The sequence below is a fragment of the Micromonospora sp. NPDC005171 genome (assembly GCF_040608575.1).
In the GTDB taxonomy this organism is placed as follows: Bacteria; Actinomycetota; Actinomycetes; order Mycobacteriales; family Micromonosporaceae; genus Micromonospora.
Genome location: NZ_JBEXIM010000019.1, coordinates 56,165 through 101,235 on the forward strand (window position 1 = coordinate 56,165; position 45,071 = coordinate 101,235).

42 protein-coding genes are annotated in these 45,071 nt (G+C 70.7%); 22 read left to right on the plus strand and 20 right to left on the minus strand.

Annotated elements, in window-relative coordinates; translation table 11 throughout:
* Positions 1 to 16: 16 nt before the first annotated feature.
* Entirely contained in the window at positions 17 to 1,477 is a 1,461-nt protein-coding gene (locus ABZU74_RS21705) for a benzaldehyde dehydrogenase (RefSeq protein WP_355426666.1), read from the minus strand.
* A 296-nt stretch (positions 1,478 to 1,773) separates the two neighbouring features.
* Between ABZU74_RS21705 and ABZU74_RS21710 the strand changes: the two genes are divergently transcribed.
* Genes ABZU74_RS21710 through ABZU74_RS21745 form a run of 8 tightly spaced genes read left to right on the plus strand, consistent with a single transcriptional unit; the run spans position 1,774 to position 7,992 of the window.
* Positions 1,774 to 2,592 (plus strand): CoA-transferase, encoded by an 819-nt coding sequence (locus ABZU74_RS21710; RefSeq protein ID WP_355426668.1) that lies wholly within the window; start codon positions 1,774 to 1,776, stop codon positions 2,590 to 2,592.
* A gap of 26 nt (positions 2,593 to 2,618) precedes the next feature.
* A complete protein-coding gene (locus ABZU74_RS21715; RefSeq protein ID WP_355426671.1) occupies positions 2,619 to 3,389 on the plus strand; it encodes a CoA-transferase in 771 nt (256 codons plus the stop codon).
* The gene (gene pcaH, locus ABZU74_RS21720; RefSeq protein ID WP_355426674.1) at positions 3,386 to 4,135 is read left to right on the plus strand and encodes a protocatechuate 3,4-dioxygenase subunit beta; all 750 of its coding nucleotides are present in this window, start codon (positions 3,386 to 3,388) and stop codon (positions 4,133 to 4,135) included. The genes ABZU74_RS21715 and pcaH overlap by 4 nt, the downstream gene beginning before the upstream one ends.
* Complete coding sequence (gene pcaG, locus ABZU74_RS21725; RefSeq protein WP_355426677.1) at positions 4,128 to 4,700, plus strand: protocatechuate 3,4-dioxygenase subunit alpha; 573 nt, start codon at positions 4,128 to 4,130, stop codon at positions 4,698 to 4,700. The genes pcaH and pcaG overlap by 8 nt, the downstream gene beginning before the upstream one ends.
* Positions 4,675 to 6,015, plus strand: coding sequence for a 3-carboxy-cis,cis-muconate cycloisomerase (pcaB, locus tag ABZU74_RS21730; RefSeq protein ID WP_355426680.1), 1,341 nt, complete (start codon positions 4,675 to 4,677; stop codon positions 6,013 to 6,015). Before pcaG ends, pcaB begins: the two co-directional genes overlap by 26 nt.
* On the plus strand, positions 6,012 to 6,791 hold the full coding sequence (pcaD, locus tag ABZU74_RS21735) for a 3-oxoadipate enol-lactonase (RefSeq protein ID WP_355426683.1): 780 nt from the start codon (positions 6,012 to 6,014) through the stop codon (positions 6,789 to 6,791). The genes pcaB and pcaD overlap by 4 nt, the downstream gene beginning before the upstream one ends.
* A complete protein-coding gene (gene pcaC / locus ABZU74_RS21740) occupies positions 6,788 to 7,168 on the plus strand; it encodes a 4-carboxymuconolactone decarboxylase (RefSeq protein WP_355426686.1) in 381 nt (126 codons plus the stop codon). Before pcaD ends, pcaC begins: the two co-directional genes overlap by 4 nt.
* Entirely contained in the window at positions 7,165 to 7,992 is an 828-nt protein-coding gene (locus ABZU74_RS21745; protein ID WP_355426689.1) for an IclR family transcriptional regulator, read from the plus strand. Before pcaC ends, ABZU74_RS21745 begins: the two co-directional genes overlap by 4 nt.
* Here ABZU74_RS21745 and ABZU74_RS21750 read toward each other — a convergent pair.
* From ABZU74_RS21750 to ABZU74_RS21760, 3 genes are all read right to left on the minus strand, one after another.
* On the minus strand, positions 7,979 to 8,623 hold the full coding sequence (locus tag ABZU74_RS21750) for a DUF2306 domain-containing protein (protein ID WP_355426692.1): 645 nt from the start codon (positions 8,621 to 8,623) through the stop codon (positions 7,979 to 7,981). The genes ABZU74_RS21745 and ABZU74_RS21750 overlap by 14 nt on opposite strands.
* 98 nt (positions 8,624 to 8,721) lie before the next feature.
* Positions 8,722 to 9,384, minus strand: coding sequence for a response regulator transcription factor (locus tag ABZU74_RS21755; protein ID WP_355426694.1), 663 nt, complete (start codon positions 9,382 to 9,384; stop codon positions 8,722 to 8,724).
* Positions 9,381 to 10,520: a sensor histidine kinase gene (locus tag ABZU74_RS21760; protein ID WP_355426697.1), complete on the minus strand. Its 1,140-nt coding sequence runs from the start codon at positions 10,518 to 10,520 to the stop codon at positions 9,381 to 9,383. The genes ABZU74_RS21755 and ABZU74_RS21760 overlap by 4 nt, the downstream gene beginning before the upstream one ends.
* 219 nt (positions 10,521 to 10,739) lie before the next feature.
* Here ABZU74_RS21760 and ABZU74_RS21765 point away from each other — a divergent pair, with 219 nt between their 5' ends.
* Entirely contained in the window at positions 10,740 to 12,005 is a 1,266-nt protein-coding gene (locus ABZU74_RS21765) for a PHB depolymerase family esterase (RefSeq protein ID WP_355426700.1), read from the plus strand.
* A gap of 71 nt (positions 12,006 to 12,076) precedes the next feature.
* Here ABZU74_RS21765 and ABZU74_RS21770 read toward each other — a convergent pair whose 3' ends face one another.
* From ABZU74_RS21770 to ABZU74_RS21785, 4 genes are all read right to left on the minus strand, one after another.
* Entirely contained in the window at positions 12,077 to 13,993 is a 1,917-nt protein-coding gene (locus ABZU74_RS21770) for an RICIN domain-containing protein (RefSeq protein ID WP_355426703.1), read from the minus strand.
* Positions 13,994 to 14,006: 13 nt separating this feature from the next.
* Positions 14,007 to 14,531, minus strand: coding sequence for a hypothetical protein (locus tag ABZU74_RS21775; RefSeq protein WP_355426706.1), 525 nt, complete (start codon positions 14,529 to 14,531; stop codon positions 14,007 to 14,009).
* A 100-nt stretch (positions 14,532 to 14,631) separates the two neighbouring features.
* Entirely contained in the window at positions 14,632 to 16,212 is a 1,581-nt protein-coding gene (locus tag ABZU74_RS21780; protein WP_355426787.1) for an RICIN domain-containing protein, read from the minus strand.
* 155 nt (positions 16,213 to 16,367) lie between these two features.
* On the minus strand, positions 16,368 to 17,882 hold the full coding sequence (locus ABZU74_RS21785) for a family 43 glycosylhydrolase (RefSeq protein WP_355426708.1): 1,515 nt from the start codon (positions 17,880 to 17,882) through the stop codon (positions 16,368 to 16,370).
* A 259-nt stretch (positions 17,883 to 18,141) separates the two neighbouring features.
* Here ABZU74_RS21785 and ABZU74_RS21790 point away from each other — a divergent pair, with 259 nt between their 5' ends.
* Positions 18,142 to 18,576: a glutaredoxin domain-containing protein gene (locus ABZU74_RS21790; protein ID WP_355426711.1), complete on the plus strand. Its 435-nt coding sequence runs from the start codon at positions 18,142 to 18,144 to the stop codon at positions 18,574 to 18,576.
* A gap of 19 nt (positions 18,577 to 18,595) precedes the next feature.
* Here ABZU74_RS21790 and ABZU74_RS21795 read toward each other — a convergent pair whose 3' ends face one another.
* Positions 18,596 to 19,789, minus strand: a complete 1,194-nt coding sequence (locus ABZU74_RS21795; protein WP_355426713.1) for an amidohydrolase family protein — start codon at positions 19,787 to 19,789, stop codon at positions 18,596 to 18,598.
* Positions 19,790 to 20,075: 286 nt separating this feature from the next.
* Here ABZU74_RS21795 and ABZU74_RS21800 point away from each other — a divergent pair, with 286 nt between their 5' ends.
* On the plus strand, positions 20,076 to 20,495 hold the full coding sequence (locus tag ABZU74_RS21800; RefSeq protein WP_355426716.1) for a VOC family protein: 420 nt from the start codon (positions 20,076 to 20,078) through the stop codon (positions 20,493 to 20,495).
* A gap of 226 nt (positions 20,496 to 20,721) precedes the next feature.
* Positions 20,722 to 21,657 (plus strand): cyclase family protein, encoded by a 936-nt coding sequence (locus ABZU74_RS21805; protein WP_355426719.1) that lies wholly within the window; start codon positions 20,722 to 20,724, stop codon positions 21,655 to 21,657.
* 38 nt (positions 21,658 to 21,695) lie between these two features.
* On the opposite strand, the gene ABZU74_RS21810 is transcribed toward ABZU74_RS21805, so the two are convergent.
* From ABZU74_RS21810 to ABZU74_RS21820, 3 genes are all read right to left on the minus strand, one after another.
* Entirely contained in the window at positions 21,696 to 22,103 is a 408-nt protein-coding gene (locus ABZU74_RS21810) for a DUF2809 domain-containing protein (protein WP_355426789.1), read from the minus strand.
* A gap of 271 nt (positions 22,104 to 22,374) precedes the next feature.
* On the minus strand, positions 22,375 to 22,905 hold the full coding sequence (locus ABZU74_RS21815) for a hypothetical protein (protein ID WP_355426722.1): 531 nt from the start codon (positions 22,903 to 22,905) through the stop codon (positions 22,375 to 22,377).
* Positions 22,902 to 23,921 carry a hypothetical protein gene (locus ABZU74_RS21820; RefSeq protein WP_355426725.1) on the minus strand — a complete coding sequence of 340 codons (1,020 nt, stop codon included), beginning with the start codon at positions 23,919 to 23,921 and terminating at the stop codon, positions 22,902 to 22,904. Before ABZU74_RS21820 ends, ABZU74_RS21815 begins: the two co-directional genes overlap by 4 nt.
* Before the next feature lie 232 nt (positions 23,922 to 24,153).
* Between ABZU74_RS21820 and ABZU74_RS21825 the strand changes: the two genes are divergently transcribed.
* Positions 24,154 to 26,628, plus strand: coding sequence for a M14 family metallopeptidase (locus ABZU74_RS21825; RefSeq protein WP_355426728.1), 2,475 nt, complete (start codon positions 24,154 to 24,156; stop codon positions 26,626 to 26,628).
* Between the two features lie 96 nt (positions 26,629 to 26,724).
* Here ABZU74_RS21825 and ABZU74_RS21830 read toward each other — a convergent pair whose 3' ends face one another.
* On the minus strand, positions 26,725 to 27,192 hold the full coding sequence (locus ABZU74_RS21830; RefSeq protein ID WP_355426731.1) for a cupin domain-containing protein: 468 nt from the start codon (positions 27,190 to 27,192) through the stop codon (positions 26,725 to 26,727).
* Between the two features lie 116 nt (positions 27,193 to 27,308).
* Between ABZU74_RS21830 and ABZU74_RS21835 the strand changes: the two genes are divergently transcribed.
* Positions 27,309 to 27,779: an Rrf2 family transcriptional regulator gene (locus ABZU74_RS21835; RefSeq protein WP_355426734.1), complete on the plus strand. Its 471-nt coding sequence runs from the start codon at positions 27,309 to 27,311 to the stop codon at positions 27,777 to 27,779.
* 19 nt (positions 27,780 to 27,798) lie between these two features.
* Here ABZU74_RS21835 and ABZU74_RS21840 read toward each other — a convergent pair whose 3' ends face one another.
* The 5 genes from ABZU74_RS21840 to ABZU74_RS21860 form a co-directional block, all read right to left on the minus strand.
* Entirely contained in the window at positions 27,799 to 29,949 is a 2,151-nt protein-coding gene (locus ABZU74_RS21840; protein WP_355426737.1) for a ThuA domain-containing protein, read from the minus strand.
* A 222-nt stretch (positions 29,950 to 30,171) separates the two neighbouring features.
* Positions 30,172 to 30,525, minus strand: a complete 354-nt coding sequence (locus ABZU74_RS21845) for a VOC family protein (protein ID WP_355426740.1) — start codon at positions 30,523 to 30,525, stop codon at positions 30,172 to 30,174.
* 44 nt (positions 30,526 to 30,569) lie between these two features.
* The gene (locus tag ABZU74_RS21850; RefSeq protein WP_355426743.1) at positions 30,570 to 31,868 is read right to left on the minus strand and encodes a sigma-70 family RNA polymerase sigma factor; all 1,299 of its coding nucleotides are present in this window, start codon (positions 31,866 to 31,868) and stop codon (positions 30,570 to 30,572) included.
* Positions 31,868 to 32,254, minus strand: a complete 387-nt coding sequence (locus ABZU74_RS21855; protein ID WP_355426746.1) for a YciI family protein — start codon at positions 32,252 to 32,254, stop codon at positions 31,868 to 31,870. Before ABZU74_RS21855 ends, ABZU74_RS21850 begins: the two co-directional genes overlap by 1 nt.
* A gap of 159 nt (positions 32,255 to 32,413) precedes the next feature.
* Positions 32,414 to 34,393: a translation factor GTPase family protein gene (locus ABZU74_RS21860; protein WP_355426749.1), complete on the minus strand. Its 1,980-nt coding sequence runs from the start codon at positions 34,391 to 34,393 to the stop codon at positions 32,414 to 32,416.
* A gap of 441 nt (positions 34,394 to 34,834) precedes the next feature.
* Here ABZU74_RS21860 and ABZU74_RS21865 point away from each other — a divergent pair, with 441 nt between their 5' ends.
* Both ABZU74_RS21865 and ABZU74_RS21870 read left to right on the plus strand, forming a co-directional pair.
* A complete protein-coding gene (locus ABZU74_RS21865) occupies positions 34,835 to 36,049 on the plus strand; it encodes a cellulose-binding domain-containing protein (protein WP_355426752.1) in 1,215 nt (404 codons plus the stop codon).
* Between the two features lie 237 nt (positions 36,050 to 36,286).
* The gene (locus tag ABZU74_RS21870; protein WP_334497513.1) at positions 36,287 to 36,433 is read left to right on the plus strand and encodes a hypothetical protein; all 147 of its coding nucleotides are present in this window, start codon (positions 36,287 to 36,289) and stop codon (positions 36,431 to 36,433) included.
* Positions 36,434 to 36,517: 84 nt separating this feature from the next.
* On the opposite strand, the gene ABZU74_RS21875 is transcribed toward ABZU74_RS21870, so the two are convergent.
* The gene (locus ABZU74_RS21875) at positions 36,518 to 37,063 is read right to left on the minus strand and encodes an ABATE domain-containing protein (RefSeq protein ID WP_355426756.1); all 546 of its coding nucleotides are present in this window, start codon (positions 37,061 to 37,063) and stop codon (positions 36,518 to 36,520) included.
* A 45-nt stretch (positions 37,064 to 37,108) separates the two neighbouring features.
* Here ABZU74_RS21875 and ABZU74_RS21880 point away from each other — a divergent pair, with 45 nt between their 5' ends.
* The gene (locus ABZU74_RS21880; protein WP_355426758.1) at positions 37,109 to 38,353 is read left to right on the plus strand and encodes a hypothetical protein; all 1,245 of its coding nucleotides are present in this window, start codon (positions 37,109 to 37,111) and stop codon (positions 38,351 to 38,353) included.
* A 75-nt stretch (positions 38,354 to 38,428) separates the two neighbouring features.
* Complete coding sequence (locus ABZU74_RS21885; protein ID WP_355426761.1) at positions 38,429 to 40,468, plus strand: hypothetical protein; 2,040 nt, start codon at positions 38,429 to 38,431, stop codon at positions 40,466 to 40,468.
* A gap of 70 nt (positions 40,469 to 40,538) precedes the next feature.
* Here the strand turns inward: ABZU74_RS21885 and ABZU74_RS21890 are convergent, their stop codons facing one another.
* Positions 40,539 to 40,955, minus strand: coding sequence for a hypothetical protein (locus ABZU74_RS21890; protein WP_355426764.1), 417 nt, complete (start codon positions 40,953 to 40,955; stop codon positions 40,539 to 40,541).
* A gap of 138 nt (positions 40,956 to 41,093) precedes the next feature.
* Between ABZU74_RS21890 and ABZU74_RS21895 the strand changes: the two genes are divergently transcribed.
* The 4 genes from ABZU74_RS21895 to ABZU74_RS21910 all read left to right on the plus strand — a co-directional run bounded on the left by ABZU74_RS21895 (position 41,094) and on the right by ABZU74_RS21910 (position 45,030).
* A complete protein-coding gene (locus ABZU74_RS21895; protein WP_355426767.1) occupies positions 41,094 to 42,134 on the plus strand; it encodes an NBR1-Ig-like domain-containing protein in 1,041 nt (346 codons plus the stop codon).
* A gap of 184 nt (positions 42,135 to 42,318) precedes the next feature.
* Complete coding sequence (locus ABZU74_RS21900; protein ID WP_355426770.1) at positions 42,319 to 43,182, plus strand: peptidoglycan-binding domain-containing protein; 864 nt, start codon at positions 42,319 to 42,321, stop codon at positions 43,180 to 43,182.
* A 33-nt stretch (positions 43,183 to 43,215) separates the two neighbouring features.
* Positions 43,216 to 44,100, plus strand: a complete 885-nt coding sequence (locus tag ABZU74_RS21905; protein ID WP_355426773.1) for a peptidase inhibitor family I36 protein — start codon at positions 43,216 to 43,218, stop codon at positions 44,098 to 44,100.
* Between the two features lie 6 nt (positions 44,101 to 44,106).
* Positions 44,107 to 45,030, plus strand: coding sequence for a SpoIID/LytB domain-containing protein (locus tag ABZU74_RS21910; protein ID WP_355426775.1), 924 nt, complete (start codon positions 44,107 to 44,109; stop codon positions 45,028 to 45,030).
* Positions 45,031 to 45,071 lie beyond the last annotated feature (41 nt).

Below are 45,071 nucleotides of genomic sequence, written 5' to 3' on the forward strand. Positions count from 1 at the left end.
TCGTCTCCTCCCGGCGTCAGAACGGGTACCGGGTGATGGCGCCCTGCACGGTGAGCCACTGGGTCTCGGTGAACGCCTCGACGTTCGCCGCGGGCCCTCCGAACCGGGAGCCGGTGCCGGACGCCCCCACCCCACCGAACGGCGCCACCGCCTCGTCGCTCACCGTCTGATCGTTGATGTGCACGATCCCGCTGGGGATCCGGTCGGCGAGGGCCATCGCCCTCATCACGTCGCGGCCCAGGATCCCCAGCGACAGGCCGTACTCGGTCTGCCGGGCCAACTGCACGGCCTCGTCCTGGTCGGCGAAGGTGATCACCGGCGCGACCGGGCCGAAGACCTCCTGGGCGTACGCCGGGGTCGCGGGGGTGACGTCGGTGAGCACCGTCGGTCGATAGAACAGCCCCTCGTAGGTGCCCCCGGCCGCCAACCGGGCACCCGCGTCGACGCTCGCCGTGACCAGTGCGTGGACCTTGTCGCGCTGGCGCTCGTCGATGATCGGTCCGAGCGCCACCTGCTCCTTGGCCGGATCGCCGACCGGCAGGTGGTTCGCCTTCTCCGCCAGCCGCTCGACGTACCGCTCGGACAGACTCTCGTGCACCAGGTGCCGGCCGGTGGTCATGCAGATCTGGCCCTGGTGCAGGAACGACCCCCAGGCGCCGGCGGAGACCGCGAGGTCCAGATCGGCGTCGTCGAGCACTATCAGCGCCGAGTTGCCACCGAGTTCGAGGTGTGCGCGTTTGAGGTGGCGTGCCGCCGCCTCGCCGACCTTGCGGCCGGCAGCGGTCGACCCGGTGAAGCTGACCACCCGTACGTTCGGGTCGGCCACCAGCGCCTCCCCGACCTCGATCCCGCCGGGAAGGACGTGCAGCAGCCCGTCGGGCAGGCCGGCCTCCTCGAAGACCCGGGCGATCGAGACACCACCGCAGACCGCCGTGCGCGGATCGGGTTTGAGCACCACGGCGTTGCCCAGCGCCAGGGCCGGGGCGACGGAACGGGTGGCCAGGATGAGCGGGAAGTTGAACGGCGCGATGACCCCGACGACGCCGACGGGCAACCGGCGAGCCAGGCTGAGCCGCGGTTGCGCACTCGGGATGATCTCGCCGAGCGGGTGCGAGGCCAGCGCCGCCGCCTCGTAGCACTCCTGCGCCGCGGTGTCGGTCTCGACGCCGGCCTTGGGGGGGATGGACCCGGACTCCCGCACGATCCAGTCGCCGATCTCGGCGGCGTGCCGCTCGAACAGTTGCCCGGCCCGGCGCAGCACCGCGGCCCGCTCGGCGTAGCCGGTGGCGGCCCAGGCGCGTTGGGCGGCGGCGGCGCGGGCGCAGGCGCGCGTCACGTCCTCGGCGTTCGCCACGCCGATCTGGCCGATCTCCTCGCCGGTGGCGGGCGAGCGTACGGGTGCCGTGCCGCCGGCCGGTTCCACCCAGCCGTCGCTGTGCAGGGTGCCCTGCCAGGTCGTGACGTCCAGCAGTGTCATGGCGGTCCTCCTCGGAGCGTGGGGCCGGTGGGCTGGTCCCGGGGTGACCGGGCGGACTTCCGTTCACGAAGGGCCCGAAGGTGTTCGCTTGCCGAACGGCCGTTCTCTCCATGAACGTTGGCACGTGGCCCGGCTCGCGTCAACGCATCGCCCGGCGTGATTGCCGCGCACTGTGGACAGCGGTCCGGCCTGTCGTTGACGGATGTCGTTCCCCGTCGTACGTTCGAGATGAGTACGGCAGTCCGCATAGCGAACGGCTGGCGGCAGCACGGTTCGCGCAGGAGGCGGGGAGGCCCATGGCGAAGCTCGTCTCGCTGGCCGACGGCGTGGCGGACCTGGTCCGCGACGGCGATGTGGTGGCCCTGGAAGGGTTCACCCACCTCATTCCGTTCGCCGCCGGTCACGAGATCATCCGCCAGGGGCGGCAGGATCTGACCCTCGTGCGGATGACCCCCGACGTCATCTACGACCAGCTCATCGGGGCGGGCTGTGCCCGTCGCCTGGTCTTCTCCTGGGGTGGCAACCCGGGTGTCGGGTCGCTGCACCGTTTCCGGGACGCCGTGCAGCACGCCTGGCCACGTCCACTCGAACTGGAGGAGCACAGCCACGCGGGCATGGCCAACCGGTACGTCGCCGGGGCGTCCGGGCTGCCGTTCGCCGTCCTGCGCGGCTACACCGGCACCGACCTGCCCGGGCACACCACCAACATCCGGCCCATCACCTGCCCGTTCACCGGCGAGACGCTGACCGCCGTCCCCGCCCTGCGTCCGGACGTGACGGTGGTGCACGCCCAGCGCGCCGACCGGAACGGCAACGTGCAGATGTGGGGCATCACCGGGGTGCAGAAGGAGGCGGTGCTCGCCGCCCACCAGTCACTGGTCACCGTCGAGGAAATCGTGGACGAGTTGGAACCCGTACCCGGGCAGGTGGTCCTGCCCGGCTGGGCGGTCACTGCGGTGGCCGAGGTGCCCGGAGGCGCGCACCCCTCCTACGCCCACGGCTACTCGGTGCGGGACAACGAATTCTACCGGGACTGGGACGCCGTCAGCCGACACCGCGACACCTTCCGCGCCTGGCTGGACGAGCACGTGCACAAGGCCGGCGCGGCGGCGTGAGTCGGCGCAGCGAGCGAGGGAACGCGATGACGGACTGGACCGCGGACGAGATGATGACCGTCGCCGCCGCACGGCAACTACGCGACGGCGCCGCCTGCTTCGTCGGGATCGGGTTGCCCAGCACCGCGGCGAATCTCGCCCGGGCGACCCACGCCCCGAACCTGGTGCTCATCTACGAATCCGGGTGCCTCGGCGCGAAGCCGGACCGGCTTCCGCTCTCCATCGGAGACGGGATCCTCGCCGACACCGCTGACGCGGTCGTCTCGGTGCCCGAGGTGTTCAACTACTGGCTCCAGCCCGGCCGGATCGACGTGGGCTTCCTCGGCGCCGCCCAGATCGACCGCTACGGCAACATCAACACCACTGTCGTCGGCGGCGACTACGACGCCCCGAAGGTCCGGCTGCCCGGCGCCGGTGGCGCCCCGGAGATCGCCGCCTCCTGCGGCGAGGTCGTGGTGATCGTCCGGCAGGACCTCCGAACGTTCACCGAACGGGTCGACTTCGTCACCTCGGTCGGGTACGGGACGGGCCCAGGCGACCGGGAGCGACTCGGCCTGCGCGGCGGAGGCCCCCGAGTGGTGATCACCGACCTCGGCGTCCTCGAACCCGACCCGGTCACCTGCGAACTCACACTGACCCATCTGCACCCCGGCGTGACCCGGGAGCAGGCGCGGGCGGCCACCGGCTGGGACCTCGCCGTCGCCGGGGGACTGGCCACCGGTGCGCCACCGACGGCACGCGAACTCGCGGTGCTGCGGGCGCTGGAGGCGACGAAGTCCGACGGGAGACGACAATGACCACTCAGGACACCCGGACCAGCAGCGGCCTGGTGCTACCGCGGTACCGGCGCGACGACGTCGACGCGCACCCACCTCTGCTCAGCCCCGGCTACAAGTCGACAGTGGCGCGGGCGCCGAGACACCCACTGATCTACCTGCCGCAGCTGCTGACCGAGATTACCGGGCCGTTGCTGGGGCAGGGGCGGGTCGGTGCGCTCGACCACGACCTGACCCGCCAGCACGACGGCGAGCCGCAGGGACAGCGGATCATCGTGCACGGGCGGGTCCTCGACGGTGACGGCCGACCGGTACCCCACACGCTGGTCGAGATCTGGCAGGCCAACGCCGCCGGTCGGTACCGCGACGCACGGGACACCTGGCCGGCGCCGCTCGACCCCCACTTCGAGGGGGTCGGCCGGGCGCTCACCGACGACCAGGGGCGCTACCGGTTCATCACCGTGCAGCCGGGCGCCTACCCCTGGCGTAACCACGACAACGCCTGGCGGCCCGCGCACATCCACTTCTCCCTCTTCGGCCGCGCGTTCACCCAGCGGCTGGTGACGCAGATGTACTTCCCGGGCGACCCGCTCTTCTTCCAGGACCCGATCTTCAACTCGGTCCGCGACCCAAGGGCCCGGGAACGGATGATCGCCCGGTACGACCACGCCAGCACCGCACCGGAGTGGGCGCTGGCGTACGAGTTCGACATCGTGCTGCGCGGCCGGGAGAGCACCCCCTTCGAGGACGAGGACGACGATGAGTGAGCGGTTGGGCGTCATGCCCGCGCAGACCGTCGGGCCATACCTGCACATCGGCCTTCGCTGGCCCGACGGCCCGTACGTCGTACCCGAGGCCACGCCGGGGGCGTTCTGGATCAGCGGTCGGATCGTCGACGGCACCGGGACGCCGGTGGTCGACGCGATGGTGGAGAGCTGGCAGGCCGACCCGGAGGGCCGGTTCGACCATCCGGACGACCCTCGGGGAGCCCGGCCACCCGCGCTCGCGGGTTTTCGCGGATTCGGGCGGAGCGAGACCGACGGGCAGGGGTGGTACCGGCTGCTGACCGTCAAGCCGGGTGCGCTGCCCGAGCCGGACGGCGGCACCGAAGCCCCCCACCTGACCCTGTCGGTGTTCGGGCGCGGGCTGCTGCACCGCCTCGTCACCCGGCTCTACTTCCCCGACGAGTCGACGGCGAACGCCGCTGACCCCGTGCTGCGCAGCGTCGACGCCGACCGCCGTGGCACCCTGCTGGCGAGTCCCGCCCCGGACGGGTTCCGGTTCGACATCCACCTTCAGGGCGACCATGAGACCGTCTTCTTCGCCCTCTGACGGCCTGCTCGGCGGCCTCTCCGGCGCCCCGGACGTCGACGCGGAACTCAGCGACCCGGCACTGCTCCAGGCGATGCTCGACGTGGAGGCCGCGCTCGCCCGGGCCGCGGCGGACGCCGGCATCCTGCCCGTACCGGCGGCCGAGGCGATCGTCGAGCAGTGCCACGCCGAGCGGTACGACCCGGCGGCGCTCGGCCGGGCCGCCGACGCCTCCGGCAACCCGGTCGTCCCGCTCGTGGGCGAGCTGACCGCCGCCGTGCCGGAGCATGCCCGAGGCTGGGTGCATTCCGGAGCGACCAGCCAGGATGTGCTGGACACCGCGCTGGTCCTGGTGGCCGTGCGGGCGCTCGGGCCGCTGCTGGCTCACCTCGACGTCGCCGTGGATGCCGCCGCCCGGCTGGCCGACGCCCACCGGGGCACCGTGATGGTCGCCCGGACACTCGGGCAGCAGGCGGCACCCAGCACGTTCGGGCTCAAGGCCGCCGGCTGGTTGACCGGGCTGGTCGAGGCCCGGGACCGACTGCGTCAGGCCCGCGCCGCACAGCCCGCGCAACTCGGTGGCGCGGTCGGCACCCTGGCCGCGTTCGGCCCGGCCGGCGCCGAGGTCACCGAGAGGTTCGCGGCGCACCTGGGCCTCCCGCCGAGCCCGCTGCCCTGGCACACCCGCCGTCAACCCTGGCTCGATCTGGCCGCCGCCCTCGGTGGGCTCCTCGTGGCCACCGGCAAGATCGCGCTCGACGTCGGACTGCTCGCCCAGAACGAGGTGGGTGAGGTCGTCGAGGGCGGCGCCGGACGAGGCGGCTCCTCGGCTATGCCGCACAAGCGCAACCCGGTGGACTCGATCCTCGTCACCGCCGCGGCGCGACGCGGTCCGGGTCTCGTCGCCACCCTGTTCGCCACGGCGGTGCAGGAGCACGAACGGGCCGCAGGCGGCTGGCACGCCGAGTGGGAGCCGCTGCTCGATCTGCTGCACGTGGCCGGTGGCGCCACCGCCCGCTGCGCCCGGATGCTCTCCGGGCTGCAGGTCCGCCCGGAGCGGATGCGGGAGAACCTCGACGCGACCGGAGGCCTTCTGCTCGCCGAGGCGGTCGCCGCGCGCCTGGCGCCCGCCGTCGGTCGCCGCGTCGCCCACGACCTGGTGACCCGCGCCGCCGCCGAACCCTCGTTCCGCGCCGCGCTGCTCGCCGACCCCGAGGTCCGCGCCCACCTGTCCGACACGGAGCTGGCCGAGGCGCTCGACCCGTACCAGTGGCTCGGCTCGGCCGGTCGGTTCGTCGACCGGGCCCTGACCGCCGTCCGGGGAGCGGGCGGATGACCAGCCGGTTGCATCTCACCGTCGACGGCCCGGCCGCCGCGCCGGTGCTGCTGCTCGGCAGTTCCCTCGGCACCGCCGCCGCGATGTGGGAACCCCAGCTGCCGGCGCTCGCCCGGCGGTTCCGGGTCATCCGGTACGACCACCTGGGCCATGGCCGCTCGGCGGTGCCGCCCGGGCCGTACACGCTGGACCTGCTGGGCCGGGAGCTGCTGCGGACGCTGGACGACCTCGACGTGCCGTGGGTCCACTACGCGGGGTTGTCCCTCGGGGGCATGGTGGGCATGTGGCTCGCCACGTACGCGCCCGACCGGGTCCGGCGGCTGGCGCTGCTCTGCACGTCGGCGTCGCTCGGCCCACCCGAGCAGTGGCGGGAACGAGCGGCGACGGTACGGGCCGACGGCCTGCCGGCGATCGCCGACGCGGTGGTGGCCCGCTGGTTCACCCCGGCCTTCGCCGCGGCCCGGCCGGAGGTGGTCGCCACCCACCGCGCCATGCTGACCGCGACGCCGCCGGCCGGATACGCCGCCTGCTGCGAGGCGATAGCCGCGATGGACCTCCGACCCGACCTCGGTCGGGTCGCCGCGCCGACGCTGGTCATCGCCGGAGCGGACGACCCGGCCACCCCGGTGGAGCACGCCCGCGAGATCGTCGGGCGCATCCCACGGGCCCGGCTGGCGGTGGTCGACGCGGCGGCGCACCTGGCCAACGTCGAGCAACCCGAGCAGGTGTGCCGACTCCTGCTGGAACACCTCCACGAGGGACGTGGTGACCGATGAACGACCGCGAGCGGCACGAGGCGGGCATGACGGTACGTCGACAGGTGCTGGGTGACGCGCACGTGGACCGGGCGATCGCCGGCACGGACGAGTTCACCGCCGACTTCCAGGACTTCATCACCCGCTACGCCTGGGGCGAGGTGTGGAGCCGGCCGGGCCTCGACCGGCGGACCCGCAGTTGCATCACCCTCGCCGTGCTCGCCACCCTGCACCACGACGAGGAGTTGGCGATGCATGTCCGGGCCGCACTGCGCAACGGGCTCAGCCTGGAGGAGGTGGCGGAGGTCCTGCTCCAGATCGGCGTCTACGCTGGTGTACCGGCGGCGAACCGGGCGTTCAAGGTGGCCCGGGAGACCCTGCGGCAGGAGGCCGGGTGAGCGTGAGCGAGGAGGCGACGAGGTCGCCGGAGTTCGTTCAGTCGCTGGAGCGCGGCCTCGCGGTGATCCGGGCGTTCGACGGCGAACATCCGCAGCTCACGCTCAGCGAGGTGGCCAGACGGACGGGGCTGACCCGGGCTGCGGCGCGCCGGTTCCTGCTCACCCTTGTCGAGCTGGGCTACGTGCACACCGACGGCCGGCTCTTCTCGCTGCGGGCACGGATCCTCGAACTCGGCTACGCGTACCTGTCCAGCCTGAGCCTGCCCGAGGTCGCGCAGCGGCACATGGAGGCGCTGGTCGCGCAGGTGCACGAATCCTGCTCGGTGTCGGTGCTCGACGGCGACGAGGTGGTCTACGTCGCCCGGGTGCCCACCAAGCGGATCATGACGGTGGGGATCAGCGTCGGCACCCGGTTCCCCGCGTACGCCACCTCGATGGGCCGGGTGCTGCTCGCCGCGCAGCCGGGGGAGTGGCTGGACGACTACCTGGCCGCCGCGCAGCTGCGGCCGCTGACCCGGCGCACCGTCACCGACCCGGCCAGGCTGCGCGCCGTCCTGACGAAGATCGCCGCCCAGGGGTACGCCATCGTGGACCAGGAGTTGGAGGAGGGGCTGCGTTCGGTGGCCGCGCCGATCCACGGCGAGAACGGGTCGGTGATCGCCGCGGTGAACGTCTCCGCGCACGCCAGCCGCGGGTCCTTCGAGATGATCCGTCGAGAGCTGCTGCCGCCGCTGCTGGCCGCCGCGAAGCGGATCGAGGAGGACATCCGAGGCGGCCTGAGCCGGACACCGACGGCCGACGCGATCGGGCTTAGCTCAGCTTGAGGGCCGGCGCGGTGACGACCCGGGCCGGACGCCGCAGGTACCATTCGGCCACCGCAAGGTTGATCAACCAGCCGGCGACCACCAGCCCGGCCCGGAGGTTCCCGTCGGGCTGTTCGCCGGTCGCGATGAGGTACGGCGCGTGAGTGAACGCCTGGGTGCCGGCGCCGAGGCCGATCGCGTAGCCGCGCACCATCCACCTGCGGTGCTGGGCGATGTCGCGGCGTAGCACCGCGGCGAGGCCGAGCAGGATCGAGGCGGCCATGGCCGAGCCGAAGACGAGCCGCATGCCGGCGAGCACGTCGTTGTCATGGGCCGGCAGGTCGTACGCGACGGCCATCCACAGGCCGGTGAACGCGACCGTCAGCCCACAGGGGACGAGCACCCGTCCGGAGCGGCGGTGCCACGAGTGGCGGCGCAGACGGGGTACGAACTGGAACGCGCCGAGGATCGTGTAGACCACCGCGCCGACGATGTGCAACACCACCGGCAGCGGATCGGCGACGAAGCGCGCGTTCGCCGGGGTGACCTCCGGTCCGGTGCCCAACTCGGTGAGCCGCCCCGCACCGGCCAGCATCGGGATCAGACCCAGCAGGATCAACGCGGCCGGTAGCCGCCACTCGCGAATCGTCATGCCACCGATGGTGGACGCCGCACCCGCCCCCACTCATCGGCACATGGGCCGCGATCGGGTCGGCCCATGGTCGGACGCCGTCGTCGTACTTCCGTCGGTCACCAGTGCCGTTGGCGGCGGTTGGTCTCGTACGCCCACATCGCCACCTCGACCCGGTTACGCACGCCCAGCTTCATCATCAGGCTGGTGACGTGCGACTTGACAGTGCTCAACGTGATGTAGAGCTCGTCGGCGATCTCCTTGTTGGTCCGTCCCCGCGCGACGGCGACCAGGACCTGCTCCTCCCGGTCGGTGAGCGCCTCGACGGGCTGCGTGCGCGGCGCGGCCGGGTCCGCGTCGGCGAACGCCTTCAGCAGCCGCGTGGTGACGCTCGGCGCGATCAGCGCGTCCCCGTTGGCGGCGGCGTGCATCGCCTGGCTGAGCAGGTCAGGGCCGGCCTCCTTGAGCAGGAAACCGCGGGCGCCGGCCCGCAGTGCCGCGTACACGTACTCGTCGAGGTCGAAGGTCGTGATGACGACCACCGCGAGCGGCTCCGGGACCGTTGGCCCGGCGAGCGCCCGGGTGGCCTCGATGCCGTCCATGCCCGGCATCCGAATGTCGAACAGACACACGTCGGGGCGGAGCCGCCGGGCGAGCTCGACCGCCTGTCGGCCGTCGCCAGCCCCACCGACGACCTCGATGCCGGGCTGAGTGTTCAGGATGATGGTGAGGCCGGTACGGACGATCTCCTGGTCGTCCGCCACGAGCACGCGAACTGTCATGCGCCGACCCCCTCGCGGGGGAGCACGGCCGTGACGGTCCACCCACGGTCGGGGTTGGGGCCGGCCTCGCAGGTGCCGCCGAGCAGGTCGGCGCGCTCCATCATGCCCACCAGGCCGAAACCGGGCGAACCGGTCGGACGGGCGCCGCCGGCCTCGCCGTCGTCGCTGACCCGCAGGCGTACCGATGTGTCGTCGGCCGCGACGCTGACCTCGATGCGGGTGGCGTGGCGCGCGTGCCGACGGGCATTGGTGACCGACTCCTGAGCCAGGCGGTAGAGCGCGGAGCCGACAGTGGGCGGAATGCCGCCGAGGTCGCCGCGCAGATCCACGTCGACCGTCGGCCCGGTGCGGAACTGGCCGGCGAGCCGCCCGATGTCGGCGACCTGCGGGTTGGGCCCCAGGTCGGCGGGCTCGTTGCGGCGCAGGACGCGGACCATCGCGCGCATCTCGGCAAGCGCACGGGACGCCTCGGCCTCGATGGTGTGCAGCGCCTCGACGGCGGCGGTCGGCTGACTCGCCGACGCGGCGATGCCGGCCTGGGCGCGGATCGCCATCGCCGACACGTGGTGGGCCACCGTGTCGTGCAGGTCGCGGGCGAGTCGTTCCCGCTCCAACAGCTTCACCTGATCGAGCTCGCGCAGCCGGGCGGCGGCGCGGAAACGGATCGCGACACCCAGCGTGGCGGCGGCGAACATCACCGCGAAACCGGCTACCAGTTCGCCGCCGTCGATCGAGCCGACCAGGCCGGCGGCGGTCACCTTGGCCACCACGAAGAACGAACCGAACACGGCATCCCGGCCGGAGCCCCAGCGGAACAGCGCGTAGACCAGGAGGACCAGGAAGCTCGCCGTGAACAGCTGGCAGGGATCACCGGGCAGCACGAACGGGGCGACAGTAGTGCAGCCGAACGCGATCACCACCACCGCGAGCGGCCTGGTCCGCCGCCACAGGATCGTGGGCAGCAGCGCGAGCGCGACGACGACGCAGCCCACCCGCCACGGCAGATCGGGTCGGAAGATTCCTTCCACCACGATCGCCGGCGCGAGGACCGCGATCACCGCCCAGTCGCGCCACACCCGGGTCGGGGTGGGGGAGACACGCGGCTCGGCCAACACCGCGTGCAGGCGAGGGTGCATGAGACCCATGGTACGAACGGTGGTGCGACTCCAGATCGTCCCAAAGTACGACCGGGTGCCTTGATTGTTGGTCGGGTACTCCGATTGATCAGGGCGTCTCCCCGACAGCTCGTGGGGCGCCCTGATCACCCGTGGCGGCATCGGTTGCCAGCGGATCTCCGCGGCGTTACGTTGAGGTGCCATCGATGACCTTCTACATCGCTAGGTACGGGGGCCCGCATGTCCACGTCTGTCACTCGTCGCACCGTTCTGGCCGGTGGGGCCGGCGCCGCCATCGGCCTGGCCCTGCCCGGCGTCGCCGCCCACGCCGGTGGTCACCAGTCCTCAAGCGTGCGCTTCACCCTCGACGCGAGAACGCTCGACGGCGGTGAGCAGATCACCTCGGTCACCCTCGACACCGGCCGGCTCGGGCCGATCGACCCGGCCGGGCTGACCCCCGGCACGTTCAGCGTGCACGCCAAGGCCACCAGCCCGATCCCGATCGTTCCCGGCGACCAGATCTTCAGCGAGTACGACCTGGACCGTACGGTGACCGCGGCCCGACTCGACAGGCACGGCAACATCGTGCTGGAGCTGAGCCACGCCGAAGGTCAACCCGGCGGTGGCACCCTCGGCTACATCCTGAGCAGGGGGCGCAACGTTCAGCTCGACCTCGTCTACACCATCACGCAGAACGCCCCGATCGCCCGACGGCACGGCTCCCCGCTCACCATCACCCGCTTCGTGCAGGGTCGGCTGTCGAACCCCGAGGTGGACGCCTTCAGCTACCACGTCTCGGGCTCGGGCCTAAAGTACCGGCTGTACTCGCCCGACCACTTGCCCCGGCGCGGCCGACGACCGCTGATCGTCTGGTTGCACGGTGGCGGCGAGGGCGCCTCGCTGCCGGACGACTACTACGACAACGAGACCACCTTGCGCGCCAACCGGGGAGCGCTCGGCTTCGCCACCCCGCAGGCTCAGCGGATCTTCTCCGGGGCGTACGTCGTCGCTCCGCAGAGCACCTCTTACTGGATGGAGGACGGGCCCCGGTTCGCCCCACTGATCCGCGAGATCGTCCAGGACCTCGTACGCCGCAAGCGTGTCGACCCCGACCGGATCTACGTGGTCGGTTGCAGCAACGGGGGCTACATGTCCCTGGAGATGACCGTCGCCTATCCCGACCTGTTCGCCGCGTCGGTGCCGATCTGCGGGGTCGTCGAGCCGCTCGGCGGGGAAGGGCCACCGCTGATCACCGACGCCGAGTTGGCGACGATTCGGACCCCGACCTGGCTGGTCACCTCGCGCGACGACGACACAGTGCCACCCGAGGCCAACACCATCCACGCCCACGAGCTCATTCCAGGATCGCTGCTCAGCCTGTACGACAACGTCGTCTGGAACGGCTACCAGTTCCCCGGCCACTGGTCCTGGATCTACGTGGCCCGCAACGACCCGAGCCTCAACGGCACCCACATCTGGCAGTGGATGGCCCACCGTCGTCGGTGATCCGCCCGGCCGGCGACGCGGGAGTGCGGCTCCGGTTCGGCCCTGCAAGGTCGACCCGGAGCCGCGGCCGTTCAGCTGACCTGGGTCAGGCGCCAGTTGTTCCTGGTGCTGCCGTTGTCGGCGTACTGGACGGCCTGGGTGCCCCAGGTGCTGGATCCGTTGAGGATGGCGAGCACCTTGCCGCTGTTGACGTTGCGGATCCGGTAGGAACCGTCGCTGTTGGCCACCAGGGTCCAGCGATGGTCCGCGGTGCCGTTGTCGCTCCACTGCAGGAGGCGGGCGTTGTCGGCTGTCGACATGTTCTCGACGCCGAGGACCTTGCCGCTGTTGACATTGCGGAACCGGAACGCGGTGCCGTCGGTGATCCTGACCCAGTTGTGGTCGGCGGTGCCGCTGTCACCCCATACCACGGCCAGCCCGCCGTCGGCGGTGGACATGTTCTGGACGCCGAGAACGAGGCCGGTGTCGACGTTCACCAGCTTGTAGGTGTCCCCGGGGGTGGTCGCGCTCACGCTGGTCACGAAGGTCATCACACTTCGGGCGGGAAGCGTGACGGTGAGCGAGCCGTTCGACATGTTCAGCGCGCCCTGGGGCGCGACGGTCCTGCTCCCGTCGGTCAGCCAGTTCGAGACACTGCCGGACGCGGTGGCGTTGGACAGTGTGAACTGCTGGCTCACCGACGAGGTGTTCTTGTTGATGGCGACGATGACGACGGTGTCGCCACCCCGGTACGCCGAGACGTAGACGTTCGACGCGGGGTTCGCCGTCGCGTCGATCCGTACGTATCCGGGGCGGACGAACCTGGCGAAGTGCGCCATCATGGCACCGCGCTTGCTGATCTGGCCGTCCTCCCGCATCGGACCGTAGCTGCGCCGGAGATACCACCAGACGTACGCCTGGAACTCGGCGTCCACCATCGCGCGGTGGACGTGTTCCCCCACGTCGAGCGCCTCGGGCCAGGCGTCACCCGAATTCGTGTTGCTGTTGGGGTAGTAGACCTCGGTCATCCAGAGTTCCTTGCCCGCGCCCTTCTGCTTGAAGAGGGGGTAGGGGAAGTTCGCGTACGACGTGCCGTAGAGGTGGGCACCGATGATGTCCACGTTGGCGAGCGCTGCGGAGTCGTTGAGGATCGGGTCCGACACGGACTTCACGTACTGGAAGGACTCCGGCGCGATGACCCTGGTGCTGATCGAGCCGGCGTTCTCCCGCAGGAACCGGAGCATCTCCGTGGACGTCCACCACGTCCACTCGGCGGCATAGTCCGGCTCGTTCTGCACCGATATGCCGTACAGGTTCACCCCGTTGTTGCGCATGTGGGTGGTGAAGTCGTTCAGGTGCGTGGCGTAGGCGCCGTACGAGCTGTATCGGAGCCGCTTCGCGTTGGTCTGGTTGCCGCGGGTGAAGGTTTCGATCATGCTGGCCGGCGGGTTCCATGGTGACGCGAAGACGGTGGCGCCGAGCGCGACCGCGCGCTGCGCCGTCGCCAGGTCACGGCTCCAGTCCGCCTGGTTCTCGTTGACGGGGATCCTCAGCAGTGAGAATCCGAGTCGGCCCTCGCCGGTGCCGAACGCCGTGTCGCGCTGGGCGGCCGTCAGGTCGCCGATCCAGGCCGCGTGGGCCATGGCACCGAAGCCTCGGATCGTCTGCCGCGTCGCGGACGGGTTGATGCTCGCTGGTGCGGCGACGGCTTCGGTGGCCCCCACGACCGTCGCGACCGCGGCAACCGGTACGGCCCCCATCGTCGTCAGGACGGTTCGCCGGGTCAGCAGTTTCCGTTCGCCGGTCACCGGCTCATTCTGATCGTGCGTCATGTCTTGTCCTCCTGGGTGGTGGTGGTACGCGCGCTCCCGGTGCCGTCGGCCCGGTCGGGCACCGGTCTGCTGCGCTGTCACGGGGTTGACCGTGGTGGTCGACGACCTCTCCGGCTCTGATTGATCGTCGTGACTGTTAACGCTAACAGAGGTTGGGTCGCGTCGCTCCGACGACATCGGTCGGCGTTGATCACCGCTTGCGGCGTAGCTCGCGTAACACGCCGTGCCGGCGCACCGCCCACGCGAGGCGTCGGACGCGTGGGTGCCACACGAACAGCACCGCCGCCCGGCGAATCAGACCGAACCGGTCGTCGCTCAGCTGGTTATCGATCGCCTGCCAGATCAGCTCGCGCACCTTGGCGCTGGCCAGCACCGCCCGCACCTCACGGCGCACCGCCGGATCCTCGGCCGCCGACGCGATGGCGGCAGCCTGACCCGGCCGGTCGGCAAGCGGCTCCACCGCCGCCGCGACAAGCCGCTTGCGTACCTCGTCCCGCTCCAGCAGCAGCAACACCGCTTCCCGAATCTCGACCGTGTCCAGGCCGGACCGCAGCAGGCTCAGCAGGCTGCGCTCCACCTCGTGGTCATGGTCCGGGACGGACAGGGTGGCCAGCAGCCCCGCGATCTCCTCCAGGTCGACGACGTGTCGCACCCCGGTGCGGAACTCCGGCAGCTCCCACGCGACCTGCAGCGCCTTGACGAGATTGCGGTTCATGGGCATCCGCTACCCGGAAGCGCCGGCCGGCGAAACCCAGCGATCTCTCGTGACCCGCTGAGGGTGGCCGCCCGAACCAGGGCGGCCACCCGTCATCGGTTCAGCACCACGTCAGCGTCGAGTTGATCCGGGTGACGTTGCTGATCGTGTTGTTCGCGCCACCGCAGGGGCTCTGGGTGATGTTGGTGCCGCTGACGGTCAGGTTCTGGAACCGGATGCCGGAGGAGATTGGAAACTCGCTCCGGGCCGCGATCCGCACCTCGCCGCCGCCCGTCACCGTCCCGGACACCCCGGCGATGACGACGTTGTAGCAGTTCTCCACCAGGATCGAGTTGTTCCCCGTGTTCGAGATCGTCACCCGGTCGATCACCGCGCCACCGGACTCGGACACGCAGAAGATCCCCCGGCCGCCGCCGGACGCGAGCACGGTTCCGACCCGGATGTTGGTCGGGTACGAGTTGCCCACCCGGCCGTTGCGGTTGGCCATCCGGAACGCCGCGTACCCGGTGCCGGCCCCGGCGCCCTGCGCGTCGACAGTGCCGATCGTGGCGTTGATCGTGTCGTTGAGCAGCAGGCCGGAGTCCCGGGTGTTGCGCGCCGTGACCGTGCCGATCGTCAGACCGTCCACGCCGTACGTCTCCACCCCGTGGGTGCCGGTCCCGGAGACGTACACGTTGTCGATGCGGATGTTGCGTACCTTGACCGCTCGATCTCCACCGTGGTTGTCGATTCGTACGCCCAGACCCGCGGAGAGCCGCATGTCGATCTGCCCGAGGGTCAGGTTGTTCACGTTGCGCATGAAGATCCCGTACAACGGCGATCCGGTCAGCGTGAGGTTCTGCACCTCGACGTCAGTGGTTCCCCGCGAGTACACCGGCGCCTGGTCACCCGAGCCGGACCCGGTCACGTTTATCGTGCCGCAGACGGCCAGGGTCGTGTACGACGGCAGCGACAACCGCGAGCCCGCGCTCGTCGAGCCGGAGCCGCGAACGACCACCCGCTGCTTCGACGTACGCCCCGCCGAGAGCGAGTTGACCGCCGCCTGCATCGCCGACAGCATGTCCGAACCCGAGTAGACCGTCGACGAACCATTGCGGGCCGTCCAGGTGCTCCCGCTCAGGACGGCCTCGGCGTTCGTCGACCCGCTGCCACAGCCGGTGGCCGGTGGCGTGCTGCCACCTCCTACCGCAACCAGCTGCCACTGCTGGTTCGTCCCGTTGAGGTCGGCGTACTGACTGATCCGGCCGCCGTCGGCAGTGGACCGCTCCCAGACCTCAAGTGCCTTCGCGGAGTGGCGGTTGATCAACCGGACGTAGCCACCGTCGGAGTCGAGAACCTGGAACTGCTGGTTGGTGCCGTTGACATCCGACCACTGGCGGAACTCGGCGCCGTCGGCGGTGTTCCACTCCCAGAGGTCGACCACCTTGCCGCTGTGCCGGGCCTTCAGCCGGTAGTAGTCGCTGCCGGAGGAGACGAACTGGAACTGCTGCCACGCGCCGTCGTTACGGGACCACTGCTGGATCACCGCGCCGTCCGCCGTCGAGGTGTCCCTGACGTCGAGGACCTTGCCGCTGTTCCGGTTGACCAGAACGTAGTAGGCGGTGGTGTCGATGGTCGCCGCCGCTGCCGGCGGTGCGCTGACCAGCACGGTACCGGCCGCGCCGACCAGCGCGGTGATCATGGCGAGCACCAGGCCGGTACGCCGGCCGCGACGGATCGACCCGCCGCCGAACGGTCTTCTCGTGATGGTGAAGGGCATCGCTCCTCCTGGCTGGATGGGCTGCGGGCGAGCCTGGACGGCTGTCGACGACCGCGGGCACCTCGACCTGTGGGCGGCTATTCCAGGTGGAAGGTGGCCGAGGCGCGCTCGGCGCTCGAACTGACCGCCTCGATGTAGAGCAGTCCGTCGCGGTGGCGCACATGGCGGCCCGGGAAGTTCTGCGACTCCAGGGATATCCCGGCGCTGTCGGTGAGGCCGGCCTGGCGGCGGAAGCTCGCGTCGCCGCCGAACAGCGCCGAGCCGTCGTTCTTTTCCACGTACAGCGCGTAGCCCCGGTGGCGTAGGTAGTAGCCGGGGAAGTTGGTCGACTCCAGCGACACCGATCCGCCGCCGGCGAGGCCGGTGACGATGCGGAACTGGGAGTCGGCCAGGTTGGTCACGTTCGGTTCGATCCGGGCCCGGTAGTCGTAGTGCCGGATGTAGCTGCTGGCCTGGTCATGTGAGCGCAGCCGCACCGGTGTGGCCCCGTCGGGCACCGGGATGCCGAAGTTCGGGGTGCCGTCGGCGTTCCAGTACACCTTCTGCAGCCGGGTGCGTCGGTTCGGGTCGTTGAGCGGGTCGCCGGTGATGTCGCGGTAGTTCCGGTCGTGGTAGACGAGGATGTCGCTCTGCCCGTCCTCGGAGACGGTGAACGAGTTGTGGCCGGGGCCGTACTGGCTGGTGGCCGCGTTGCTGGCGAACACCGGGCTGGGACTCTTGCTCCAGGAGGCGGCGTCGAGCAGGTTCGCGGTGGCGGAGGCGCTCAGCATCCCGAGGCAGTAGTTGGCGTCCGTGGCGCTGGCCGAGTAGGTCAGGAAGATCCGGCCGTTGCGTTGGATCACCGCCGGTCCCTCAGCCACCCGGTAGCCGCGGGTCTCCCAGTCGTAGGTCGGTACGACCAGCCGGGTCACCGTGCCCGTGATCTGCCACGGGTTGGCACCCATCCGGGCGAGGTAGACGTTGGAGTTGTTTCCCATCGCCGGCTCCTGCTGTGCCCAGGTCAGATAGCGCACCCCGTTGGCGACGAAGGTTGAGGCGTCCAGGCTGAAGGTGTCCCAGGGTGTCGTGATCCGGCCGCGTTCCGTCCACGAACCGGTCAGCGGGTTGGCGCTGGCGTTCTCCAGCACGTACATCCGGATTCGCCACACGTCGTCGGTGCGGCCCGCGGCGAAGTAGACGTACCACCGGTTGTTGATGAAATGGATCTCCGGTGCCCAGATGTGGGCGCCCATCTCTCCGCTGGTGTGGCGGCTCCAGATCGTCGTCTCCGCCGCCGTTGCCAACCCCTGCAGGGTGGTCGCCCGGCGCAGCACGATCCGGTCGTACTGCGGCACCGTCGCGGTCATGTAGTAGTAGCCGTCGGTGTGCCGGAAGATGTGCGGGTCGGCCCGCTGGTTCACCAGCGGGTTGGTGTAGTTGACGGCCGGTGCGGCCTGCGCCGGCCCGGCCACGGGCAGGCCGGCCGACACGGCGAGGAACACCAGCACCGCGGCCAGCACCGACCGGGGTCGCCGGGAGCCAGCACGGGCGGCAGGGCCCCGGCGGACGGCCCGGTGGGCGATCGGGTCGGTTCGAGGGGATGGCAGCGGCATCTGTCCTCCGCGGGATTGGGAACGGCCATTGACCAGCACCGGTAGCACTGCGGCGACGCCGTAGCCGATCCGGTCGACGTCGCGCGGCGACGTCGGGCAGGGCCGGGGGAGAGGCGCGAAGGGCTGGGAATGTGACGGTGGCGTTGCAACCAGGTGGCGGAGTTCATGTTGGCGTTAACATCGATACATGTCAAGGCGTGCTTGCCGCCGAGCTGGCCGGAACAGCGGGCATCACGCACCTGGGGGTAGGGTCCTCGACGTGCTCCGACGGTGGGTTCTGGCGATTCTGATGGCGGCGTTCGGCGTGGTGGTGGCGGTGACGCAACTGGCCGCCGGTCTGCCCGTCGTCGGCGGCGTCGAGTTGTTGGTCTTCCTGGTGTTGGCGCTACTGCTGTCGCCGTGGGCGTTTCCCCGCTCGATGGGCACCGCCGAGGCGCAACGGGCCAGCGCTGTGGACGGCCGGCCGATCGTCTACTGGCGTCCCGGCTGTCACTACTGCCTGCGGCTGCGGTTTTCCCTCGGCCGGCTCGCCCGGCGGGCGCACTGGGTGGACATCTGGCGTGACCCGGCCGCTGCCGCCGCCGTCCGGGCGGTTGCCGGCGGCAACGAGACGGTGCCGACCGTCGTGCTCGGCGAGCGGGCTGTGGTCAACCCCGACCGGGCCTGGTTCCGCGAGCAGCTTCGCGCGTCCTGAGGACGGGCCGCGGACGTCTTCATTCCACCGGGTCACCGGCGCGATACACGGCGAGCGGGCGGCGCAGCACCGTGATGTCGCTCGTCGGATCGCCGTCCACGATCAGCAGATCGGCGTCGAAACCCGGGTGGACGCGACCCTTGCGTCGCCCCAGGCCACACACCTCGGCGCCGACCGACGTTGCCGCCGTGAGGGCGGCGGTGGCGGGAATGCCGCAGGCCACGTACTCGACGAGGGTCTCGGGCAGGATCCCGTGCGGCTTCGCGGGGCCGAGGCCCGCGTCCGAACCGGCCACCAGGCGGACCCCGGCCCGGTGCAGAGTGGCGACGCCGTCCCGCAGCGCGGCCTCGCTGAGCCCGGCCCGCGCCGCCATCGCCACCACCTCGGGTGGCGTGACCACGGCCGGGTCGGTGCCGAGCGTGGCGCAGACCGCCACCCCGGACGTGGCCAGTCGGTCCGCGAGCTCAGCGGGGACACGGGCGCCGGCCGCGGTGACGCAGGTGCAGTGTTCGATGCCGTCCACACCGACGCGCAGCGCCTGCTCGACAGCGCTGAGCGCGTGCGCGTGCGCGGTCACCGGCAGGCCCAGATCATGGGCCTGCGTCAGCATGACGGTCAGTTCCTCTTCGGTGAACTGCGGCCTCGTGGTGTCGGTGCCAGGGGTGAACACCCCACCGCTGGCCATGACCTTCACCAGGTCGGCGCCGGCCGCCGCCCGCAGGCGTACGGCCTCGCGGGCCCCGTCGACACCGCTCGCCTCGCCCCCCAACGACCAGCAGTGCCCACCGACGCTGGTGAGCGGTGCGCCAGACCCCACCACCGTCAGAAGGTCGTCACGCAACCCCCGACCCCGCCAGCGGAGCACCGCGTCGCGTCGGTCACCCAGGTCCCGGACCGTCGTGACGCCGGCCGCCAGGTGCGTACGCAGTGACACCTCGACGACCCCGTCGAGGTCCGACTCGGGACGCTCCGCGAGTTGGCCGAGCGCGTCAGGCCCGGCGTCGGCGCACAGGTGCACATGCGCGTCGACCAAACCGGGCAGCAGCGTGCCGTTCGGCTCCTCGCGTACCGGCCAGCCTTCCGGCGCCTCGGCGCCACCCCGGTGCACCTCGGCGATGCGCCCCCCGTCGAGCAGGACCAGCACCCCGCCGTCCACGAGCCGTTCGCCGTCGAACATCCGGCCCACCCGGACGGCACGCGTCGTCATCGTCATCCCAGCCCACCCCGCTCGGCCACGACTGCCACCACCGACCGCCGCTGCCGGCCACCGGTCATGGCCTGACCATCGCACCACCGCACGGTGCACAGCCTCCCCCGGCAGAGCGATATCTCTTCCCCCTGCGGGGTCAGCGGCCTGCTGGGCACATTCCTGAGGTCGGCGCCTGCGAGGGGTGAGTCGGGACATCACCCGTCGCGGTGGCGTTTTCGGCAACCTTCCCGGGGGATACCGACGCCGCCCAACTTCTTGCGCGAAAAGGGGCGACGACAGGAGGACGGTCATGGCGTTGGCCAACCCGGCACCCGACTACTTCGAGCCCGAGGACGGCATGTTCCTCGCAACGTTGCTGATCGTGCGCGATCTGGCGCGGTCCCGGGAGTACTACGAGCGGGTGTTCGGGGCGACCTGCGTCCACGAGAGCAACCCGCTGATCATGAAGTTCTTCAACAGCTACATCATCATCAATGTCGAGGGCGGTCCGACTGACGACAAGCCGACGGTGCAGGCCAAGGCGCCAGCCGACTCCAACACCCTGAGCTGCGCGATGAACGTCCGGGTCCGGGACATTCGGAAACTTTACGAGGAGTGGAAGTCCCGGGGCGCGGAGTTCCTCACCGAGCCGAAGGACCACGGAAAGGAGATCCGCTGCTACCTGCGCGACCCGGACGGCTACCTGGTCGAGGTGGGGCAGGGTCTCTGACCGTCGGGCCGGCCGGGCAACCGCGCTGATGCCGACACGTCGAACCACGAGGACCTGGCCAGCGACACCGCGGATCGGAGGTACGTCCCGGTCGACACCGGCACCGGGGTGGCGGAGGAACTCAGGTGCGGGCGTCCGTCGATCAAGCGGCGGGCTACCCTGACCTGCGGTGTCTCGAAGCCCCGTGACCAGAGGAGTCGATGCGGAGATGACGGCAGGACGACCCATGCCGACCCAGGACGATGTGCTCGGATACTTCGACACGCTGTCGAACTGGGGGCGGTGGGGCGACGACGACGAGCGCGGAACCCTGAACCACATCACGGACGACGTCCGGCTCGCGGCGGCGCGGGCCGTGCGGCACGGCAAGAGCGTGTCCTGCGCCTGGGAGGTTGCCGCACCGGCAGACATGGAGCGGTCGACGACGACGTGCCCGTGCACCGCCGACATGCCGGGTGCCGAGAACATGCCGCCCGCCTTCCACGCCGACCGGCGTTGGGGCTTCTCGTCCGAGCGGCTTGGCATCTCGTTCCACGGCAACACCCTCACCCACCTGGACTCGCCGTGCCACATCTTCTGGGACGGCACAATGTACAACGGGCGGTCGCACTCGCTTGTCGACGCCGAAACGGGCTCGGCGTGGGCGGCCGTCACGGCGGCTGCGAACGGGATCGTCACGCGTGGTGTCCTGCTGGACGTCGCGGCGGCCCGCGGTGTGCCGTGGCTGGAGCCGGGGGATGGCGTGCACCCCGACGATCTTGACGAGGCCGAGCGCCGTCAGGGTGTGCAGGTGCGACCCGGTGATGCGGTGCTCCTGCGGACCGGTCATGGCCGCTTCCGGCACGAGAACGGTGCGGCCAGCGGTTTCACCCAGGCCGGCTGGCACGCGTCATGCCTGCCGTGGCTGCATGAACGGGGGGTGGCGTTGATCGGCGCTGACACCCCCCAGGACGTTCAGCCGTCGGGGTACGACGACGTGTTGATGCCGGTCCACGCCGTGAGTCTCGTCGCGATGGGTCTGTGGATGCTCGACAACTGTGACCTGGAGGCGTGCGCGACGACGGCTGCCGAACTCGGCCAGTTCGACTTTCACCTCGCGGTCGCACCGGTTCGCTTCGCCGGCACGTCCGGCAGCCCGGTCAACCCGATCGCCACGTTCTGACCGGGGCGGCGTGAAGCACACACACGGGTAGGCGGACTTCATGCCGCTGAGCGTGCATCAGGAGATCTGATCGGGTCCGTCGCGGGGTGGCTGCGGCGGTGGCGAGCGCGTACCAGATGGTGCAGCACCGTCAGGGGAACCACGCCGGCCGGGTACCAGGCCAGGTCGACGGGATCGAACTGCACACCCAGCGCCAGCCTCGCAGCCACGCTCCGCACCGACAGTTCGGCTGGCACCCCGGTCAACTGCGCGAGTTCCACTACCCAGCAGAAGGCGATGGCGGCGATCCCGGCCGGTACCGGCGCCATCCGCGGCCACAGGAACAGCACCATCGCCCAGACCATCGACGCGTACAGCGCGGTGCCGGAGTATTGCCGAAGCGTGCCGTCGTCGACGGCGCGGATCAGCAGGGCGAGGCCCAAAAACAGCAGCGCCGCCACCGGCATGAGCATCCGCACCGTACGGGCCCTGATCGGGGTTCTCGCCGTGGTAGCCACCACACCCACGGTACCGGCCCGCGCGGTTCGGGTCGGCCGTGGTTCGGCGCTGGCCAGCTGGTCCGCGGTGGGCCGGAAACGGGCCGCGTCGTGACCGAGCGTCGGGCGGCCGCCGGGCACCAGCGCGAACCGCAGCAGCATTGTCGGAGAGGTTTTCCAGTGCGCAAAGGTGAGATCGGCGTACGACACCGCGCAAGGGCAGGACCGGACGCCGGAGTTCTCACAGGTGTTGTTCCCGTCTTCGAGCCATTGCTGCCCGGCGGCCGTAGTCGGTGGCCACGGCGATGACGAGCGGGCCCCACGCGAGCAGCGGCGCGTAGTAACGGAACACCTCCCAGCCGGGAGGCTGGTGCACCGGTTGGTCGTCGCCGATGCCTACCCAGCCGCTCTGCACAAGGTGGAACCTCTGGTTCAGGAGGAAGTACACGCAGATGGCGACGAGTGACCAGCCGCCGACCAGCGCGACGCGCACGACCGGACGCGCCGGGACGCGACGGCCCCCGATGCGGGGTACCCAGTGCGGAACCCGCTGCCCCCACCGGTGCACCAGCCCGAGTGTCAACAGCGCCAGTCCCATCGACAGGGCGGACAGGAAGATCATGTACCACGGTGTGGCGGCATCGTCGGTGAACACCAGCGACAGGCGCCAGAGTGCCGACGGCAGGACGCAGAGCGGTACGGCGTAGGCGGCCCAGATCGCCCAGGGCGGCGGCGCGGTGGTCGAGACGTGGGCGGAGTCAGTGGGGCTCATGGACGCTCCGATCCTGGGAGGCCGGTCACGGCGGTGTTGGCCGAGGTGGCGAGGGCATAGCCGGCGGTGGTGACGGCCAACGACACTCCCCAGCCGAGGAACACCAGCAGCGTGGCGGTGACCGCCCAGCCGTCCCATACGTCGGACCAGCGGGTGTCACCCGTGAGCAGTTCGCCGACGAGCACTGCGATGCTCAGCACGCCGTAGGTGACAAGCGTGAGCGCCACCACGCCGGCCGGGATCACGGCCAGCTGGCGGGGAACCTTTCGGCCGTGTAGTCCCGGCACCCAGCGCGGAAACTGCTGCCCCCACCGCTGCACCAGCCCGAGAACGAGCAGGCCCGCGAGCGGCGGGACGAGTGTGATCGCGACGCCGGTCGCCGTGGAGATGTTCCGCTCGATGTCGTTGAGTTCCCGCTCGGAGATGCCGACCGGAACGCCGAGCAGCCACAGCGCGTGGGGCACGGCCCAGCCGACCACGGGCAGTGCGACGGCGACGTACGCCCAGCGCCGCGTCCACAGCGGCACCGGTCGGTAGCTGACGGCGGCCGGTCCGCGCCGGGGTCCGGATGCGTTCGCCAGCCCGGCGAACAGGGCGCCGCCGGTTACCAGCACGAGGCGGGCTCCGAGGTCACGCCAGTCCGAGGGTCGCCCGGCCAGGGCCGCCGGGATCTCGAAGACCAGGTGCAGCGGGAACGCGACCACCAGGAGCAGCGCGGCCGCAGCCCCGCTACCGATGGTCGCCCAGCTGCCGGGAAACCGGAGCGTGCACCCGAGCGCCACCGCGAGGGCGACACCGACTCCCACCGCTCCCCACCCCGACCAGAACGGCAACGCCACGACCTGGTCCGCGCCGCACCCGCCCGCCGGATCGACCAGGTCGGTGCGATCGCAGGCGGTGTATCCCCACCGACCACCCGCGATCCAGTACAGCCGCTGAGCCACCGCGGCGACGACGAACACGGCGCACGCCAGCGCCCACGCTCTGGTACGGCTCGGTATCTCGACGACAGCCATGGCCCAACGATCGCTGGCTGCGGGCCGACGGTCCTCCCCGACGAAAGGGGAAGCGCTCCCTCCGCAGGGGGACCTGCCGACCGGGCTACGGACGCGGCGGCGGGGGATCGGCGACCGTCGCCTCAAGGAATGCTCAAATTCGATCGACGTGAACCGCTGCGGCCGTAAACGCACATACGCTCACCGGACCCGGCCCGCCGGCAATCACCCGTCGTAAGCAGAAGGAGGGGGAATGCGGCGTAATCAACGACGCATCGCGCTTCTCGCACTGTCCACCCTGGTGAGCAGCGTCCTCGTGACGACCGGCCCTGCGGGCGCGGAGCCCACCGGGTCGGCAGCCGCCGCCAGCCGATCCCAACCTGCGGAACCTGACCCGGTACGCCTGGTACACCTCAGGCTGACCGGCGCCGACATGCTGGACAAGGTGGCCGCGGCCGGTTTCGACCTCGAACACGGCCTCCGGCGCGTGCCGAACGGCATCGAGGGCGAGGCGGTGGTGACCGCCGAGCAGGTCAGCGAACTCACGGCGATGGGCGTCGAGGTGCTCGGCGACGACGCGGGCTTCGCCTGGAGTGACGAGGCCGACGGCGGCATCGGCGCGGCCAGCGCTCGGGCGGTCCAGCCGGCGAGCCACGAGGCGACGGTACGCGTCGTCCGCGCCGACTGGTTCACCACAAAGGGGCAGGGCTTCCTCTACGTCGAGGCGCGGACCACCGAGGGGCAACAGGCGGATCCGATCGTCGGGTTGCAGCTGGAGAACGACTCGGGCCGGGGCACGCCGTTCGGCTTTGCCCGGACGATGAGCCGGTTCGTCGACTCCGGGCAGTACATGTTCCACCGGAACCTGTTCAAGCTCGACGTACGCCCGAACAAGATCCAGGTGACGAGCTCCACCGGTGGCGTCGCGACCGGCGTCGTCTCCAACTGGTTGGAGGACGCGCCGTCGCCGCTGACGGCGAACCCGTCCTACAAGTCGGACTTCGTGGACGGCTACCGGCACCCGCAGCAGCTCTACAGCCGCGCCAAGGAGATCGCCCGCCAGTACCCGGACATCGCCGAGATCGTCTACCTGCCGAACCAGACGAACGGATACCAGCGCAAGGCGCAGGCCCAGATTGGCGGTACGGGTCAGGCGGCGGTCGTGGTCACCTCGGCGGCGTGGGGCCACCAGGGTGGCAACGACGTCACTGTGGACTTCGTGGGCCGGCCCGAACCGGACCTACCGCTCGCGGTGGAGGTCACGGGCAAGGCGGTCCGTGTCCTGCTCGCCACTGACGCGTCAGGCGCGCCGGCGAGCACGGCCGCCGAGGTGGCCGAGGCGCTGCGGACCCGCTCCGCGGGGCTCATCGACCGGGCGCACCCGTACCGCACCAACCAGGGCACCGGAATCGTCGCGCCGACGGCTGGGCCGGTCGCGCTGACCGATTTCCTCGACCAGAAGCGGGTCGGCGCGCCGGCGGGGGAGGTGCCGCGAGGCCCGGTGACGATCCCGGTCCTGCGGATCGGCAAGCACCGTGACGGGAAGAAGCCCGGTGTCCTCATCCAGGCGCAGGACCACGCCCGGGAGTGGGTGCCGGCGACGACGAGCCTGGAGTCTGCCGAACGTCTGGTGCACAACTACCGGTCCGACCGGGAGACGAAGAAGATCGTCGAGAACACCGACGTCTTCTTCATCCTGTCGAACAACCCCGACGGGGCGAACTACAGCTTCTACAACTTCGCCTCCCAGCGACGGAACCTGACCAACCACTGCCCGGACGCGAACGCCGATCCGGGTCGGCGCAACTCCTGGGGCGTGGACCTGAACCGGAACTACCGGGTCGGGTCGGGTCACGACGGCTACGCGGGCGCGTCGACCAGTTGCGTCAGCGACACCTACCAGGGGCCGGAGGAGCTGTCCGAGCCCGAGTCGAAGAACATCATCTGGCTGGTCGAGAAGTACAAGAACATCAAGTTCATGATGTCGGTGCACTCCAACGGCGGTCAGCTCTTCTGGCAGCCCGGCGCCTACATCGCGGACGGCCGGATCACCACGCCCCGTCCACCCTTGGGTGACGAGGCGTTCTACTGGCAGTCCGCCGCCCGGATCCTGTCGCAGGTCAAGGCGCACCGGGAAACCGTCGTCACGCCGGAGAACGTCGGCGGCTCGTCCGACGTCCTCTACTCCTCGGCGGGCAACGTGCGGGAGGACCTGTACCACACCTACGGGATCTACGCGTTCGGCTGGGAGGTTGGCGGCTCCGTCTACAACCCGGCCACCGGTGACTGGCAGGGCGGTTCGTTCCAACCGGAGTGGGAGGGGAATCCGCAGCTCGTCAGCGGCCACGCCGAGACGATGGAGTACGCCAACGGGATCATGGAGATGTTCCGGGTCGCGGCGGACTGGGGCAGGGACAACAAGAACCCGACGTCCCAGCTGGTCCCCGGGGCGGGGCGCTACTCCGAACCCGTCGACGTGCACTTCGAGACGAGCGAGCCGGCCACCATCTACTACACGACCGACGGCAGCCGGCCCACGCTCGAGTCGCCCCGCTACGCGGCTACCGAGTTCCGCGAGCCGGGGCAGGTGTTCCACGTGACCGAGACGACGACGTTCCGCTGGTTCTCGGTCGACAGCGCGGGCAACATCGAGAAGAACTACGACCCGACGAAGAACGACCGGCGCAACAACTACCGCAGCGCGACGATCAGGATCGACAAGAAGTAGCCCCACTGACAATCGTTGCCCCGTCGGTGCGGTCCACCCGCGCCGACGGGGCAACTGTCGTGTGCCGTCACCTCCTGCCCGGAGAGGTCGAGCCGGTCAGCCGCGTCGACCTGCCCACAACGGGCTGTCCACGTAGTGGTTGTCGTAACGGTCCTGGGTCTCGGCGACGTCCTGCCAGGTGGCTTCGCCCTGGTGCACCTTGTCGAGCAGTCGGTAGTAGTCGAACCGGGGCCTGCCGGGGGTGATGACGACGAGGAAGTCGGCGTCCTGGCCAACGGCGGGGGCGAAGGCGTGCGGGGTGTTCGGCGGGACGAAGAGCATGTCTCCCCGGTGCAGGGTGTGCAGTTCGTCGTCGACGAGCATCTCCAGGGCGCCGTCGAGCACGAAGAACAGCTCACCGGAGTGGGTGTGCAGGTGCGGGGGCGCACCGTCGGTGCCGTGCTTGAGCAGGGTGCGGTTGCTGGTCAGAGTGCCGCCGGTGTGCTCGGGGTCGAGGAGCAGCGTGATCACGCTGGCCGGGTCGTTGTCGAGCACCTCGGCCTGGGCTGCGCGTACCAAAGTCATTGTCGGCTCCTTCGTCGCCTGTCGATTCCTAGACACTAGATATCCAGAATCAGTCGACGCCAGCGATCATGGTCTGTGTCACAAATTCTGGACAGGTAGAGTCCAGGATTATGCGGATGAGTCAGGGCGTCGAATGGGCCCTCCACACATGCCTCAACCTGAGCTGGCTGGATGCCCCGGTGCCGACCGGCACCCTCGCGGCGTTCTACGAGCTGCCGCCGGCGTACCTGAACAAGCAGCTCCAGGCCCTGGCCCGGGCCGGGATCCTCACGTCGACCTCGGGGCCGCGCGGAGGCTTCCAACTGGCCCGGCCCCCGGCGGCGATCTCACTCCTGGACATCGTGGCCGCGATAGAGGGCCCGGAGGAGCTGTTCCAGTGCGACCAGATCCTCAACAAGGGGCCGGGCGAGCACGCGGGCGTCGACTATCGACAGTCCTGCGCGTTCGCCCAGGCCATGCGGGGTGCCGACCTGGCCTGGCGGCGGGAGTTGGCTGGCAAGACCGTCGACGACGTCCGGGCCGACGTCGAGCGCGGGCACCCCGAAGCGCCGGCCGACACCCGGGCCAGAATCGCGGAGCTGCGTTAGGACGTGATCCGGCTCGCGTTCAGCTGCCGTGCACCTCCAGCTCCCACAGCGAGTAGCCGTACGCGGGCAGCGCCCGCTGGGTGCCCTGGACGCGCAGGTAGCGGCCGGTGGCCGAGATGGCGATGTCGTCCACGCCGCCGTCGCCGGTGGTCGTGGTGTGCACCGTTGACCAGGTGACGTTGTCCGGGGAGACCTGGACCTGGTACGCCCGCGCGTACGCCGCCTCCCAGGTCAGCCGGACCCGGTCGAGGGTGCGGGACGCGCCGAGGTCCACCGCGATCCACTGCGGGTCGGCGTACGCGCTGCCCCACCGGGTGGTGGTGTTGCCGTCCACGGCGTTGCCCGCCACGTGGGTGCTGCCCGGCTCCACGCTGGACGTGGTGACCGGCCGACCCTGGGAGAGCAGGGTGCCGCCGGCCGCGGTGCCGTAGACGTTCAGGTCCCACAGCGAGTAGCCCCACTGGGTGGCGCGTTGCGTGCCGTACACCCGTAGGTAACGGCCGGTGCCGGTGACCGTGAGGTCGTCGACGCCGCCGTCGCCGGTGGTCGTGGTGTGCACCGTTGACCAGGTGACGTTGTCCGGCGACACCTGGACCTGGTACGCCCGCGCGTGGGCCGTCTCCCAGGCCAGCCGCACCCGGTTGATCGCGTACGTGGCCCCCAGGTCGACGGTGATCCACTGCGGGTCGGCGTACGCGCTGCCCCAGCGGGTGGTGGTGTTGCCGTCCACGGCGTTGCCCGCCGTGTGCGCGCTGCCCGGCTCGACGCTGGACGCGGTGACCGGCCGGCCCTGGGCGAGGTCGGTGGCGGGCGGCTCACTCGGGCCGTCGGTCTTGATCCGCACGTTGCGGTAGTTGATGTCCATTCCGGCGCCGTCGTTCTGCAACCCGATGTAGCCGTTGGCGATGGCCCGGCTGCTGACGTAATCGTTGATCTTGACGCCGTTGAGCCAGATCTCGACCCGCTGCCCGTGCACGCCGATCTCGTAGGTGTTCCAGGAGCCGGGCGGGTTGAGCGCCGCCGCGCGCGCTGCCTGATTGGGCGCCTGGAAGCTGTAGACGCTGCCTGTGGTGCGTGTCGGGTCACCGTCGGTGGCGTCGATCTGGATCTCGTGACCGGCGGCGACCGGGGCCCACGGGTCGCCCTGCGGATCGGGGAAGCCGATGAAGACCCCGCCGTTGTCGTCCCCCGGCATCATCCAGTCGACCTTGAGCGAGTAGTTGGCGAAGGTGCGCACCGGGTACCAGAGCAACCCCATGCCGCCATTCGAGGTGAGAGTGCCGTCGGTCAGTGTGAATCCGCCCGGCCCGGCCTGCCGCCACTGCCCGAGGCTGGCCTGGGTGCCGTCGAACAGCGGGGTGTAGCCGGGCTCCGGCCGGCAGTCGGCCGCCACCGACCCGGCCGCCACCTGGATGCCGCCGAGCAGCATCCGGGTGAAGGTCGGGTCGGTGTAGCTCTGCTCGGTGTGGCCGAGGCCGGTGTACCAGGAGCGTCCGCCGCCGTAGCTGTGGCACCAGGTGATCGGGTGGTCACCACCCATCGACCCGCCGGTGTACGACAATTCGTCGAGGCTGGCCAGCACCTTGACCGCCGAACGGGGGTTGGTCCGGTAGTTGTACCACTCGTCGGTGCGGGTCCAGGTCGATGGCAGGTGCGCGGTCGAGGCGTTGGCCCGGTCCTCGGCCCGCACGCTCGCCTGCTGGGTGGCCGGGTGCGAGGCGAAGTAGGCGCCGACCAGCCCGCCGTACCACTGCCAGTCGTACTCGGTGTCGGCGGCGGCGTGCACCCCGACGAAGCCACCGCCGGCGGCCACGTACGCCTCGAACGCGCCCTGCTGGCCGGCGTCGAGCACGTCGCCGGTGGTGCTGAGGAAGACCACCGCCTGGTACTGGGCGAGGTTGGCGGTGGTGAAGGTGGCCGCGTCCTCGGTGGCGGTGACGGTGAAGCCGTTCGCCGCGCCGAGTTGCTGGATGGCGGCGATGCCGTTCGGGATGGAGGAGTGCCGGAAGCCGGCGGTCTTGGAGAAGACCAGGACCTTGCTCAGCGCTGCGGCCTCGGCTGCGGTTGAGCCCTCGGGGGCCGCGGTCGCTGATCCAGCCGGTCCGACGGCGATGACACCACCGGCGAGCAGGACAGCGAGCGCGATTCGTAGCGGCGGCATCATCTTCATCGACACGATCTCCTCTGGATCGTCGTGCGGATGCGGTCTCGCACCCCGGAAAGTGCCCCGGTGTGCCCACGTCCGCCGAAACGAGGGCGATGTCGAGACGACGCGGAGCGGTGCCACCGTGCCGCGTCGACGGCATTCCGGTGAACATCGATCCACATCGTTGATGTGCAGTTAACCTCGGGCGTCTGTGAGGGTCAATCCCTCGGCAAGGGCCGGGTCGCCTCAGGAGCGGTGCGCTGCCACGTTGATGACGTTGCCGTCCGGGGCGCGGACGAAGAACCGGCGCACGCCCCACGGCTCGGTGGTCAGCGGGTGCACGATCTCGTAGCCGAGCCGCTGTGCCTCGGCATAGGCGGCGTCCACGTCGTCCACCTGGGCGCTGATGACCGAGTCCTCGGGCGCGGAGGCGTCGCCGGAGACGAGTTGCACGGCCACGTCGGGATCGGATGAGGTGTAGCGGGCCACCCAACCCAGGTTGAACGCCTCGGTGCTCAAACCGAGAAAGTCGGTGTAGAAGCCCTTCGCGGCGCTGACGTCAGCCACCGGAAGGTTGGGCAGAATGCGGACGACGCGCATGCGGACCTCCAGCTCAGGCGATTGGACTTTCCTGATTATCCGGACTATCGGCCAGGACAGGGGCCGGCCTGGTCGAGGCGGTCTTCTGGATCTGCACCGTCAGGAGTAGCCGGTCGGCCACGGTCCGGGTGACCCAGCGCGGCTGCCTTGCGCAGCAGCACTGAGGCTTCGCGCCGATTGGCGCAGCCCCGGGCGGCCAACTCCAGCTCGGCGCGCGCCTTCGCAAGCCGGCCGAGGCGGGTCAGCAGCTCACCGCGTACGGTCGGGACGAGGTGTGAGCCGGGGAGCCGGTTCGAGGCGATCAGCTCGTCCACGATGGCCAGGGCCGGCGCCGGGCCCGAGGCCATGGCGACGGCGACAGCCCGGTTGAGGTCGACCACCGGTGAGGGCGCGACCCGGCCGAGCGCCTGGTAGAGCCGGACGATCCGGGCCCAGTCGGTGGCCTCGATCGAGGGTGCCGACGCGTGAGTGGCCGCGATGGCCGCCTGCAGACCGTAGGGGCCCAGGCCGCGCTGCGAGGCCCTGGCCAGCGCGGCCAGCCCACGACTGATCGCCGAGAGGTCCCACAACCGGCGGTCCTGGTCCGCGAGGAGGATCGGGGTGCCGTCCGGGTCGGTCCGCGCCGGGAAGCGCGCGGCCGTCAGCTCGCACAGGGCGAGCAGGCCGTGCACCTCCGGCTCGTCCGGCTGTAGCGCGGCAAGTGTGCGGGCCAGCCGGATCGCCTCGTACGCCACGTCGGGGCGCAGCAGCCGATCGCCCGACGTGGCCGTCGACCCCTCGGTGAAGATCACGTAGAGGACGCTGAGCACGCCGCCCAGCCGCTCCCGGCGCTCCCTGGCCGGTGGCAGCTCGAACGGCACCCCGGCCGCCGCGATCGTCTTCTTGCCCCGGGTGATCCGGGCCTGCACGGTCGGCACGGGCACCAGGAACGCGCGGGCGATCTCCTCGCTGGACAGGCCGCCGACCACCCGCAGGGTCAGCGCCACCCGCGCCTCGCGGGAGACCACCGGATGGCAGCTGACGAACATCAGCGCCAGCACATCGTCGTCGATCCGGTCGGGGTCGATCTCCTCATCGAGCGCGGGTTCGGCCGCCAGCAGGGCGTACCGGTCCTGGAGGGCGGCCCGGCGGCGGATCGCGTCGATCGCCCGCCGCCGGGCCGTGGCCATCAACCAGCCGGCCGGATTGGCCGGGGAGGCACGCGGCCAGGACACCAGCGCCTCGGCCACCGCCTCCTGGGTGGCATCCTCGGCCAGCCCGAAATCGCCTGTGAACCGGGTCAGCGCGGCGACGATCCGCGCCGACTCGATCCGCCAGACGGCCTCGACGTCGGCCGTACCCATCAGACCTGGCCGTTGCTCTCGCCGCCCTGCGGGACCTCGTCGGCCTCGGCCACCCGCCGAACCTCGATCTTGGAACCACGCACCGCCGGGATCCGTTTGGCCCACTCGACCGCCTCCTGTTTCGTGGCGACGTCGAGCAGGAAGTAACCCCCGAACAACTCCCTGGTCTCGCCGTACGGACCGTCCGTGACCACCGATGTCTCGCCGCCGAAGTCGACCACGACGCCCTGGCGCGGATCGTCCAGACCTTCGGCGGCGACGAGAACCTCGGCCTTCATCATGTCCTCGATGAACCGACCGGTCGCGGCCATCGCCTCATCGATCGAGGCCATCATGGCCGCGTTCGTCTCGTCGGTGCCGCGCATGATCAACATGTACCTCGACATCGTGTTCTCCTCATCCGACGGGGCCGCCTCCCGACCCTCGCACGCACTCGTCGAACGAGCGGCCCGCGAATCGACATCGCCGGAGGATTCTCTCGCCGCGACGCAACCGATTCCCCGAACCGCGCCTCCGCCCGTCAGGCCGCGTCAGACGGCGACGATTCATGACCGGTTTCTCGGCTGGGCGAGGAACCGCAGGTACTCCGTCCGGTCGAACGGGTTGCCATCGGTGCGGGGCCGGCTCGGCGGGTCGCCGGACATCGGACGGTCGCCGCCGGGTGCCGACGACCACAACGCCTCTCCGCTGGACAGGTCCGGTAGCCGCCGCTGCGCCTCCGGTTCGACCCGCACGGGCAGCAGCCCACCGATCCGCCAGCCGGACGCGATCTGGTCGGTGCCATCGATCCGGGCGCCGAGCCGGACCAGGTACGAGGTGACCGGGCCGAGCCGGTCGGTCGGCACCTCGGCCTCGAACCGGCGGCACGGCTCGAACACCCGGGTGCCCGCCTCGGCGAGCGCCTGCATGAGGACGTACGGGGCCAGGTCCCGGAAATGCCCCGCTGTGGTGATCGGTGACCAGTAGCCGCTGTGGGTGAGGGTGACCCGGATGTCGGTCACCGGCCAGCCGTGCCGTCCCTGGTCGAGCGCGGCCCGGGTGGCCGCCTCGATGGCCTTGTGGAACGACAGCGGCAGTGAGCCGAGTTCGACATCGAGCCGGTAGTCCACACCGGTGCCGGGCTCGACCCGGAAGCCGACAGTGCCGAAGAAACCGTGCCCGATGATCTCCAGTGCGGCGCCGACACCGGTCGGCCGCTCGACGTGCACGAGTCGACCCGGACCACACTCCGTCTCGATCCCGTACACCTCGGCCAGCGTGGCAGTCAGCACCTCGCGCTGCACCTCGCCGTAGAGCAGCACGCTCGTGCCGCCGTCCGGGGCGACCCGGGTCCGGAGGAACGGGTCGGCGTCCGCGATGTCCAGCAGAGCGGCGTGCAGCGCCAGCGTCCGCGCCGGGTCGCGGGGTCGGACCACCAACTCCAGGGTCGGCGCCGGAAAGTACGACCGCCCGTCGAGGCCGGCCGGGCTGCCGAGCTGGTCGCCGAGGCGTACCCCGGTCAGCCCGGTGACCCGGGCGATGTGCCCGGCGGTCAGCGCGGTCGGCCCGTGCGCCCGCCCGGGCGGCCCGGCCTGGTCGACGGCCGCGCCGACCAGGTCGAGCCGGGTGATCCGGCCGCGGGTCGCGGTGAACCGACCGTCCGGCTCCCGGCGGTACGCCACCACGCGCTGCCGCGTCCGGAACTGCCCGCCGTAGCCGCGCAGGTACGCCACCCGCTCGCCGGCGGCGTCGCGTTCGACGGCGAAGACCCTGGCGCGCGGCTCGGGCTCCGCCGACGGCGAGGTCGGCAGCAGGGCCGCGATGCTGTCCAGCAGCTCGGCTACGCCTGCGCCGGACAGCGCCGAGCCGAACAGCAGCGGGTGGACCTGGCCGGCGGTGGCCTGCGCACGTAGTGCCTCGTCCAGGTGGCTCGGGTCGGGTGGCAGGTCGTCGACCAGGGCGGCCAGCAACCGGTCGTCGTGCTCGGCGAGGGCCTCGGCGAGCCGGTTTGCGTCGCCGCCGGATCGCGGATCGTAGAGCCGGAAGGCCGCCCCGGAAGTGCCGGGCGCGTGAACCGTGCCCAGCGGGGCGACGGCCGGGGTCAGCAGCCGGCGCACGTCCGCGACCAGTTCGTCGGTGCGGGCGCCCACCCGGTCGATCTTGTTCACGAAGATCAGCGTGGGTAGCCGGAGCGACCGGAGAATTCGCATGATCCGCCGACTGTGCGGCTGGACCCCCTCGACGGCCGACAGCACCAGGATCGCCGCGTCGAGAACCCCGAGCGCGCGTTCGACCTCGGCCACGAAGTCGCTGTGTCCCGGGGTGTCGAGCAGGTTGACCTGGCGGTCACGGAGTGCGAACGAGGTGACCGCGCTGCGGATGGTGATGCCCCGGCGGCGTTCGATCTCGCCGGTGTCGGTCTGGGTGGTGCCCGCGTCGACGCTGCCGAGCTGGTCGATGACGCCGGTGCTGTGCAGCAGGCGCTCGGTCAGGCTGGTCTTACCGGCGTCGACATGGGCGAGAATGCCAAGATTGACGGTCTGCATGGGCTGACGGGTCCTCGAAAGTTCGCGTCCGGATGGGCGGGAAGGTGTCGAGGCCTCGCATCGCCGTGCTCCCGTCGGTTCGGTCCCGTCATGACGCCGGGCCGTTGGTGGCCCGGGTCGTCTTCGGGTCAGGCTGGCACAGTCGGGACCGGCAGTGCCATCGAATAAGACCCCGCCGGTCGTCACCTGCCTCCACCCGGCGTGCCGACGCTTGATTAGATAGCCATGTATCAATAGATTGAGGATGGGCGCCGCCGAGGCCCGGGGGACCGGGCCATCGGCGGCTGACAGGTCCACCCCGAGCCGGGCACTTCGGTCGTACGCACGACCGGTCGCTGTGGCGCACCGCCGCGCCGCATCCAGGGCACGTTGTCGCGCCGCGTCCGTCCCGGACGCGCCGCCGTGCCGCCTCCGCTCAGCTCGATGGCAGAAGGACCCTTCATGACGAATCTCCGCGCCCGCCGTACGTCGACCCTGGTGGTCGTCGCCGCGCTGGCCGCCGCCGCGACCACCACCGGAGCGGCAGTGCTCACCGGCCCGGCCGCAGCCGCCCAGGGCTGCCGGGTCGACTACACGCCCAACCAGTGGCCCGGCGGGTTCACCGCCACCGTCAAGGTCTCCCCGGGGGACACGGCCGTCTCCAGTTGGACCGTCACCTGGACGTACGCCGGGGACGAGCGGGTCACCAACGGCTGGAACGCCACGGTCAGCCAGTCCGGATCGACGGTGACCGCCCGCAACGCGTCGTACAACGGCAGCATCCCGGCCGGCGGCTCCACCGAGTTCGGGTTGCAGGGCAGCTACGGCTCCAGTAGTGCCGCGCCGACCGGGTTCAGCCTGAACGGCGTACCGTGCAACGGCGCAACGCCCCCACCGACGACGCCGCCGCCGACCACGCCCCCGCCGACGACGCCGCCACCGACGACGCCCCCGCCGACCACCCCGCCGCCCACCACCGAGCCGCCGGCCGGGTGTGCCGGCGCGGTGCTCTGCGACGGCTTCGAGAGCCAGACCGGGTCGACACCGTCCGGCGACTGGGCCGTGGTGAGTCCGGACTGTTCCGGCGCTGGTACCGCCACCATCGACACGGCCACCACGCACAGCGGCAGCCGGTCGGTCCGGATCAACGGCGCTGCCGGGTACTGCAACCACGTTTTCATCAGGTCCACGAAGAACCTCAGCAGCGTGGGCAGCGTCCGGTACGGCCGAATCTGGGTCCGGCACACCACCGCCCAGCCCACCGAACACACCACGATGATGGCGATGACCGATGCTGCCGACGGCAACAAGGACCTGCGGTTGGGTGGCCAGAACGGCGCGTTGCAGTGGAACCGCGCCTCCGACGACGCGACCCTGCCCGAGCAGAGCCCGGCCGGGGTGGCGCAGAGCCTGCCGCTACCCACCAACCGGTGGACCTGTGTGGAGTTCATGGTGGACGGCGCGGCCGGTCAGCTGCGCACCTGGGTGGACGGGACCGCCATCGCCGGGCTGACCGCGGACGGCGCACCGACGCACGACATCGACGGCCAGTGGTACAACCGCACCTGGCGGCCGCAGCTCACCGACCTGAAGCTGGGCTGGGAGAGCTACGGCGGCGGAGCCGACACCCTCTGGTACGACGACGTCGCTGTGGGGTCCAGCCGGATCGGCTGCTGACGTCGAGGTCGTGGGCGGCGACCGTCAGCGACGCCTACATCGTTGACGAATGCGTCGAGGGTGTGACCCGGAACCTGGGTCACACCCTCGACCGCGTCGGCGACCGCGACCGCGACGACGAGCCGCTCGTACCACTGTGGGCATGCCCTGGCCGGCAGGAGGTTTCCGAGATCACGCCCGGGGGCATCCCGGCGGATGAAGGGCAGCTGCCCTCTACCCCTGATCGAGGAGAACACCATGTCGGCCCAGGCATTTCTCTACGTCATCGCCGTCATCCTGATCGTGCTCGCCGCCCTGCCGCTGCCCACGAGGGGTGTCTCGCTCGCGCTTCTGGGTGCCGCCTGCGCCCTGCTCGCGTACGCCTGGCCGGTGATCACCGCGTGACCCTTCCGTCGTCATAAATGCGGCCGGTGGCCGGCAGCCAGATCGCGAAAGTGCTGCCGGCGACCGGCCGTGAGTCTGTTGTCCTCACGGGGCCGGGGTGCGCCGTCGCTGGCGGTACGCGGCAGCCTTGGCGCGGTCTCCACAGCCGCGCATGCCGCACCAGCGCCGCCGGGCGCCGCGCGACCGGTCGACGAACGCTCGGGTGCAGTGCTCGTCGGCGCACCAGCGGAGGGCCAGACGGTCGTCGCTGGCGTGCAACTCCAGGCAGTCGCGTGCCAGGACGGCCAGGACGGCGGAAAGGTCGCCGTCGCGGTGCACTCCGTCGGCCTCAAGGCGCAGCGCGGGTAGCGGCTCCGCCGCGGCCGTATTGACCAGCTCACGGTCTGCGGTGGTCGCTTCGGTTCCGTTGATCAGGGCTTGGACCAGACGGAACATCGCCTCTCGGAGCGCCCTGGCGTGGCTCAGCCCGACGTCGTCCACAGCGGGCGGTTGGTCGACGATGCCGGCCTGGACGGCCCACTCGGCCACATCTCTCGGGGCGGTCAGCTGCTCGACATCGGCGTGGCCGCGCTCGGCGAGCGTGGGGAGGAAGTCCAGTACCGGCCGGTCGGCGGTGAACTCGAACCTCACGTCACCATATTGACCGGTGACGTGATGCGATGCAAGAGTGATGCGATGGCATCACCGGTTGAACAGGTGACGGACGTGGATCCCGGTGCCCGCCGGGACGGCCCTCGACTGACCCACTACCTGGCCGCGGCGCTGTTGGCGCGTACCGCCGACGAGGGCGCACGTGTCGCGCTGGTGATCCTCGCCCTGGACCGGACGGACAGCGCCGCCGTCGGCGGAACGTTGGTCGCCACCCTGCTCTTCCCCCACGTCGTGGCCGCGCCCCTGGTCGGTACGCTGGTGGACCGGTCGCGACGGCCGGCAGCCGTGCTGGCCGGCGCGATCGCCGTCTTCGCCGCCGCCCTCGCCGCCTCGGTCGCCCTGCTCGGTCAGGCGCCGCTGTGGCAGACCTGCCTGGTCCTCGCGACGGCGGGATGCTGCGGGCCTGCGCTGACCGGTGGGTTGACCAGCCGACTGGCCGCACTGGCCAGCCCCGGGCAGGAGGCTCGCGCCTTCGCACTGGACTCGTTGTCCTACAGCGTCGCCGGCATGCTCGGGCCGGCGACGGTGCGGCTTTTGGCGGCGGCGGCCAGTCCGGGCGCCGGCACCCTCACGCTCGCGGTGGCCGCCGGGCTCGGTGCCCTCGGCGTCGCATCCCTCCGCCTGGTCGCCTCCGCCACGGCGAAGCGGACACGAGCGGCCGGCCTGTTCGAGGGTGCCCGCGCGATCGCGCGGATCCCGGCCCTGCGAACGATCACCCTCACCACCAGCTTCGGCCAACTGGGCCTCGGCGGTCTGGCCGTCGTCGCCACCACCCTCGCTGCCGCTGCGCACGAACCCACCCGAGCGGGTCTGCTCCTCAGCGTGACCGCCGGTGGCGCGTTAGTGGGATCGCTGCTCTGGGCATGGCGCCCGCTGCCGGCGTCCCGCGCGCCCCGGGTGACGGTCTGGGCCATGGCCGCGGTCGGCGTACCGCTCGCGCTGGCCGCCGCTGTGCACTCCCTGGCACTGGCCGCGGCGCTGTTCGCGCTGTCGGGGCTCTGCACCGGGCCGTTCGCGGCGGCGCTGTTCCTGGCCCGGAATCAGCTGGCCGCCGAGGCGATCCGTACCCAGGTCTTCACCATCGGCGCCGGGTTGAAGGTGGCGGCCTCGGCGATCGGCGCCGGGCTCCTGGGCCTCGCCGCCCCCCTGTCGGCGAGCGCCCAACTGCTGCTGGTCGCCGCCTTCCCGATCGTCGCGGGGATCGCTGGCGGCCTGCTGCTGCAGCGCCGCCCGCGATCGGGCCTGAGTGGACACATCGACTCTTGCTGAGTTTCTTTCACAAGCGTAGGAAGAACACCACCACCGTCGGCCCCTGCATCGATCCGCCGTCCAGCGTCGAAGGAGATGCGTGTGACCACCTCCAGAGGGCTCCGTCTCGCCGTGTCCGTGCTGGTGACAGCGGGTGCCGTCCTGCTCGGCACGGCGGCCCCTGCGGCACCGCCAAGGACTCCCGCACCAACCGCGCACCCGTCCTGCGACCCGATCGACCCGGCCGCCTGCCTACTGCCCTTCCCGAACGACTACTTCACAGTGCCGGACCGGAGCAGCCCCACCGGCAAACGGGTGCGCTTCGCCGCCGCCGCGATGCCCGCCAACGTGCACGGAACCCCGATCGACCCGACGGAGTGGAACCGGCAGGACGGGTTCAGTCCGGGCTCGCCCATCCTGGTGCGGGTACCCGGCCTCGACGCCGCGGCGAGCGGGATCGCGCCGGTCACCGACATCGGCCGCTCGCTGGCGCCGGACGCGCCGATCGTGCTGCTCAACACCCGCACCGGTGAGCGCACGCCGTACTGGGCCGAGTTGGACGCGCACGCCGCCGGCCAGCCCGACCGTCAGCTGCTGATCATCCGGCCGGCGGTGGCGCTGGCCGAGGGCACCCGCTACGTCGTCGGGCTGCGCGGGCTGCGGAACGGCGACGGGGCGTCGATCCCGGCGCCGAAGGCGTTCACGGCGTACGTGACCGGCTCCGGCCTCCACCAGCGCGACGCTCGGGCGCCACAGCTGAGGCGGATCCTCAGCGAGCTGACTCGGATCGGCGTCCAGCGGCACAGCCTCTACCTGGCCTGGGACTTCACAGTGGCCAGCCGGCACGGGCTGACCGGGCGGATGGTGGCGGTCCGGGACGACGCGTTCACCGACCTCGGCCGGGCCGCGCCGTCGGTCACCGTCACCCAGGTGACCGACTATCCACCGGAGCAGGATCCGCTGATCGCCCGGCAGGTGAGCGGCACCATCGACGTACCGTCCTATCTGACCGGCGACGGCGGGCCCGGCTCCCGGCTGCACTACGGGCCGGCCGGGGGCGCCGGGACGCCGCCCACGCCGGACGCCCTGCCCACGCCGTCCGGCAAGACGGTGGCGGCGGACTTCGTCTGCAACATCCCGCGCAGCGCCTCGGCTGCGAGGCCCGCGCACCTCTCGCTCTACGGCCACGGCCTGCTCGGCCGACCGACCGAAATCAACGCCGGCAACGTCAAGACGATGTCGAACACCCACAACTTCACCTTCTGCGCGACCAGCTGGATCGGCATGGCCGCCGCCGACGTCCCCCACGTGGCCGGCGCCTTCACCGACCTCAGTGCCTTCCCCGCGGTGGCGGACCGGTTGCAGCAGAGCTTCCTGAACTTCCTCTTCCTGGGTCGCGCGATGATCCACCCGGCCGGCCTCGCCGCCCACCCGGCGTTCCGGGACGCCACCGCCCGGCCGCTGATCGATCGCCGTGGCGGGTTGCACTACGACGGCAACAGCCAGGGCGGCATCAACGGAGGCGCGCTCACCGCCATCGCCCAGGACTGGACCCGGTCGGTGCTCGGCGTACCGGCGATGAACTACTCCACGCTGCTGCAACGCAGTGTGGACTTCGCACCGTTCCAGACCGTGCTGGACGGCTACTACCCGGACAAGGTCGACCAACAGCTGATCCTCGCGCTGTTGCAGATGTTGTGGGACCGGTCCGAAGCCAACGGGTACGCCCAGCACATGACCGACCGGCCGCTACCGCGCACCCCGGCGCACCAGGTGCTGATGCACGTGGCGTTCGGCGACCAGCAGGTCTCGCCCGCCGCGGCGGAGGTGCAGGCGCGCACCATCGGCGCGCGCCTGCACACCCCCGCGCTCGCCGGCGGCTGGTCACTGGACGTGCGGCCGTACTGGGGCATCACGCCGATCCGCCGCTACCCGTACACCGGCTCGGCGATGGTGATCTGGAACAGCGGCGCGGCCTACGCGCCACCGCCGACCAACCTCGCACCGGCCGGGCCGGAGTTCGGCGACGATCCGCACGAGTTCCCCCGCGCCCAGGCCGGCGCCCAGGAACAGAAGGCGGTCTTCCTGCTCACCGGCAGGGTCATCGATGTCTGCGCGCGGACACCCTGCCCGTGACGCGAGATTCGGGAGGAGGTGGGGCGCCGGCTGTGCCAGCGCCCCACCGGGAAACGTCGCGATCGTCGGGTCAGCAGCGCACTTCGGTCTCCTTCTGCGCCACGTCCGAGATGCCGCCGAGGGCCCGGGTGCACACCGACAGCGTGTTGGCGCCCAGGGACCAGACGTCCGGGCCGCTGGAACACTGCAGATCGCGCAGCGTGCTGCCGGTCACGATGGAGGTGCAGACCTGGTACGACCCGTGGCTGGCCCGATACTGCTGCCACACGTACGTGTAGGCGTAGTTCTTGCCGCAGCCCTTGTACTGCTTGACCGATGCCGCGGTCTGACCGCCGACAGTGACGTACGCGGTCGCGCCGATCTGCACCGAGCCGGCGCAGCGCGGGTTGGTCTCGGCGTGCGCGGGTCCGGCGAACGCCAGCGTCGCGGGCACAGCAAGACCAGCGGCCGCGAGGATGCGTACGCCACGTCGGGAAAGACTCTTCATCGGTGACCTCCTTCAATGCACCGGGGACCGTCACCCCCGGTGTCGTCGATGCACCACATTGATGGCGGCCGTGGCCCGTTCGGTAGCCTCTGACACGCTCTGACAACGCCTGACAACGTCGTCTGACATGGGGGAGTGATGAAGGACCAGCGTTCCGCCGCCCAGCCGATTCAGGACAGACAGGCCGCCGAGAGGTTCGCCGAACAGCTACGGACCTTGCGGACCAGCGTGGGCGACCCGTCGTTCCGGAAGATGGCCGGGCGCTCGGGCCGGATCTCGCACACCACGCTGCACGAGGCGGCCGCCGGAACCAGGTTCCCCTCCTGGGAAACGGTCCGGGAGTTCGTCCGGGCCTGCGAGGCGGACGAGGCCCAGTGGCGACGCCGATGGGAGGACGCACAGCGCCTCGGGTCGGTCCACCGCATCGCGGACGGTGATGTCGCGCCGGTCGACGCCGCTTCCCCGACCAGCGCCGAAGGCTCGACCACCGCCGGTGAACCGAAGCCTGGCACCAGGACCGAATCCGCGGAAACCCACGAGCCCGTGGTGTCCGGCGTGCCCGCGACGTCGCCGGAGGAGCAGGGCGGTCTGCGGGCCACCGGGTACCCGCAGACCGACGAGGAGCTGGTGGGTGCGCGGCGGCAGCGGCTGCCGTGGCTCGCCGCCGCTGCGGTGGTGCTGGTGGTGGCGATGGTCGCCGTCCTGGGCGTCATCGTCCGCGGCCGGTCGTCCCGGGACGACCCTGGCGCGGTGGCGGCGTCGTCCTCGCCGTCGCCGTCGGTGTCGCCGTCAGCGTCGGCGTCGGCGTTCTCGGACTCGCTGATCCCCGGCGACTCCAGCAAGTTCATCGCCGACGTCACCATCCCCGACGGCACGCAGGTGCGGGTGAACTCCCAGTTCGTCAAGGTGTGGGCCCTCAAGAACGTGGGCAAAATCGCCTGGCACAACCGTTTCCTCGCCCGGACCAACCCCACCGCCGACGCCGACGGTTGCCAGGTGCCGGACCGGGTGGCGATCGGTGACACACCGCCCGACGAGCAGGTGATGATCAGCGTTCAGGTCACCGCGCCGAGCCGCCCCGGGAAATGCTGGGTCAGTTGGAAGATGGTCGACGAGAACGGGCAGGAGTTCTTTCCCACCCGCCGGCCGGTGTACTTCATGGTCACCGTCACCGCCTGAGCGCGGCTTCCGGTCGCCCGGACCGGTGTCAGAGTGCGAACGCGCAAAGCTGACAACACCACATCCACCGAGGTCGCTGCCGTCCTGACGGATCTGACAGCAAGCAGGGGTACCGAACAGCACGTCGATTCTCGCACTGTGATGTCCGTTCCGAACGACTCACCAATTGCGAGGAGGATCGACAGTGCGCCGTCCCTGGTTATCCGTCGGGCTCGCCGCGCTCTGCGTGGCCGTCGGCGTCCCGGCCCACGCCTGGGCCGCGACATCCGGCGCCACAGCGCAGCGAACCGTCACCGCGGCCTCGTGGCCGGTCGTGGACATGGAGGCCACCGTCCTGGCCGCCCAGATCGACCCCCGCCGTGCCGACAACACACTGACCCCCGGCGCGAAGAACTCCGTACTCGCCGTCGAACAGGCGCTCCAGGCGAAGGGTCTGCTGAACGCGCAGTGGGTCGACGGCTACTTCGGCACCGTGACCGTCTCGGCGTACGCGGCGTACCAGCGCTCACTCGGCTACACCGGGCTGGCCGCGAACGGGCTGCCCGGCACGACGTCGCTGACGAAGCTCGGGCAGAACCGTTACACGGTCGGCAACACGATCGGACCGGGCGCGAAGGTGCAGCGTGACGGGTACGTCGTCAACGCCCGCACCCAGGCGATGCTGGCCGAGGCGCAGCGTCTGCTCGGCTACCCCCTGGTGCTCGACCAGGGGTCGTACAACCCCGGGGGCGACCCCACCTCGGCCGGTACGCACGACGGCGGGGGTGTGGTGGACATCGCGGTCACCGGCATGACCGCCGCCAGGCGCACCGCCGTCGCCCGGGCCCTGCGTCAGGTCGGCTTCGCCGCCTGGGTCCGCAACCCGAATCAGGGCGACTGGCCGTGGCACATCCACGCCGCCGCGATCAACGACACGGACCTGTCCAGCCAGGCGCAGCACCAGGTCGGCGACTACTACCTCGGCATGAACGGCCTGGCCAACCAGGGACCGGACGACGGCCCCCAGATCCCGATCAAGACCTGGGAGCAGTACCAGCGCGGGCAGTGACCCGCACCCCCTCACCGTTTCTGAAAGGACACCATGAACATCCGTAAGAGTCTCGCCGCCGTCGGCGTCGCGCTGGCCGCGACCACCTCGATCCTCAGCGTCGGATCGCCCGCGTCGGCGGCGGCCCGAGACGGGGTCTGCGACAGCGGCGAGTTCTGCTACTACTACAACAGCGACAACGCGGGATCGATCTCGGACTTCACCGGTTCGCTCGACGACTACGGCACCGAGCAGCCCTCGTGCTACGACTTCAAGGGCGCCGGCGCCGGCAAGGGCCTGTGCATCAAGAACGAGGCCGCCTCGGTCTGGAACCGCAGCACCAAGACCGTACGTGTCTACTACAACAGCGGCTACGCCGGTTCTTACCAGGACTTCGCGGCCGGCGCCAAGGGCAACCTCAACGCCACGCTGAAGAACAACAACGCCTCGCACCAGTTCTCGCCGTCGACGCGCACGAACCTGTCGTACGCCCTGTACCAGGCCAGCGGCGGCACGGTCACGTGCGGCTTCGACGGTTACACCACCACGCCCGGCCGGCACGAGGGCATCGACATCGCCCGCAGCGTCGGCTCGGACGTGCGCGCCCTGGTCTCCGGAACGGTCATCTACGTCGCGCAGGGCGCCACCGGCAGCGGCGGCCTGTCCACGATCTCCGTCTTCAACTCCTCGCTCAACAAGACGGTGATCTACCTGCACACCGCGCCGAGGTCCGGGGTGAGCGTGGGCGACGCCATCAGCAAGGGCGAGATCATCGCCGACGAGTCGTGGCACGGGGTGTCCTCCAGCTCGGGTGCGCACACCCACGTCGAGGTCCGGGCCGGCCGGCAGACCCACGCGGCCGTCAGCGTCGGCGACTCCACCCTGGACAACGCCGACCCGACCGCGTTCTGGAACTCCCAGGGCTACAACGAGAAGTAGGACACCGTGAATATCCGCAAGGGCCTCGCCGTCGTCGGCGCCGTCCTCGCCATGTCCACCTCCATCCTGAGTGTCGCCACGCCGGCAGCGGCGGCCACCCGGGACGGAACCTGCGACAGCGGCGAGTTCTGCTACTACTACAACAGCAACCAGGCCGGCTCGGTCTCCGACTTCACCGACTCCCTGGACGACTACGGTACGACCCAACCGACCTGCTACGACTTCAAGGGCGCGGGCAGCGGCAAGGGTCTGTGCGTGAAGAACAACGCCGCGTCGGTGTGGAACCGCACCGGCAAGACGGTGCGGGTCTACTTCAACAGCAACTTCGCCGGTGTTTACCAGGACTTCGCGGCTGGCGCAATGGCAAACCTCAACGCCACGCTGAAGAACAACAACGCCTCGCACGAACTGCTGAGCGGGCCGACGGGCTGTAGCACCGACGGCACCAACAGCAAGCTGCCGAGCACCATCCTCGTCTACCGGGTCAGTCTCGGGCGTGTCGATCGGGTCGACTTCAAGACGTACGTCAAGAACGTCCTCCCGAACGAGTGGATCACGAGCTGGCCGGCCGCCTCGCTGGACGCCGGTGCGATGGCCGTGAAGAGCTACGCCTGGTACTGGGCGCTGCACTCGACCCGGAAGACGTCCGGCGGCCAGTGCTACGACGTCCGGGACGACACGGGCGACCAGGTCTATCGGCCGTCGTCGGCACAGTCGTCGACGTCCGCAGCGGTGGACCGGACCTGGTCGGCCCGGATGACCCGCAGCGGCAACATCCTGCGGGCGCACTACTGCGCGACGACGACCGCCTGCGGTGGCTGGGTGGACGGGGACTGGCTGTCGCAGTACGGCTCGCGTGACCTCGCGAACCAGGGCAAGAACTACCAGGCGATTCTGCGCTACTACTACAGCGACATCGCGCTCTCCTGAAATCACGCACCAACCGCGCCGCCCGCCGCGATCGCGGCGGG

Coding starts and splice junctions, on each gene's coding strand:
- ABZU74_RS21705 (WP_355426666.1), bottom strand. CDS start 1,477: ATGACACTGCTGGACGTCACGACCTGGCAGGGCACCCTGCACAGCGAC.
- ABZU74_RS21710 (WP_355426668.1), top strand. CDS start 1,774: ATGGCGAAGCTCGTCTCGCTGGCCGACGGCGTGGCGGACCTGGTCCGC.
- ABZU74_RS21715 (WP_355426671.1), top strand. CDS start 2,619: ATGACGGACTGGACCGCGGACGAGATGATGACCGTCGCCGCCGCACGG.
- pcaH (WP_355426674.1), top strand. CDS start 3,386: ATGACCACTCAGGACACCCGGACCAGCAGCGGCCTGGTGCTACCGCGG.
- pcaG (WP_355426677.1), top strand. CDS start 4,128: ATGAGTGAGCGGTTGGGCGTCATGCCCGCGCAGACCGTCGGGCCATAC.
- pcaB (WP_355426680.1), top strand. CDS start 4,675: ATGAGACCGTCTTCTTCGCCCTCTGACGGCCTGCTCGGCGGCCTCTCC.
- pcaD (WP_355426683.1), top strand. CDS start 6,012: ATGACCAGCCGGTTGCATCTCACCGTCGACGGCCCGGCCGCCGCGCCG.
- pcaC (WP_355426686.1), top strand. CDS start 6,788: ATGAACGACCGCGAGCGGCACGAGGCGGGCATGACGGTACGTCGACAG.
- ABZU74_RS21750 (WP_355426692.1), bottom strand. CDS start 8,623: ATGACGATTCGCGAGTGGCGGCTACCGGCCGCGTTGATCCTGCTGGGT.
- ABZU74_RS21755 (WP_355426694.1), bottom strand. CDS start 9,384: ATGACAGTTCGCGTGCTCGTGGCGGACGACCAGGAGATCGTCCGTACC.
- ABZU74_RS21760 (WP_355426697.1), bottom strand. CDS start 10,520: ATGCACCCTCGCCTGCACGCGGTGTTGGCCGAGCCGCGTGTCTCCCCC.
- ABZU74_RS21765 (WP_355426700.1), top strand. CDS start 10,740: ATGTCCACGTCTGTCACTCGTCGCACCGTTCTGGCCGGTGGGGCCGGC.
- ABZU74_RS21770 (WP_355426703.1), bottom strand. CDS start 13,993: ATGTCGTCGGAGCGACGCGACCCAACCTCTGTTAGCGTTAACAGTCAC.
- ABZU74_RS21775 (WP_355426706.1), bottom strand. CDS start 14,531: ATGAACCGCAATCTCGTCAAGGCGCTGCAGGTCGCGTGGGAGCTGCCG.
- ABZU74_RS21780 (WP_355426787.1), bottom strand. CDS start 16,212: ATGATCACCGCGCTGGTCGGCGCGGCCGGTACCGTGCTGGTCAGCGCA.
- ABZU74_RS21785 (WP_355426708.1), bottom strand. CDS start 17,882: ATGCCGCTGCCATCCCCTCGAACCGACCCGATCGCCCACCGGGCCGTC.
- ABZU74_RS21795 (WP_355426713.1), bottom strand. CDS start 19,789: ATGACGATGACGACGCGTGCCGTCCGGGTGGGCCGGATGTTCGACGGC.
- ABZU74_RS21800 (WP_355426716.1), top strand. CDS start 20,076: ATGGCGTTGGCCAACCCGGCACCCGACTACTTCGAGCCCGAGGACGGC.
- ABZU74_RS21805 (WP_355426719.1), top strand. CDS start 20,722: ATGCCGACCCAGGACGATGTGCTCGGATACTTCGACACGCTGTCGAAC.
- ABZU74_RS21810 (WP_355426789.1), bottom strand. CDS start 22,103: ATGCCGGTGGCGGCGCTGCTGTTTTTGGGCCTCGCCCTGCTGATCCGC.
- ABZU74_RS21815 (WP_355426722.1), bottom strand. CDS start 22,905: ATGAGCCCCACTGACTCCGCCCACGTCTCGACCACCGCGCCGCCGCCC.
- ABZU74_RS21820 (WP_355426725.1), bottom strand. CDS start 23,921: ATGGCTGTCGTCGAGATACCGAGCCGTACCAGAGCGTGGGCGCTGGCG.
- ABZU74_RS21825 (WP_355426728.1), top strand. CDS start 24,154: ATGCGGCGTAATCAACGACGCATCGCGCTTCTCGCACTGTCCACCCTG.
- ABZU74_RS21830 (WP_355426731.1), bottom strand. CDS start 27,192: ATGACTTTGGTACGCGCAGCCCAGGCCGAGGTGCTCGACAACGACCCG.
- ABZU74_RS21835 (WP_355426734.1), top strand. CDS start 27,309: ATGAGTCAGGGCGTCGAATGGGCCCTCCACACATGCCTCAACCTGAGC.
- ABZU74_RS21840 (WP_355426737.1), bottom strand. CDS start 29,949: ATGAAGATGATGCCGCCGCTACGAATCGCGCTCGCTGTCCTGCTCGCC.
- ABZU74_RS21845 (WP_355426740.1), bottom strand. CDS start 30,525: ATGCGCGTCGTCCGCATTCTGCCCAACCTTCCGGTGGCTGACGTCAGC.
- ABZU74_RS21850 (WP_355426743.1), bottom strand. CDS start 31,868: ATGGGTACGGCCGACGTCGAGGCCGTCTGGCGGATCGAGTCGGCGCGG.
- ABZU74_RS21855 (WP_355426746.1), bottom strand. CDS start 32,254: ATGTCGAGGTACATGTTGATCATGCGCGGCACCGACGAGACGAACGCG.
- ABZU74_RS21860 (WP_355426749.1), bottom strand. CDS start 34,393: ATGCAGACCGTCAATCTTGGCATTCTCGCCCATGTCGACGCCGGTAAG.
- ABZU74_RS21865 (WP_355426752.1), top strand. CDS start 34,835: ATGACGAATCTCCGCGCCCGCCGTACGTCGACCCTGGTGGTCGTCGCC.
- ABZU74_RS21870 (WP_334497513.1), top strand. CDS start 36,287: ATGTCGGCCCAGGCATTTCTCTACGTCATCGCCGTCATCCTGATCGTG.
- ABZU74_RS21880 (WP_355426758.1), top strand. CDS start 37,109: ATGGCATCACCGGTTGAACAGGTGACGGACGTGGATCCCGGTGCCCGC.
- ABZU74_RS21885 (WP_355426761.1), top strand. CDS start 38,429: ATGCGTGTGACCACCTCCAGAGGGCTCCGTCTCGCCGTGTCCGTGCTG.
- ABZU74_RS21890 (WP_355426764.1), bottom strand. CDS start 40,955: ATGAAGAGTCTTTCCCGACGTGGCGTACGCATCCTCGCGGCCGCTGGT.
- ABZU74_RS21895 (WP_355426767.1), top strand. CDS start 41,094: ATGAAGGACCAGCGTTCCGCCGCCCAGCCGATTCAGGACAGACAGGCC.
- ABZU74_RS21905 (WP_355426773.1), top strand. CDS start 43,216: ATGAACATCCGTAAGAGTCTCGCCGCCGTCGGCGTCGCGCTGGCCGCG.